The organism is Pseudomonas sp. DCB_BI (assembly GCF_026240995.1).
GTDB lineage: Bacteria > Pseudomonadota > Gammaproteobacteria > Pseudomonadales > Pseudomonadaceae > Aquipseudomonas.
Genome location: NZ_JAPFCG010000004.1, coordinates 226,351 through 283,228, shown reverse-complemented (window position 1 = coordinate 283,228; position 56,878 = coordinate 226,351). Strand labels below are relative to the sequence as shown.

The 56,878-nt window shown below is 61.8% G+C and carries 50 protein-coding genes, 2 tRNA genes and 1 pseudogene (2 of these 53 running past the window's edge); 27 read left to right on the top strand and 26 right to left on the bottom strand.

Annotated features, from left to right (window positions below; translation table 11 throughout):
- From hflC to OO258_RS06790, 6 genes and pseudogenes are all read left to right on the top strand, one after another.
- Positions 1-179, top strand: partial view of a protease modulator HflC gene (gene hflC, locus OO258_RS06810; protein ID WP_266029332.1) — the end only. 691 nt of this gene lie to the left of the window's left edge; the window shows 179 of its 870 coding nt (coding positions 692-870); its start codon lies off the left edge, out of view; its stop codon occupies positions 177-179.
- Between the two features lie 301 nt (positions 180-480).
- The gene (locus tag OO258_RS06805; protein ID WP_003249540.1) at positions 481-1,668 is read left to right on the top strand and encodes an ATP phosphoribosyltransferase regulatory subunit; all 1,188 of its coding nucleotides are present in this window, start codon (positions 481-483) and stop codon (positions 1,666-1,668) included.
- 56 nt (positions 1,669-1,724) lie between these two features.
- The gene (locus tag OO258_RS06800) at positions 1,725-3,017 is read left to right on the top strand and encodes an adenylosuccinate synthase (RefSeq protein WP_003249542.1); all 1,293 of its coding nucleotides are present in this window, start codon (positions 1,725-1,727) and stop codon (positions 3,015-3,017) included.
- 533 nt (positions 3,018-3,550) lie between these two features.
- A pseudogene (locus tag OO258_RS27600) lies at positions 3,551-4,243 on the top strand (methyl-accepting chemotaxis protein); the annotation flags it as partial.
- Positions 4,244-4,264: 21 nt separating this feature from the next.
- Entirely contained in the window at positions 4,265-5,149 is an 885-nt protein-coding gene (locus OO258_RS27595) for a methyl-accepting chemotaxis protein (RefSeq protein WP_416309195.1), read from the top strand.
- Positions 5,150-5,217: 68 nt separating this feature from the next.
- Positions 5,218-5,685, top strand: coding sequence for a DUF2867 domain-containing protein (locus OO258_RS06790; protein ID WP_266029330.1), 468 nt, complete (start codon positions 5,218-5,220; stop codon positions 5,683-5,685).
- Between the two features lie 96 nt (positions 5,686-5,781).
- Here the strand turns inward: OO258_RS06790 and OO258_RS06785 are convergent, their stop codons facing one another.
- The 4 genes from OO258_RS06785 to OO258_RS06770 form a co-directional block, all read right to left on the bottom strand.
- Positions 5,782-7,347 (bottom strand): ABC transporter permease, encoded by a 1,566-nt coding sequence (locus tag OO258_RS06785; protein WP_266029329.1) that lies wholly within the window; start codon positions 7,345-7,347, stop codon positions 5,782-5,784.
- Positions 7,347-8,360 carry an extracellular solute-binding protein gene (locus tag OO258_RS06780; protein WP_110745925.1) on the bottom strand — a complete coding sequence of 338 codons (1,014 nt, stop codon included), beginning with the start codon at positions 8,358-8,360 and terminating at the stop codon, positions 7,347-7,349. The genes OO258_RS06785 and OO258_RS06780 overlap by 1 nt, the downstream gene beginning before the upstream one ends.
- Before the next feature lie 222 nt (positions 8,361-8,582).
- Positions 8,583-8,669: transfer RNA gene (locus tag OO258_RS06775), tRNA-Leu, on the bottom strand.
- Between the two features lie 88 nt (positions 8,670-8,757).
- Positions 8,758-8,844: transfer RNA gene (locus OO258_RS06770), tRNA-Leu, on the bottom strand.
- Between the two features lie 272 nt (positions 8,845-9,116).
- On the opposite strand from OO258_RS06770, the gene rnr reads away from it, so the two are divergent.
- From rnr to dnaB, 7 genes are all read left to right on the top strand, one after another.
- Positions 9,117-11,696, top strand: coding sequence for a ribonuclease R (gene rnr / locus OO258_RS06765; protein WP_266029328.1), 2,580 nt, complete (start codon positions 9,117-9,119; stop codon positions 11,694-11,696).
- Positions 11,693-12,439, top strand: a complete 747-nt coding sequence (gene rlmB, locus OO258_RS06760) for a 23S rRNA (guanosine(2251)-2'-O)-methyltransferase RlmB (RefSeq protein ID WP_110745923.1) — start codon at positions 11,693-11,695, stop codon at positions 12,437-12,439. The genes rnr and rlmB overlap by 4 nt, the downstream gene beginning before the upstream one ends.
- A gap of 304 nt (positions 12,440-12,743) precedes the next feature.
- Positions 12,744-13,169 (top strand): 30S ribosomal protein S6, encoded by a 426-nt coding sequence (gene rpsF, locus OO258_RS06755; RefSeq protein WP_003249557.1) that lies wholly within the window; start codon positions 12,744-12,746, stop codon positions 13,167-13,169.
- 28 nt (positions 13,170-13,197) lie between these two features.
- Positions 13,198-13,428, top strand: a complete 231-nt coding sequence (gene rpsR, locus OO258_RS06750) for a 30S ribosomal protein S18 (protein WP_003249563.1) — start codon at positions 13,198-13,200, stop codon at positions 13,426-13,428.
- A 33-nt stretch (positions 13,429-13,461) separates the two neighbouring features.
- Entirely contained in the window at positions 13,462-14,325 is an 864-nt protein-coding gene (locus tag OO258_RS06745) for a hypothetical protein (RefSeq protein ID WP_110745922.1), read from the top strand.
- A gap of 20 nt (positions 14,326-14,345) precedes the next feature.
- Positions 14,346-14,792 (top strand): 50S ribosomal protein L9, encoded by a 447-nt coding sequence (gene rplI / locus OO258_RS06740; protein ID WP_003249568.1) that lies wholly within the window; start codon positions 14,346-14,348, stop codon positions 14,790-14,792.
- Between the two features lie 113 nt (positions 14,793-14,905).
- Positions 14,906-16,303: a replicative DNA helicase gene (gene dnaB / locus OO258_RS06735; RefSeq protein WP_003249571.1), complete on the top strand. Its 1,398-nt coding sequence runs from the start codon at positions 14,906-14,908 to the stop codon at positions 16,301-16,303.
- A 24-nt stretch (positions 16,304-16,327) separates the two neighbouring features.
- Here the strand turns inward: dnaB and OO258_RS06730 are convergent, their stop codons facing one another.
- Together OO258_RS06730 and OO258_RS06725 are read right to left on the bottom strand one after the other, a co-directional pair.
- Positions 16,328-17,983, bottom strand: a complete 1,656-nt coding sequence (locus tag OO258_RS06730) for an ATP-binding cassette domain-containing protein (protein WP_266029327.1) — start codon at positions 17,981-17,983, stop codon at positions 16,328-16,330.
- A 1-nt stretch (position 17,984) separates the two neighbouring features.
- A complete protein-coding gene (locus tag OO258_RS06725) occupies positions 17,985-19,139 on the bottom strand; it encodes a YcaO-like family protein (RefSeq protein WP_266029326.1) in 1,155 nt (384 codons plus the stop codon).
- A 1,120-nt stretch (positions 19,140-20,259) separates the two neighbouring features.
- Between OO258_RS06725 and OO258_RS06720 the strand changes: the two genes are divergently transcribed.
- Positions 20,260-22,560, top strand: coding sequence for a YgiQ family radical SAM protein (locus tag OO258_RS06720; protein ID WP_110748112.1), 2,301 nt, complete (start codon positions 20,260-20,262; stop codon positions 22,558-22,560).
- Between the two features lie 121 nt (positions 22,561-22,681).
- Here OO258_RS06720 and OO258_RS06715 read toward each other — a convergent pair whose 3' ends face one another.
- The gene (locus tag OO258_RS06715) at positions 22,682-23,269 is read right to left on the bottom strand and encodes a TIGR00730 family Rossman fold protein (protein ID WP_012053851.1); all 588 of its coding nucleotides are present in this window, start codon (positions 23,267-23,269) and stop codon (positions 22,682-22,684) included.
- 349 nt (positions 23,270-23,618) lie between these two features.
- On the opposite strand from OO258_RS06715, the gene azu reads away from it, so the two are divergent.
- Positions 23,619-24,068, top strand: a complete 450-nt coding sequence (azu, locus tag OO258_RS06710; protein ID WP_266029325.1) for an azurin — start codon at positions 23,619-23,621, stop codon at positions 24,066-24,068.
- A gap of 111 nt (positions 24,069-24,179) precedes the next feature.
- Here the strand turns inward: azu and nadE are convergent, their stop codons facing one another.
- Together nadE and pncB are read right to left on the bottom strand one after the other, a co-directional pair.
- A complete protein-coding gene (gene nadE, locus OO258_RS06705; RefSeq protein ID WP_266029324.1) occupies positions 24,180-25,007 on the bottom strand; it encodes an ammonia-dependent NAD(+) synthetase in 828 nt (275 codons plus the stop codon).
- A gap of 3 nt (positions 25,008-25,010) precedes the next feature.
- Positions 25,011-26,216, bottom strand: a complete 1,206-nt coding sequence (gene pncB, locus OO258_RS06700) for a nicotinate phosphoribosyltransferase (protein WP_110748096.1) — start codon at positions 26,214-26,216, stop codon at positions 25,011-25,013.
- Between the two features lie 469 nt (positions 26,217-26,685).
- On the opposite strand from pncB, the gene OO258_RS06695 reads away from it, so the two are divergent.
- From OO258_RS06695 to OO258_RS06670, 6 genes are all read left to right on the top strand, one after another.
- Positions 26,686-27,822 carry a branched-chain amino acid ABC transporter substrate-binding protein gene (locus tag OO258_RS06695; RefSeq protein ID WP_266029323.1) on the top strand — a complete coding sequence of 379 codons (1,137 nt, stop codon included), beginning with the start codon at positions 26,686-26,688 and terminating at the stop codon, positions 27,820-27,822.
- Positions 27,823-27,979: 157 nt separating this feature from the next.
- The gene (locus OO258_RS06690; protein ID WP_266029322.1) at positions 27,980-28,894 is read left to right on the top strand and encodes an ABC transporter permease subunit; all 915 of its coding nucleotides are present in this window, start codon (positions 27,980-27,982) and stop codon (positions 28,892-28,894) included.
- A gap of 2 nt (positions 28,895-28,896) precedes the next feature.
- A complete protein-coding gene (livM, locus tag OO258_RS06685; protein WP_003249592.1) occupies positions 28,897-30,198 on the top strand; it encodes a high-affinity branched-chain amino acid ABC transporter permease LivM in 1,302 nt (433 codons plus the stop codon).
- On the top strand, positions 30,195-31,070 hold the full coding sequence (locus OO258_RS06680; RefSeq protein WP_266029321.1) for an ATP-binding cassette domain-containing protein: 876 nt from the start codon (positions 30,195-30,197) through the stop codon (positions 31,068-31,070). The genes livM and OO258_RS06680 overlap by 4 nt, the downstream gene beginning before the upstream one ends.
- Positions 31,067-31,783: an ABC transporter ATP-binding protein gene (locus tag OO258_RS06675; protein ID WP_266029320.1), complete on the top strand. Its 717-nt coding sequence runs from the start codon at positions 31,067-31,069 to the stop codon at positions 31,781-31,783. The genes OO258_RS06680 and OO258_RS06675 overlap by 4 nt, the downstream gene beginning before the upstream one ends.
- Positions 31,784-32,419: 636 nt before the next feature.
- Positions 32,420-33,184 carry an SDR family oxidoreductase gene (locus tag OO258_RS06670; RefSeq protein WP_110748084.1) on the top strand — a complete coding sequence of 255 codons (765 nt, stop codon included), beginning with the start codon at positions 32,420-32,422 and terminating at the stop codon, positions 33,182-33,184.
- Between the two features lie 49 nt (positions 33,185-33,233).
- Here the strand turns inward: OO258_RS06670 and OO258_RS06665 are convergent, their stop codons facing one another.
- The 4 genes from OO258_RS06665 to OO258_RS06650 all read right to left on the bottom strand — a co-directional run bounded on the left by OO258_RS06665 (position 33,234) and on the right by OO258_RS06650 (position 35,989).
- Positions 33,234-33,482 (bottom strand): hypothetical protein, encoded by a 249-nt coding sequence (locus OO258_RS06665; RefSeq protein ID WP_110748081.1) that lies wholly within the window; start codon positions 33,480-33,482, stop codon positions 33,234-33,236.
- 105 nt (positions 33,483-33,587) lie between these two features.
- Positions 33,588-34,688, bottom strand: a complete 1,101-nt coding sequence (locus tag OO258_RS06660) for an AGE family epimerase/isomerase (protein WP_266029319.1) — start codon at positions 34,686-34,688, stop codon at positions 33,588-33,590.
- 94 nt (positions 34,689-34,782) lie between these two features.
- Positions 34,783-35,415, bottom strand: a complete 633-nt coding sequence (locus tag OO258_RS06655) for a TetR family transcriptional regulator (protein ID WP_266029318.1) — start codon at positions 35,413-35,415, stop codon at positions 34,783-34,785.
- A gap of 121 nt (positions 35,416-35,536) precedes the next feature.
- Entirely contained in the window at positions 35,537-35,989 is a 453-nt protein-coding gene (locus tag OO258_RS06650; protein WP_266029317.1) for a phage infection protein, read from the bottom strand.
- A gap of 340 nt (positions 35,990-36,329) precedes the next feature.
- On the opposite strand from OO258_RS06650, the gene OO258_RS06645 reads away from it, so the two are divergent.
- Positions 36,330-38,396 (top strand): AsmA family protein, encoded by a 2,067-nt coding sequence (locus tag OO258_RS06645; protein WP_266029316.1) that lies wholly within the window; start codon positions 36,330-36,332, stop codon positions 38,394-38,396.
- Positions 38,397-38,426: 30 nt separating this feature from the next.
- Here the strand turns inward: OO258_RS06645 and OO258_RS06640 are convergent, their stop codons facing one another.
- Positions 38,427-38,957 carry a ferritin-like domain-containing protein gene (locus OO258_RS06640; RefSeq protein ID WP_110748063.1) on the bottom strand — a complete coding sequence of 177 codons (531 nt, stop codon included), beginning with the start codon at positions 38,955-38,957 and terminating at the stop codon, positions 38,427-38,429.
- Between the two features lie 47 nt (positions 38,958-39,004).
- Positions 39,005-39,346 (bottom strand): osmotically-inducible lipoprotein OsmE, encoded by a 342-nt coding sequence (gene osmE / locus OO258_RS06635; protein WP_009683294.1) that lies wholly within the window; start codon positions 39,344-39,346, stop codon positions 39,005-39,007.
- Positions 39,347-39,469: 123 nt separating this feature from the next.
- Here osmE and OO258_RS06630 point away from each other — a divergent pair, with 123 nt between their 5' ends.
- Positions 39,470-40,360 (top strand): esterase/lipase family protein, encoded by an 891-nt coding sequence (locus tag OO258_RS06630; RefSeq protein WP_266029315.1) that lies wholly within the window; start codon positions 39,470-39,472, stop codon positions 40,358-40,360.
- On the opposite strand, the gene OO258_RS06625 is transcribed toward OO258_RS06630, so the two are convergent.
- On the bottom strand, positions 40,357-41,229 hold the full coding sequence (locus OO258_RS06625) for a DMT family transporter (protein WP_266029314.1): 873 nt from the start codon (positions 41,227-41,229) through the stop codon (positions 40,357-40,359). The two genes, OO258_RS06630 and OO258_RS06625, sit on opposite strands and share 4 nt — an antisense overlap.
- Positions 41,230-41,647: 418 nt before the next feature.
- Between OO258_RS06625 and OO258_RS06620 the strand changes: the two genes are divergently transcribed.
- Entirely contained in the window at positions 41,648-41,935 is a 288-nt protein-coding gene (locus tag OO258_RS06620) for a PsiF family protein (RefSeq protein WP_110745986.1), read from the top strand.
- A 70-nt stretch (positions 41,936-42,005) separates the two neighbouring features.
- A complete protein-coding gene (locus tag OO258_RS06615) occupies positions 42,006-43,013 on the top strand; it encodes an AI-2E family transporter (RefSeq protein ID WP_266029313.1) in 1,008 nt (335 codons plus the stop codon).
- A 51-nt stretch (positions 43,014-43,064) separates the two neighbouring features.
- Here OO258_RS06615 and OO258_RS06610 read toward each other — a convergent pair whose 3' ends face one another.
- Entirely contained in the window at positions 43,065-44,336 is a 1,272-nt protein-coding gene (locus OO258_RS06610; protein WP_110745988.1) for an Hsp70 family protein, read from the bottom strand.
- Between the two features lie 164 nt (positions 44,337-44,500).
- Between OO258_RS06610 and cbpA the strand changes: the two genes are divergently transcribed.
- Both cbpA and OO258_RS06600 read left to right on the top strand, forming a co-directional pair.
- Complete coding sequence (cbpA, locus tag OO258_RS06605; RefSeq protein ID WP_266029312.1) at positions 44,501-45,454, top strand: curved DNA-binding protein; 954 nt, start codon at positions 44,501-44,503, stop codon at positions 45,452-45,454.
- 2 nt (positions 45,455-45,456) lie between these two features.
- Positions 45,457-45,762, top strand: coding sequence for a chaperone modulator CbpM (locus OO258_RS06600; RefSeq protein WP_110745990.1), 306 nt, complete (start codon positions 45,457-45,459; stop codon positions 45,760-45,762).
- A 216-nt stretch (positions 45,763-45,978) separates the two neighbouring features.
- Here OO258_RS06600 and OO258_RS06595 read toward each other — a convergent pair whose 3' ends face one another.
- From OO258_RS06595 to OO258_RS06555, 9 genes are all read right to left on the bottom strand, one after another.
- The gene (locus tag OO258_RS06595) at positions 45,979-46,494 is read right to left on the bottom strand and encodes a GNAT family N-acetyltransferase (RefSeq protein WP_266029311.1); all 516 of its coding nucleotides are present in this window, start codon (positions 46,492-46,494) and stop codon (positions 45,979-45,981) included.
- Between the two features lie 31 nt (positions 46,495-46,525).
- Positions 46,526-47,224 carry an urea ABC transporter ATP-binding subunit UrtE gene (gene urtE / locus OO258_RS06590; protein ID WP_266029310.1) on the bottom strand — a complete coding sequence of 233 codons (699 nt, stop codon included), beginning with the start codon at positions 47,222-47,224 and terminating at the stop codon, positions 46,526-46,528.
- 63 nt (positions 47,225-47,287) lie between these two features.
- The gene (urtD, locus tag OO258_RS06585) at positions 47,288-48,145 is read right to left on the bottom strand and encodes an urea ABC transporter ATP-binding protein UrtD (protein ID WP_110745993.1); all 858 of its coding nucleotides are present in this window, start codon (positions 48,143-48,145) and stop codon (positions 47,288-47,290) included.
- Complete coding sequence (urtC, locus tag OO258_RS06580) at positions 48,142-49,221, bottom strand: urea ABC transporter permease subunit UrtC (protein WP_110745994.1); 1,080 nt, start codon at positions 49,219-49,221, stop codon at positions 48,142-48,144. Before urtC ends, urtD begins: the two co-directional genes overlap by 4 nt.
- Complete coding sequence (gene urtB / locus OO258_RS06575; protein WP_266029309.1) at positions 49,221-50,708, bottom strand: urea ABC transporter permease subunit UrtB; 1,488 nt, start codon at positions 50,706-50,708, stop codon at positions 49,221-49,223. The genes urtC and urtB overlap by 1 nt, the downstream gene beginning before the upstream one ends.
- 110 nt (positions 50,709-50,818) lie before the next feature.
- Entirely contained in the window at positions 50,819-52,084 is a 1,266-nt protein-coding gene (urtA, locus tag OO258_RS06570) for an urea ABC transporter substrate-binding protein (protein ID WP_012274414.1), read from the bottom strand.
- Between the two features lie 187 nt (positions 52,085-52,271).
- On the bottom strand, positions 52,272-53,678 hold the full coding sequence (cycA, locus tag OO258_RS06565) for a D-serine/D-alanine/glycine transporter (protein WP_266029308.1): 1,407 nt from the start codon (positions 53,676-53,678) through the stop codon (positions 52,272-52,274).
- Between the two features lie 221 nt (positions 53,679-53,899).
- Positions 53,900-55,267 carry a PepSY-associated TM helix domain-containing protein gene (locus tag OO258_RS06560; RefSeq protein WP_266029307.1) on the bottom strand — a complete coding sequence of 456 codons (1,368 nt, stop codon included), beginning with the start codon at positions 55,265-55,267 and terminating at the stop codon, positions 53,900-53,902.
- Positions 55,268-55,324: 57 nt separating this feature from the next.
- Positions 55,325-56,878: the 3' portion of a TonB-dependent copper receptor gene (locus OO258_RS06555; protein ID WP_266029306.1), read on the bottom strand. It continues 513 nt past the right edge of the window; the window shows 1,554 of its 2,067 coding nt (coding positions 514-2,067); its start codon lies off the right edge, out of view; the stop codon is at positions 55,325-55,327.

Below are 56,878 nucleotides of genomic sequence, written 5' to 3'. Positions count from 1 at the left end.
GTGACGGTGACGCCCAGGCGGCCGCCATTTACGCCAAGGCTTACACCCAGGACGCGGATTTCTACGCGTTCTACCGTAGCCTGAAAGCGTACCGCGAGAGCTTCTCGAGCAAGAGCGACGTGCTGGTCCTGGACCCGAAGAACGAGTTCTTCCGCTTCCTGGACAAGAGCAAGCCGTGATGCTCAGGCCCTGATTTTCGTGCAGCGGCGCCCCGCCTGGCAGCTAAAACACCAGGCGGGGTGCATCCTGAATGAAAAGGGGTGTATGATGAGGCAGCCGGGAAATTTCCCGGCTTTTTTGCGTCTGCAAGGTTGATTGGCACAGCGCCAGTTGACGGTTTGGTCAGCTCGCAAGGCAATTCGAGGGTATCGGGTACGGTGGCTGCGCTGGGATCAGTGCTGCCCGCTGCTGTGCGCGATACCGGCTTTACTGACGGCTCGCCTGCTGGCTAGCCGCCCGGACCAGAGGGGAAATGGCGTAATGGCAACGGTAGACCGCTGGCTGCTGCCAGATGGCATCGAGGAAGTACTGCCACCTGAGGCTGCGCGCATCGAGATCGCGCGCCGCCAGGTGTTGGACCTGTTCCAGAGTTGGGGCTACGAACTGGTCGTCACCCCGCATATCGAGTACCTGGAGTCGCTGTTGACCGGCGCCGGCCAGGACCTGGATCAGCGCACCTTCAAGGTGGTGGACCCGCAGTCCGGCCGCCTGATGGGCTTCCGCGCCGACTTCACCCCGCAGGTGGCGCGCATCGACGCCCACACCCTGCGCCGTGAAGGCCCGAGCCGCCTGTGCTACGCCGGCAGCGTGCTGCACGCCCAGCCGCGGGCACTGTCGACCTCGCGCAGCCCGATTCAGCTGGGTGCCGAGCTGTACGGCGACGCCAGTCCGACCAGCGACGTTGAAGTCATCAGCCTGATGCTCGCCACGCTGCAGCTGGCCGATGTGCCGGATGTGCACATGGACCTCGGCCACGTCGGTATCTACCGCGGCCTGGCCCGTGCTGCCGGCCTCTCCGGTGCGGTCGAGCAACAGCTGTTCGACGCCATGCAGCGCAAGGCCGTCGATGAAGTCCAGGCGCTGACCGCCGACCTGCCGAAGGACCTGGGCAACATGCTGCGTGCGTTGGTCGAGTTGTGCGGTGGTCGCGAAGTCCTGGCCGAAGCCCGTGTGCGGCTGGGCCGTGCCCCGGCCAGCGTGCTGGCAGCGCTGGACGACCTGCTGGCGATCGCTGACCGCCTGGCGTCGCGCTACCCGGACCTGCCGCTGTACTTCGACCTCGGCGAGCTGCGCGGTTACCACTACCACACTGGCGTGGTGTTCGCCGTGTTTGTCCCGGGCGAAGGTCAATCGATCGCCCAGGGCGGGCGCTACGACGACATCGGCGCCGACTTTGGCCGGGCACGCCCGGCTACCGGTTTCTCCACGGATTTGAAGACCCTGGTCACACTGGGGCGAGCGGAGGTCGTATTGCCAACTGGCGGCATCTGGATGCCGGACAGTGGCGACGCGGCCCTCTGGCAGCAAGTCTGCCAGTTGCGCAACGAGGGCCAGCGTGTGGTCCAGGCTTTGCCTGGCCAGCCGTTGAGTGCTGCTCTCGAGGCGGATTGTGATCGGCAATTGATTCAGCAAGACGGGCGCTGGCAGGTTCTGCCGCTGGCCCAGTGAGTTTCTGCGTCGGCAACAGGCCGGCAACCAAGTTTGCGTGAATGAGGACCAATGTAATGGGTAAGAATGTCGTCGTCCTGGGCACCCAGTGGGGTGATGAGGGCAAAGGCAAGATCGTCGATCTGCTGACCGAACATGCTGCCGCCGTAGTGCGCTACCAGGGTGGTCACAACGCGGGCCACACCCTGGTGATCAACGGTGAAAAGACCGTGCTGCACCTGATTCCGTCCGGCATCCTGCGTGAGGGCGTACAGTGCCTGATCGGTAACGGCGTGGTCGTTGCCCCGGATGCGCTGATGCGTGAAATCACCAAGCTGGAAGAGAAGGGCGTGCCCGTGCGCGAGCGCCTGCGCATCTCTCCGGCTGCGCCGCTGATCCTGTCGTACCACGTGGCCCTGGACCAGGCCCGCGAAAAAGCCCGTGGCGAAGCCAAGATTGGCACCACCGGCCGTGGTATCGGCCCAGCCTACGAAGACAAGGTTGCCCGCCGCGGCCTGCGTGTGGGCGATCTGTTCCACCGCGAGCGTTTCGCCGCCAAGCTGGGTGAGCTGCTGGACTACCACAACTTCCAGCTGGTGAACTACTACAAAGAGCCAGCCATCGACTTCCAGCAGACCCTGGACGAGTGCATGGCTTACGCCGAACAGCTCAAGCCGATGATGCTCGACGTCACCGCCGAGCTGCACAACCTGCGTCGCGCCGGCAAGGACATCATGTTCGAAGGCGCCCAAGGCTCGCTGCTGGACATCGACCACGGTACCTACCCGTACGTCACCAGCTCCAACACCACTGCTGGCGGTATCTCTACCGGTTCCGGCGTTGGCCCGATGTACCTCGACTACATCCTCGGCATCACCAAGGCCTACACCACTCGCGTAGGTTCCGGTCCTTTCCCGACCGAACTGTTCGACGAGACTGGCGCTACCTTGGCCAAACGTGGCCACGAGTTCGGTTCCACTACCGGCCGCGCTCGCCGCTGCGGTTGGTTCGATGCCGTGATCCTGCGTCGCGCCATCGACGTCAACAGCATCTCGGGCATCTGCCTGACCAAGCTGGACGTACTGGACGGCCTGGAAACCATCAACATCTGTGTTGGCTACAAGAACGAGAACGGCGCTGTCATCGACGCGCCTTCCGATGCCGACAGCTACATTGGCCTGGAGCCGGTGTACGAAGAGATGCCAGGCTGGAGCGAGTCGACCCTGGGCGTGAAAACCCTGGAAGAGCTGCCACAAGCTGCGCGTGACTACATCAAGCGCATCGAAGAGCTGGTAGGCGCGCCGATCGACATCATTTCGACCGGCCCGGACCGCAACGAGACCATCGTGCTGCGTCACCCGTTCGCCTGATCCGCCCTCCAGGCTGATCTGACGCCGCGGCCCTGAAAGGGGCTGCGGCGTTTTCATTTGTGCAGTACGCCACGACAGGCAGCCCCCCTTGCTGAACCTTGGCGTTTATCCCTGCTGCCTCCGGCACAACCCTTGCTGTAAGAAGTTTCTGAAGATGCCATCAAAATAGTGGCGCCAGAAAACACGAGGGTTACACCGTGTCTGCCATCCTCTCACTGTTACGAAGCCGCCTTTTGCGGCCTGTGTTTGTTGCCCTTGGTATCGCTCTATTGGTGCAGGTGCTGGTTGCAGTTGCCCTCACTCGCAGCACGGTCACCGCTTTGGAAGCCGACTTGGGTGAACGCCTGGGCGATGACAGCCGCCAACTCGCCAGCGACCTGGAGCAGGCCGGGCAGGATGTGCGCGCGGGCCTGGACAGCCTTTCCAGCAGCACCCGCCAGCGCCTGAGTGCCGGGTTGTCGGAGCGCCTGCAAAGCGAACAGCAGCAACTGCGCAGCACCCTGGAAAAGAACCTCAAGGATTCCGCCAACGACATGGCCGAGCTGCTGGCTTCGGTTGCCCCGCGGGCAATCTGGGACAACGATGTGCCAGTGCTCTCCGATTTCGCTCGCCGTGCCCAGCGCAATCCCAATGTGCTGTTCGTCGTCTACGACGATGCCCAGGGCCAGCACCTGACCCGCTACCTGAACCGGCAGAATCCGATCAACCAGGCACTGATGGAAAAAGGCCAGGGTGAGCGCGCCTTGGACAAAGTGATCGATGCCGCCCGGCGCGACCCAGGGGTGTATTTCGTAGAAGCCTCGATCAACCCCAATGGTGCAGAAATCGGCAAGGTGGTGATGGGCGTATCCACTGCCGGCATCGACCAGGAACTGAAGGCCCTCGACCAGCGCTTCGCTGCGCTGATCGCCAGTGGTGAGCAACTGGTCGGCGACAGCTTGGTCGGTGCTGCCGCCGACAGTGGCAAGACTCTGCGTGAGCGCCTGGAGAAGGCGCAGGGCAGCGCTGCCGCAATGCAGGCCAATACCGCGCAGACCGTGCGCGATGCTGCTGCTGAGCTGCGCTGGCGTATCGGTCTGGGCCTGGTGCTGGTCGGCCTGTGCGTGTTGCTGGTGGTGGCCGTGGTGCTTGGTCGTCGGGTCCTGAGCAAGCTGCGCCTGCTGATTACCGCCCTGGACGACCTGGCGGCGGGTGAGGGCGACTTGACCAAGCGCGTGCCGCTCGACAGCCGTGACGAAATTGGCGACATGGCTTCGGCTGTGAATCGCTTTGTCGACAAGTTGCAACCGATCGTGCGTGAGGCGGGCGAGGTGGCGCAGCGCACGGGTGTGGAGATTGGCGCGATGGCCCAGCGCAACGCTGGCGCGGATGCTGCCGCCGCATTGCAACGCGATGAAGTGGCAGCCAGCCTGCGCGACCTTTCGAGCATGGCCGATGAAGCTCAGGCGGAAAGCCATGCGATGCAGGCGGCCTTGAAACAGGTGGTGGATATCCGCCAGGCCACCGACGAAAACAGCCGCACCTCGACCCAGCTCGCGGGGTTGATCGAGAACCTGGCAGGCCAGGTGCAGACGGGCTCCCAGGTGATCGAGCGGCTGGCCAAGCAAAGCGAGCAGATCGAAGTGGTGTTGACGGTGATCCACGGCATTGCCGAGCAGACCAACCTGCTGGCGCTGAACGCGGCCATCGAAGCCGCCCGGGCAGGGGAGACCGGGCGCGGGTTTGCCGTGGTGGCCGATGAGGTGCGGGCGTTGGCGAGCAAGACGCAAAGCTCCACGGGGGATATCCAGTCGCACATCGCGGCGTTGCAGAAAGGCGCTAAGGAGGCCGTGGCGACCATCAGCCAGGCCGGGCTCAAGGCCAGCGAAGGGCTGCTGGTACTGCGTGATAACGAGCGCCGGCAGCAGTCTGTGCAGGCGGCGGTGGAGCAGGTGCATGCGGCCATTGGCCTGGCGACCCGCGCAGCTGAGCAGCAGGCGAGCGGGGCGCAGGCCGTGCGGGGGCGGGTGGAGACTATCCATGCCCAGGCTGAGCGCTCGGCCGAAGTGGTGATGCAGACAACAGCCAGCAGCAAGGTGCTGGATGACCTGGCCGCGCAGCTACGGGCAAGCCTTGGCCAATTCCGCGCTTGATCGGCTGATGCGTTCTCTGTGGGAGGTGTTGCTATGATGGCGGCGACACATGGCAAAGGGAGTTGTTCATGTCCGCCCAACTGGTCGCCGCTCCGGCTGAACTGGATTTTCTTCATAGCGATGGCATTTGCGTCACCGCACCAATGACCGCCATCCAGGCCTACTGCGCCATGACCTCGGACGTTCCGGGCTGGCTGGCCATGGCTTTTCGCCTGCGCGACTTCATCTCGCGTCGGTTCAACGTTGCCACTATCCACGGTTTTTCATCGCGTAACCCCGAGCGGGTTCCGGCAGTGGGTGAGCTACTGGATTTCTTTACCGTCGAGGGAATCAGCGACCAGCAACTGGTCCTGACCTCGCGTGACACGCATCTGGCGGTGATGGTGAGCATGGATCTGGATGAAGCAGGGCAGGGCTGGCAACGCTTGAATGTGACCACCTCGGTGCAGTGCTTCAATCGTTTCGGTCGCCTCTACATGCTGCCCGTCGGTAAGGCTCATGGGCCAATCGTCCGCCGGATGCTGCGGAACATCTGATGGCTCCATCGCCGGCATCCCACAGGTACTGCACAGGCCTTGAGGGCGGCGCGATACCTGTGGGAGCTGGCTTGCCGGGGATGAAGGCGACGCGGATCAAGCCTTGTTCAAATACATCCGCGTAGTCAGCAGATACACCGGCAACCCCGACACCACTATCAGCAATGCCGCATAAGGCGCCGCTGCCGCGAACTCGACGTTGGCCGTGTGCGCCCACACCTCGGTGGCCAGTGTGGTCATCCCGGTCGGGCTGAGCAGCAGGGTGGCAGTCAGCTCCTTCATGGCATCCAGGAACACCAGCGCGAAAGCCGCGGCCATGGCCGGGAAGATGATCGGCAGGGTCACTCGGCAGAACGCCGCAAAGCTGCTCGCACCCAGCGTGCGTGCGGCCTCCTCCAGCGTTGGCGAAGCCTTGTTCAGCGCGGTTCGTACCGGCGACTGGGCCAGTGGCAGGAACAGCAGCGCATAGGCCAGCAGCAGCAATGCCGTGGTCTGGTACAGCGCCGGCACGTAGTGCAAGGCGAAGAACACCAGGGTCAGGGCAATCACCAGACCGGGCAGGGCGTGCAGCAGATAGGGCAGACGCTCGGCCCAGATCGCCAGGCGGCCTTTGTAGCGCACCACCAAAAAGCTGATAGGCAGCGCCAGCAGTACGCAGAAGCCGGCACCGCCTAGTGACACCGACAGCGAGGTGAACAACGCCTGCGAGATGGCCGCCACCGGGAACGCCGCCGACGAACCCACGCTCAGCCAGTAGCCAAGCATCGCCAGCGGAATACCGCTGCCCAACACCGCCAGGGCCACGCAGAACAGTTGCGCCAACACCGCCCAGCCGCGCAGTCGCACCGGCTGTGCGCGGCGTGCCACGCCCTGGCCGATGCGTACATGGCGGGCCTTGCCACGTACGCGCAACTCCAGCCACAGCATCACCAGACACATCGCCAGCAGCACGGCAGACAGCATGGCCGCGTTGGCATTGCTGAACTCCAGTTCGAACTGTTGGTAGATAGCGGTGGTGAAGGTTTGCAGGCCGAGGATCGACAGGGCGCCGAACTCCACCAGCATGTGCAGGGCAATCAGCAGCGCGCCACCGAGCATCGATGGCCACAACAGCGGCAGGGTGACCTTGATGAGCACGCCCCAGCGGCTACAACCCAGGGTGCGCGCCGACTCCTCCAGCGAGGTATCGAGGTTGCGCAGCGTGGCGGCCACCGGCAGGAACACCAGCGGGTACTTGGACAGCGCCATGACCATGATCGCCCCGCCAAGCCCTTCGAAGTCCGAGCTGAGCGACACCCAGGTAAAGCTGCTGACGAACGACGGTACGGCGAATGGCAGGCACAGCACCACGCCCCACAGCCGGCGGCCGGCCAGGTTGCTACGTTCCAGCAGCCAGGCAAGCGCCAGGCCTACCACCATGCAGGTCAGTGTTACACCGACCATCAGCATCAGGGTGTTGCGCATCAGCCCCCAGACAAAGGGCCGCCACAGCAGGTGCAAAGCCTCCCGCCAGCCGGCTTCCCAGGCTTTGATGGCGACATAGGCCAATGGCAGCAGGCTCATCGCCACCAGGAACAGCACAGGCAGCAGCACCCAGATCGAGGGGCGCTTGCGGCGCGGTACGAAGCGTACCGGCGCCGGCTCGGACAGGGCGGCGGTCATCAGAGCAGGCCGACCTCACGTTCAAGCTCGATGGCTTCCTCGGCATTGCCCAGGTCAGCCGGCGAAATCTTCGGTGGGCGCAGCTCCTCGAACGGTTTCAGGCCGCGGTCGGAGACCATGCCTTTATGCAGCGGGTATTCGGCGGTGGTCTGGGTGATCACGCGCTGGCCTTCTTCGCTGGCCATCCAGTTGAGCAAAGCCTGGGCTTCTTTCGGGTGCTTGCTGGCCTTGACCGCGGCGGCGCCAGAGATAGTCACCAGGTTGCCGGCATCGCCATCGGCCAGGTAGTACAACTTCGAGTCGAGCTTGCCGCGCTCACGCTCCAGTGCGTACCAGTAGTAGTTGTTCACCAGCACGGCAGCGACTTCGCCTTTTTCAACGGCTTTCAGCGCGACCATGTTGTTGGTGTAGGTCTTGCCGAAGGCTTTCAGACCGGTCAGCCATTCTTCGGTGGCTTCGCGGCCGTGCATTTTCAGAATGGCTACGGCCTGTTCCTGGAAGGCACCGCTGGTCGGCACGTAGCCGACGCGGCCGTCCCACTCAGGGTTGGCGAAATCCATGACGGTGGTCGGCAGGTCTTTCTCGTCGATCTTCTTCGGGTTGTAGACCACCACCCGGGTGCGTGCGGTAACGCCCATCCAGGAGCCGTTGGCGGCCACATATTCCTTGGGCAGCATGTTCAGCGTGGCGTCGTCGATCTTTGCCAGCAGGCCCAACTCGCCAAGGTTGTTAAGTGGCGGGGACTCTTCGGTATAGATGATGTCGGCCGGCGAGCGGTCGCCTTCCTCGATGATCTGGCTGGCCAGCTGGTTGCTGCTGCCCTTGCGGATATTGATGTGAATGCCGGTCTTGGCCTCGTAGGCCTTGGCGATGGCTTCGCCGATTTCCTTGTGCTGACCGTTGTACATGGTCAGGGTGACCGGTGCATCTGCCATGGCGGCCGGGGCGCCGATGACCAGGCTCAGCACGGCGGCGGCCAGGGTGCGCATCAGCGGTTGCGGGCGGATCGTCATGCGGGTACTTCCTCGCTTACGGCTACATATTCGGAAACAATGGTAAACGAAATCGTTTCTCAAGTGGCCGGGTGACGAGAAATTCATGGTCAGACCATGGTGCAACGGTCTGAAAAGGCCGCGACAGGGCTATGCCTTATTGGCAAGGAGATAGCGGGGAAGGGCGGGAGGCAAAAAACGCAGGCAAGAAAAAACCCACTAGCAAGCTAGTGGGTTTTTGTATGGTGCCCAGGAGAAGACTCGAACTTCCACGACCTTGCGGTCACTGATACCTGAAACCAGCGCGTCTACCAATTCCGCCACCTGGGCAAAGCTTTTAATCATCTGATGAATGCGAAAAACGTTCGCTTTCACACAGTAGTAACAGATCCTTGGTCATCTGTTACTTGAAAATACTTGGTGCCCAGGAGAAGACTCGAACTTCCACGACCTTGCGGTCACTGATACCTGAAACCAGCGCGTCTACCAATTCCGCCACCTGGGCACACATTCGAGATTATTTGATGCTTTACAGCGTCGCTAATCTCTACTACAACTGCGGGCTTGTCCGTCGTTGTGGTGCGCACTATACGGACGGTCCGGGGGGCTGTAAACCCCCCAGGCAAAAAAAATTTCAAAAAATTCAACTTGTTGATTCCACAGGCCTATTCCTGCTGTTCATGCACTGCAGCGGGGGCTGTCCAAGGCCGACATTTCCGGTTTCAATACGCCTATGCCAGAATTCCTATCTATATACCCCAAGGTGAACCCCTTCTGATGGCCGATTGGCAATCCCTCGATCCCGAGGCCGCTCGCGAAGCGGAAAAATACGACAACCCCATTCCCAGCCGTGAGCTGATCCTGCAGCGCCTTGCCGACCGTGGCGAGCCTGCTGCACGCGAGGAGCTGGCGAAAGAGTTTGGTCTGTATGAAGAAGACCAGATCGAAGCCCTGCGCCGCCGCCTGCGTGCCATGGAACGCGATGGCCAGCTTATCTATACCCGGCGCGGCACTTATGCCCCGGTAGACAAGCTGGACCTGATCTGCGGCCGCGTCTCCGGCCACCGCGACGGCTTCGGCTTCCTTATCCCGGATGACGGCAGCGAAGACCTGTTCCTCAGCCCGTCGCAGATGCGCCTGGTATTCGACGGTGACCGCGGCCTGGCCCGCGTTTCTGGCGTCGACCGCCGTGGTCGTCGCGAAGGCGTGCTGGTCGAGGTCATCTCCCGCGCCCACGAAAGCGTGGTCGGTCGCTACTTCGAAGAAGGTGGCATCGGTTACGTGACCCCGGACAACCCGAAGATCCAGCAGGAAGTGCTGGTTACTGCCGGGCGTAACGGTGGCGCGAAGATCGGCCAGTTCGTCGAGATCAAGATCACCCACTGGCCAACCCCACGCTTCCAGCCGCAAGGCGACGTGGTGGAGGTCATCGGCAACTACATGGCCCCTGGCATGGAAATCGACGTTGCCCTGCGCAGCTACGACATTCCGCATGTCTGGCCCAAGGACGTGATCAAGGAAGCGCGCAAGTTCCGCTCCGAAGTCGAAGACAAGGACAAGGAGAAGCGCGTCGACCTGCGTCACCTGCCGTTCGTCACCATCGACGGTGAAGACGCCCGCGACTTCGACGACGCCGTCTATTGCGAACCGCTCGGCAAGCTGCGCCTGTTCTCCGGTGGCTGGCGCCTGTACGTGGCCATCGCCGACGTGTCCAGCTATGTGCGCCTGGGTTCGGCCCTGGACGTCGAGGCCCAGCAGCGCGGCAACTCGGTGTACTTCCCCGAGCGCGTGGTGCCGATGCTCCCCGAAGAGCTGTCCAACGGCCTGTGCTCGCTGAACCCGCATGTCGATCGCCTGGCCATGGTCTGTGAAATGACCATGAACAAAGCCGGCCAGATGGTCGACTACCAGTTCTACGAAGGTGTGATCCACTCCCACGCCCGCCTGACCTACAACAAGGTCAGCAGCATGCTCGAGCACTCGCGTACCCGAGAGGGCAAGGCGCTGCGCGAAGAGTACAAAGAGGTCGTGCCGGACCTGAAGAACCTGTACAACCTGTACAAGGTGCTGGTGGAGGCGCGTCACACCCGGGGTGCCATCGACTTCGAGACCCAGGAAACTCGCATCATCTTTGGTGACGAGCGCAAGATCGCGGAAATTCGCCCGACCGTGCGCAACGAAGCCCACAAGCTGATCGAGGAATGCATGCTGGCGGCCAACGTGGCCACTGCCGAGTTCCTGCAGAAGCACGGCGTACCGGCCCTGTACCGCGTGCACGACGGTCCGCCGCCGGAGCGCCTGGAAAAACTGCGCGCCTTCCTCGGCGAGCTGGGCCTGAGCCTGCACAAGGGCAAGGACCCGTCGCCGAAGGATTACCAGGCCTTGCTGGCGAGCATCGCCGGTCGCCCGGACTTCCACCTGATCCAGACGGTGATGCTGCGCTCGCTGAGCCAGGCCGTGTACAGCACCGAGAACAATGGCCACTTTGGCCTGAATTACGAGGCTTACACCCACTTCACCTCGCCGATCCGTCGTTACCCGGACCTGCTGGTGCATCGCGCCATCCGCAGCATCATCCGCTCCAAGGTCGATACCCCGCACGTCAAGCGTGCCGGTGCCATGAGCATCCCCAAGGCGCGTATTTATCCGTACGACGAAAACACTCTGGAGCAACTCGGCGAACAGTGCTCGATGACCGAGCGCCGCGCTGACGAAGCAACCCGTGACGTGGTCAACTGGCTCAAGTGCGAGTTCATGAAGGACCGCGTTGGCGAGACCTTCCCGGGTGTGATCACTGCGGTGACCGGCTTCGGCCTGTTCGTCGAGCTGACCGATATCTATGTGGAAGGCCTGGTGCACGTCAGTGCGCTGCCGGGTGACTACTACCACTTCGACCCGGTACACCACCGCCTGTCCGGCGAGCGTACCGGGCGTAGCTTCCGCCTGGGCGACACCATCGAAGTCAAGGTGATGCGCGTCGACCTGGACGAGCGCAAGATCGACTTCGAAGTGTCGGAGAAGACCCTTGCCGCACCGATCGGTCGCAAGCAGCGCAGCGCCGCACCCGCTGGCGACAAGGTTGAGCAGCCGCCGCTGAGCGAAGCGAAAGCCACGCCCAAGCCACGCAGCCGCAAGAGCGAAGCCGCCGAGGCTTACTTCCCGAAAGATGCCGTGCAGCGTAACGCCGAAGTGCGCAAAAGCCGCGAAATGAAGAAGGCGCTGATGAGTGAGGCGCGCACTGGCGGCCATGCCAGCAGCAAGTCGGACAAAGGTGGCAAGGCCACTGGCAAGCCTACCAAGCACCGTAAAGGCCCACCGAAGTCCGGTGCGCCACGCAAGAGCAAGAGCAAGTCATGAGTCAGCTGGAAAAGATCTACGGCGTGCATGCCGTGCAGGCATTGCTGCAGCACCATCCGAAGCGGGTCAAGCAGATCTGGCTGTCGGAAGGGCGCAGCGAACCTCGCCTGCAGGCGCTGTTGGCGCTGGCCGCGGAAAACCGCGTGGCGGTGGGCCAGGCCGAGCGCCGTGAGATGGATGCCTGGGTCGAGGGAGTTCACCAAGGCGTCGTTGCCGAGGTCAGCCCGAGCCAGGTGTGGGGCGAGTTGATGCTCGAAGAGCTGCTTGAACGCACAGAAACGCCACCGCTGATCCTGGTGCTGGACGGCGTGACCGACCCGCACAACCTCGGTGCTTGTTTGCGTACCGCGGATGCGGCCGGTGCCACGGCAGTGATCGTGCCCAAGGACAAATCGGCAACCCTTACCCCGGTTGTGCGCAAGGTGGCCTGCGGTGCTGCCGAGGTCATTCCGCTGGTGGCCGTGACCAACCTGGCGCGTACGCTGGAGAAGTTGCAGCAACGTGGTCTGTGGGTGGTCGGTACCGCCGGTGAGGCCGAGCAGGAGATTTATCAGCAGGATCTGACCGGGCCGCTGGTGATGATCATGGGCGCGGAAGGCAAGGGCATGCGCCGGCTCACCCGTGAGCATTGCGATTTCCTCGTGAAGTTGCCGATGGGCGGGAGCGTCAGCAGCCTGAACGTGTCGGTGGCCACCGGGGTTTGCCTGTTCGAAGCCGTGCGTCAGCGTCAGGCCAAGCGCTGATCCTCAGCCTGTTCCGGCCCATTCGCGGGTAAACCCGCTCCCACAGGATTTTCACTGGATTTCAAGCAGTGGGTACCTGTGGGAGCGGGTTCACCCGCGAATGGGCCGCTAGCCTGTGAATATGTTTCAGGCTGTTCAAATATTCACCAATTACCTTGCTTGTGGGCCCCGGCTTCTCTACAATTGCGCCCCTTGCCGAGCTGGCAGGCGCTCATGTGCCTCCCCTCCGTGCAAGACATACAGTGTCATTCACTCCTTGTCTGACCAGATTCACTGGCAGACTACTAACCCGTAAGGAGCATTCATGCGTCATTACGAAATCATCTTCCTGGTTCACCCGGACCAGAGCGAACAAGTCGGCGGCATGGTTGAGCGTTACACCAAGCTGATCGAAGAAGATGGTGGCAAAATCCACCGCCTGGAAGACTGGGGCCGTCGTCAACTGGCCTACGCAATCAACAATGTTCACAAGGCTCACTACGTGATGCTGAACGTTGAGTGCACCGGCAAGGCCCTGGCCGAGCTGGAAGACAACTTCCGCTACAACGATGCCGTTATCCGTAACCTGGTCATCCGTCGTGACGAAGCCGTTACCGGCCAGTCCGAGATGCTGAAGGCTGAAGAGAACCGCAGCGAGCGCCGTGAGCGTCGCGAGCGTCCTGAGCATGCTGACTCCGCCGAAGGCGACGACAGCAATGACAGCGACTCCAGCGATAACGCTGACGAGTAATCCACGGACCTTTAGAGGAGCCTATTAAATGGCACGTTTCTTCCGTCGTCGTAAATTCTGCCGCTTCACTGCTGAAGACGTGAAAGAGATCGACTTCAAAGATCTCAACACCCTGAAAGCTTACGTATCCGAAACCGGCAAGATCGTTCCAAGCCGTATCACCGGTACCAAAGCTCGTTATCAGCGTCAGCTGGCTACCGCTATCAAGCGCGCCCGCTTCCTGGCCCTGCTGCCCTACACCGACAGCCACGGCCGCTGAGACCGGGTCGTCGACAAGCAGTAAGGGATAAGCATGCGAGCGTTAGCAAGTTTCATCATGCGCGGTCGTGTGCAGGCCACCCTGGTGGTGGTCATCAGCGCGGTACTGCCGCTGCTGTTCTGGTTGAGTGCCGCTGCAGGCAGCCTTGTGCTGCTGCGGCGTGGGTTCAAGGATGCTACATCGGTCATCGCCGGCGGCTTGCTGGCCGGGCTGGCCGTGTGGGTCATGGGCGATCCCATCACCTTTCTGGTGATTGCGGGTGCCTTGGCCCTGGCCGCCATGTTGCGTGCCGAGCATCCCTGGAGCCGGGTGTTGCTCGCCAGTGCCGTGTTCGCCGTGGCTTTCAGCCTCGTGCTCGATCTGGCGCTGGCGCAAACCTTCGATGTGCTGGCCAAGGCGTTTGCCGAAGCCATGCCGCAAATCGAAGGGCAACCGGTGCTCTCCGGTGAGCTGATCCGCCCTGTGCTGGTCGCTTCCACAGCAGTGACGGTGCAATTGTTCAGTGTGCTGGCGTTGATGCTGGCGCGCTATTGGCAGGCAGCGTTGTACAACCCTGGAGGCTTCGGTCGCGAGTTTCGCGAACTGAAGTTGCCGAAACAGACCATGGCGGTCTTGGTGGCAGTGATGGTGGTGGCGCCGTTTATCGGCCCGCAGTTCATCATCCTGGCATCGGCTTCCAGCCTGGTACTGGTGCTGGCCGGCATCGCCTTGATGCACGGGCTGGTGGCACAGGGCCGACTGGCCGGTTTCTGGCTGGTGGGGATGTACGTGACGCTACCGCTGATCATGCAGCTGATTTATCCGTTGCTGGTGGTTTTGGCCATTGTCGACAGCCTGATTGATTTTCGCGGTCGCAAGTCCCCCAAGGGGAATGACTCCGCGAACGGTGAAGGTTAAAAGTTAAGAGGTTTTACCAAATGGAACTGATCCTGCTGGAAAAAGTCGCTAACCTGGGCAACCTGGGCGACAAAGTAAAAGTTAAGGCTGGTTACGGCCGTAACTTCCTGCTGCCATTCGGCAAGGCCACCGTTGCCAACGCCGCCAACCTGGCTGCGTTCGAAGAGCGTCGCGCCGAGCTGGAAAAAGCAGCCGCTGACAAGAAAGCTTCGGCTGAAAGCCGCGCTGCCCAACTGGCCGAGCTGGAAGTGACCATCACTGCCACCGCTGGCGACGAAGGCAAGCTGTTCGGTTCGATCGGCACCCACGACATCGCTGACGCCCTGACCGCCTCCGGCGTTGAAGTGGCCAAGGCTGAAGTTCGTCTGCCGAACGGCACCATCCGTCAGGTTGGCGAATACGACGTAGCCGTGCACCTGCACAGCGACGTTGAAGCCACCGTACGCGTGGTCGTCGTAGCTGCCTAAGCTGCGCTAACTGGCTGGCTCCTTGCGAGTCAGGCGGTTAACATCGGGCACGGTCCTGTTTTTGACAGGCCGTGCCCTTTGTCTTTTTCATCCTCCAGAATTCTTTCGTGGCCATGAACGAGATCACCACCTCCGAACAGCTTGACCTGCAAACCGCAGCCCTGAAGGTACCGCCGCATTCCATCGAGGCCGAACAGGCCGTGCTCGGTGGCCTGATGCTGGACAACAATGCCTGGGAGCGGGTGCTGGACCAGGTGTCGGACGGCGATTTCTACCGGCATGACCACCGGCTGATCTTCCGCGCTGTGCACAAGTTGGCCGACGCCAACCAGCCATTCGACGTGGTGACCCTGCACGAGCAGTTGGACAAGGAAGGCCTGTCCTCGCAGATCGGCGGTTTGGCTTACCTGGCCGAGCTGGCCAAGAACACCCCTTCGGTGGCCAACATCAAGGCCTACGCCGCGATCATTCGCGAGCGGGCCACGTTGCGCCAGCTGATCAGCATCAGTACCGACATCGCCGACAACGCGTTCAACCCGCAGGGGCGCAACGCTGCCGAGATTCTCGACGACGCCGAGCGGCAGATCTTCCAGATCGCCGAGGCGCGGCCCAAAACCGGCGGCCCGGTGGGGGTCAACGAGCTGTTGACCATGGCCATCGATCGCATCGACACGCTGTTCAACTCCGACAGCGACATCACCGGTATTTCCACCGGGTACACCGACCTCGACGAGAAGACCAGCGGCCTGCAGGCGGCAGACTTGATCATCGTCGCCGGCCGTCCGTCGATGGGTAAGACCACCTTCGCCATGAACCTCGTGGAAAACGCCGTACTGCGAACCGACAAGGCGGTGTTGGTGTTCTCCCTCGAGATGCCAGGTGAGTCGCTGATCATGCGTATGCTCTCGTCCCTGGGCCGTATCGACCAGACCAAGGTGCGTTCCGGTCAGCTGGACGACGACGACTGGCCGCGCCTGACCTCGGCGGTGAACCTGCTCAACGACCGAAAATTGTTCATCGACGATACCGCTGGTATCAGCCCCTCGGAAATGCGCGCGCGTACCCGCCGCCTGGCCCGTGAACATGGTGAAATCGCCATGATCATGGTCGACTACCTGCAGCTGATGCAGATTCCGGGGTCGGCCGGTGACAACCGTACCAACGAAATTTCCGAGATTTCCCGCTCGCTCAAGGCCCTGGCCAAAGAATTCAACTGCCCGGTCATTGCCCTTTCGCAGTTGAACCGCTCGCTGGAACAGCGCCCGAACAAACGCCCGGTGAACTCCGACTTGCGTGAATCCGGTGCAATCGAGCAGGACGCCGACGTGATCATGTTCGTGTACCGCGACGAGGTTTACCACCCCGAGACCGAACACAAGGGTGTGGCGGAAATCATCATCGGCAAACAGCGTAACGGCCCCATCGGCTTCGTGCGTTTGGCGTTTATCGGCAAGTACACCCGGTTCGAGAACTTGGCGCCAGGGATGTACAACTTTGATGATGATGAATAACCCATTGAGCTAGCAAGGCCGCTCCTACAATGTTTGTGGTGTGCCTGCTAGCGCTGAAATCTGAGCGATGTTCGTTTGCCCTTGGCTGATGATCCGCCCCTCGCTCAAGGTGATCACCCGGTCAAACCGCGACAGTGCGCTCTGATCATGCGTCACGCAAATCAGCCCTCGCCCTTTGAATGCTTCGAACAACAGGTCCCAGGTACGCTCTGCCGACGCGGCATCGAGCCCTGCTGTGGGTTCGTCAAAGAAATTGAATTCCCCAGGCTGATTAAGAAGGCGTAGCAGCGTCAGCCTGCGTGCTTCGCCACCCGATATCGATTCTGCGCGTGCATCCAGATCAAGTTCGTACCAGTCTTTGCTCAGGCCCAACCGTTCAAGCCATCGTTCGATTTGAGCGCGATCATGAGCTTGCTCGAACAGCACCGCGCGGGGCAGGGGGCCGGGTATGAAATGCGCATCCTGAGGGCAGAGTCGTAATCGACTGAATTGTTCACTAGCGTCGAGCGACGCCAGGCACCTGCCGTGCAGGTGCACATCCTTGCGCAACGGGAATATCGTTCCCGCCAGCGTATGCAGAAGTGTCGATTTACCACATCCGCTGGGCCCGATCAGTGCGACCCGTTCTCCTTTGTGCAGTACCAAGGGTTCTTCGATGTGAAGTTGTACAGTATCTCGAGCGCTCAACTGGCACGGAACGATGCTTAGGCCAGCGTCCTTGTCTTGGGACTTCGCCTCAGTAGTGCATGCTGGGCCGAACGAGGGGAGCTGGAGCCAGTGTTCGAGTTTACGTTTGTCTAGTCGAAACTGGTCTAGCAATCGCCAGGCCTCAGCAAGTTGCGCAACCCCTGCCAGCAATCCGCTCACCAAGGTGAAGAGAGCAACCAGCTCGCCCAGGCTCAATTGCGGTGTTGCCAGAGCCTGATCATGGATACCCCACATGAGCAAACCGCCGCTGCCCAGTCCTATGAACAGGGTGCGCAGGCTCTGAATCCAACCCCCACTGTGAGCTACCTGCACTGCTGAGTCGGCATAGTGCGAAAGTGTCTGGTTGACAGGGAGCATTGCGGCATCCTCGGCCTTTTCCAGTTTGACCGTTGCCGCGCTGGCGAAGGTATCCACCCATTGTTCCGCCAGTTCATCCTCGCGCGCGTTCACTGCCTCGATATGTGGCCGGCGCCAGCGCACCAGGCGATCGTTGGCCCACAGGTAGGCCAGGCTCAAAGGGATGAGGCCGATCAATACCGAAGTAGCCCCCAGGTAAGCGAAGAGCGTTATCAGCACTGCAGCTTCGGCTAGCACCGGCCATGCCGAGCCAATCAGAAAGCCTAACCACCGCTCCTGTGCAGTAATGCCCCTATCCAGTACTTTTACCAGTGTTCCGCCATGGAGTTGTCCATAGGCCTCGAAGCGCTTGTCCAGCAATTCGCGGCACCAGCGGATGGAAAGTTGCTTCACGCGTTCCTGGCAAAGCCGCGCTAGGCACCAGGCTTGTAGAGGGGTCATTGAGGCTTGTAATGCGACAAGGCATATGAAAGCTCCGAGCAGAAGCTGGGAAGACGCGGCTGAGGTGGCCAGGTTGTCAATGATATCGGCCAAGACTAGAGCAGGTACGACGGTCGCGATTTTCAGGAGCAGTGTCGCGCCGAGGGCGGCGAGAATTCCTCTATAGATTTGCATGTCATTGCCTTATGCCTTTGAGTGCACTCTGTGGCGCGACTGGAATACCTGATCTGATCAGGTGGAAGCGTTCAAGTCCGGGGATGAACACCTGAACAATCGTAGCGAGATTCGGGTGCTCATAAAGTGTGCGATAGAATGCGAACTTATTATGTTTTTCCAAGTTGATCAGTGTTCGCTTGACTTGCCCGCGCACGCTGAGATCGGTATGCGGAGGGTGAAAAGCGGGTACAGCATATGTGGGGCATGGGTGTATAAGTGCTGAAAGGCGGGTTGAATGAGTAAGCATTTTTTCAGCAGAGAGATCTTCTTGATTTTCTGTAGCCCCAGAAAGCTGCTCGCACTGAATCTGCTCCGTTACGGCGCGGTACATTGCAATGGAGGGGTTGACGGAACTGCCGGAGCCAATGCTGCTGAGTGAGCCTTCTTTTTTACTACGAGAAACAGCAATGCAAAATGAAACTTCGTAGTAGTCGTGCGTCAAGTATATTTCTAGTTTTTCGGCCCGGCGGAGAAGTTCGGTGTCATGGGCAAATGTTTCTTCCAGAAAAGAACTCGAAGGTTGGTAAAGTTTGGGTGGGGAAGTCAGGCCGCAAAGTGATAGGTAGTACATGGAAAGTGCGTGACGTTCGATAGCTTCATTGATGGCGTGGAGCAGAGCCTCGTTCTCCGTGCAGCCAAGTGCTGTGCCAGAGTTTGTCGAATATTTGGAAAGAAAGCCCGCTGCAGTTTTTTCGATTTCATCAATGTTTCTAGAGGAAGGTGCTATCAATATCGCGGGGATGGCTATTTCGTCGTAGCTGTTCAATGCCTGAAGACTGAAATAGGGTATTCGGCAATCCGGGGGAATGGATTTTAGGAGCCAATCGTCAAATGGGGCTATCGATTGCAAAATTTGGTCGCTTTCGATGAGGGGTGGAGTGCTCTTGTCGACGAAGTAATGCTCTAGGCTCTCGGCAAGGGCTCCTAGTTCGCAGTGTTCCCCTTTTCCTGCGCCGCAAGAAACTTCTTGGTAGGCGCTGTCGTATAAGTGGCATGTTGCGACCAAGCTACTCTTTTTTGATAGTTCTGTTTTCGATTGAAACCCTAAGTGATGATGCAGCCTTGTCAGACGGTTGTAGGCCTCTTCTATGTTCAACTCGCGTTCGGTAATCATGTACTGCTCCTTGGTAGAGCCAGAAGGGGCTAAGCCCCTTCTGGTTTGTCACTTACAGAAGGTTGAGAAATTCAACCTCGGACTCGGTGAATGTGTAATTCATCACGCGTGGGATCTGCAGAGTGTGGATTTCAGAACGACGACGTCCCATGGCTAGTGCTCCTGTAGAGTTGGTTTGAGTGCGCCTTTCAGCGCGTCACTGTTGTATCACTTGTTTTTTTATTGGTTCAAGATCTGCTCGAGATTTGTTGGAGAAAGCTGTCGTAGGATTTTTTACTAGGACTTGAAGTTCGATTCCTACATTTTTTCAAGGGCTGGAGAAAATCTACTAATAATTAGTCGGTTAGCATTTTCTGAGGGTTGGAGAGGCTAAATATTTAGTAAAGATCTGAAGGGATTGCGATCGCTCAGCAGGGGGCGCGATCGCCATCGGTCTAAGCAGGCCCAGTTTTTCCTGTGAGTAATCGCCTTGCTCTTGAGGTCTGCCTGGATCTGATAGGCAACAAAACTGTCGTCATATACCCGTCGGCCTTTAGTGGGTATAAATGCGAAGCCCTCACGGGGCGGGCTACGATTCTTGACCTGGTTGCCGAGAAATAATCAGCTTTTTCCCGTTGCGCATAGGCCGTTTCTGAAATCCCCCCTTTTCTTGAAGCCAACCCGATGCAGGGGCAGGTGTCTGCTGTAAGGCTTCGTTGATGTGAGCCTGGGCTGGCCCTTTCGCGGGTGAACCCGCTCCTACAGGTTCGCCACAGGCTTCAAGAGTGGCACCGTACCTGTGGAGGGGGTTTATCCGCAAAAGGGCCAGCCCAGGCAATGTTGGGCATGAGGCAGTGAGGGGTTGGCTTTAGGTTGCATGAAAGGCCGCCATGTGTTCGACGCAATAGTTTCAGCGCCTGTGAGATCGAGCGCCGCCCGCGCGGCGCTCGGTCTCACAGGCGCTGAAACTGCTGCGGCGAGCACTTGGCGACCTCATCACACGCCTCAAGCCCAGCACCTGGCAGCCTCCCCCCCAACCGTCGCCCACCCACCAATCCCCACGAATCCAGTCGGATTTGGTCAAAATTTGTGCTATATTCCGCGCCCGCGATTTCCCTGCACACCAGAACCGGTCACTGACATGCAAGCAGCCAAACCACTCTACGACTATCCCAAGTACTGGGCCGAATGCTTCGGGCCAGCACCTTTCCTGCCAATGAGCAGGGAGGAGATGGATCTGCTCGGCTGGGATTCCTGCGACATCATCATCGTGACCGGTGATGCCTACGTCGATCATCCGTCGTTTGGTATGGCCATCATTGGCCGTCTGCTGGAGGCCCAGGGCTTCCGCGTGGGCATCATCGCCCAGCCGAACTGGCAGTCGAAAGACGACTTCATGAAGCTCGGCGAACCGAACCTGTTCTTCGGCGTGGCCGCCGGCAACATGGACTCGATGATCAACCGCTACACCGCGGACAAGAAGATCCGTTCCGACGATGCCTACACCCCTGGTGGCCTGGCCGGCAGCCGTCCGGACCGTGCCAGCCTGGTGTACAGCCAGCGCTGCAAGGAAGCCTACAAGCATGTGCCGATCGTGCTCGGCGGCATCGAGGCTTCGCTGCGCCGCATCGCCCACTACGACTACTGGCAGGACAAGGTTCGTCACTCGATCCTGATCGACGCCAGCGCCGACATCCTGCTGTTCGGCAACGCCGAGCGCGCGGTGGTCGAGGTGGCGCAGCGCCTGTCCAGCGGCGAGAAGATCGAAACCATCACCGACGTGCGCGGCACTGCTTTCGTGCGCCGCGATACCCCGCAGGGCTGGTACGAGATCGACTCCACCCGTATCGACCGCCCAGGTCGCGTCGACAAGATCATCAACCCGTACGTGAACACCCAGGACACCCAGGCCTGCGCCATCGAGCAGGCCAAGGGCGACCAGGAAGACCCGAACGAAGCCAAGGTGGTGCAAATTCTCGACAGCCCGGCCGTGACCCGGGAAAAGTCGGTGATCCGCCTGCCATCGTTCGAAAAGGTGCGTAACGACCCAGTGCTCTATGCCCACGCCAACCGCGTGCTGCACCTGGAGACCAACCCGGGCAACGCCCGTGCCCTGGTACAGAAGCACGGCGAAGTGGATGTGTGGTTCAACCCACCACCCATCCCGATGAGCACCGAGGAAATGGACTACGTGTTCGGCATGCCGTACGCCCGTGTGCCGCACCCCGCCTACGGTAAGGAGCGCATCCCGGCCTACGAGATGATCCGCTTCTCGGTGAACATCATGCGTGGCTGCTTCGGTGGCTGTACCTTCTGCTCGATCACCGAGCATGAAGGCCGCATCATCCAGAACCGCTCGCACGAGTCGATCCTGCACGAAATCGAAGAGATGCGTGACAAGGTGCCGGGCTTTACCGGCGTGGTCTCCGACCTTGGCGGGCCGACCGCCAACATGTATCGCATCGCCTGCAAGAGCCACGAGATCGAGAAGCACTGCCGCAAGCCATCGTGCGTGTTCCCGGGCATCTGCGAAAACCTCAACACCGACCACAGCTCCCTGATCGAGCTGTACCGCAAGGCCCGTGCCTTGCCGGGTGTGAAAAAGATCCTGATTGCTTCCGGGCTGCGCTATGACCTGGCGGTGGAATCGCCGGAGTACGTCAAGGAACTGGTCACCCACCACGTTGGCGGTTACCTGAAGATTGCCCCGGAGCACACCGAGCGCGGCCCGCTGGACAAGATGATGAAGCCGGGTATCGGCACCTACGATCGCTTCAAGCGCATGTTCGAGAAATTCTCGAAAGAAGCGGGCAAGGAGCAGTACCTGATCCCGTACTTCATTGCCGCGCACCCCGGTACCACCGACGAAGACATGATGAACCTGGCCCTGTGGCTAAAGGGCAATGGCTTCCGTGCCGACCAGGTACAGGCGTTCTACCCATCGCCAATGGCATCGGCTACGGCCATGTACCACTCAGGCAAGAACCCGCTGCGCAAGGTGACCTACAAGAGTGAAGGGGTGGAGATCGTCAAGAGCGACGAGCAGCGCCGCCTGCACAAGGCGTTCCTGCGGTACCACGACCCGAAGGGCTGGCCGATGCTGCGTGAAGCGCTGGAACGTATGGGCCGAGCCGATTTGATCGGGCCAGGCAAGCACCAGTTGATCCCGGCGCACCAGCCGCAGACCGACAGCTACCAGAGCGCGCGCCGCAAGAACTCGACCCCGGCCGGCAGCCACAAGGTGGGCAAGGACCAGAAGATCCTCACCCAGCACACCGGCCTGCCACCGCGTGCAAGCGATGGCAGCAAGCCGTGGGATAAACGTGAGAAGGCCAAGGCCGAGGCGTTTGCGCGGAACCAGCAGGCGGCCAAGGAGCGCAAAGAGGCGAGCAAGGGCGGCAAGGGTAACAAGAAGCCGCGCCAGCCTGTCATTCCCCGCTGATCTTGAAGGCTACATAGCGCCCTGTGGGAGCGGGTTCACCCGCGAATGCGTCGGTAGATCCACTATCGATTCGCGGGTGAACCCGCTCCCACAGGGGCAGTGTTCGGCCCATCTATCTGGGTCAGTCAGGTTGCTTGTCGACCCACTTCGGCGCCACCGGCGCGATGAAACGGTCCATCCCGTCCAGCAGCTCGTCCGGCTGCTGCCCCAGCAGTAACATCGCCCGGTGTTGCGGGCGCACGAAGCCTTCTTCGACGATGTGGTCGAGGAACCCGCCCAGCTTGTCGTAGAAACCGTTCACATCCAGTAGCCCGAGTGGCTTGGCGTGATAGCCCAGCTGCCCCCAGGTCCACACTTCGAACAGTTCCTCCAGCGTACCCAGGCCACCCGGCAAGGCAATGAAGGCGTCGCTTAGCTCGGCCATGCGGGCCTTGCGCGCATGCATGCCATCCACCACTTCCAGCCGGGTCAGGCCTTTGTGGCCGACTTCAGCGTCCAGCAGGCTCTGCGGAATGATCCCGACCACTTCGCCGCCGGCCGCCATGGCCGCGTCGGCCACCACGCCCATCAAGCCGACTGCGCCACCGCCATACACCAGGGTCAAGCCACGGCGGGCAATGGCCTGGCCTAGCGCGACGGCTGCTTCACGGTAGGCAGGGTTGGCGCCCATGCTGGCGCCGCAGAACACACAAACGGAACGTACGGGCATTGCTCATCTCCTGTCACTCAGGCGCACAGGGTACGGCGCATGCCCGTCGCTTCCAAGGCCGGGTTCATTCTGGTCGGGAGAATTCGCAGATGGCTCCTGTGGCCCCGTGGGCGTAGGCCGCAAGCAGGCTGTTGAGGAAGCTGGAGATGGGCATTTGGTATTGCTCCTAAATGATTGGTTGTCCCATCGTCTAATAAAAGGGCATGATGTGCCCTTAGATTGGTTGTATACAATCCATTGAACAATTCTACTGGCTGGCCGCTTGACAGCCCCTTGACTCATATCACCAAGGGGCTGAACGGTTTCAGGCAGTCTCGCAATTGATAAAACCCTGCCAAGGAGATTCATGATGTTTGCGAAAGCTGTAGCGGTATCCCTGCTGACCCTCGCCAGCGCTTCTGTCTTCGCCGCCGAGTGCTCGGTCACTGTCGACTCGACTGACCAGATGTCCTACACCAGCAAGGAATTCACCGTCGACAAGAGCTGCAAGGAATTCACCGTCAAACTGACCCACTCTGGCAGCCTGCCGAAGAACGTCATGGGTCATAACCTGGTGATCAGCAAGACTGCCGACATGCAGGCCATTGCCACCGAAGGTATGAGCCAGGGTCTGGATAAGGACTACCTGAAGGGTGACAACGCCGCGATCATCGCCCACACCAAGATGATCGGCGCGCCTGAGAAAGAAACCGAAGTGAAGTTCGACACTTCCAAGCTGGAAGCCGGTGGTGACTACAGCTTCTTCTGCACCTTCCCGGGCCACATCTCGATGATGAAAGGCAAGGTCATCGTCAAGTAATCAAAGCCTGACGGTGAACCCTGTGGGAGCGGGTTCACCCGCGAATGCGTCGGTGGATTCACCCTTGTATTCGCGGGTGAAACCGCTCCCACAGGTCCTTCTATAGCCTTATCAAGGGGCGAACGGCAGTTCGCGCTTGTGCTGGGTTTTGCGGTAGGTGGCCACGATGATGTCGAACGCTGCCTGGTCAACCGGCTGCCCATGCAGGAAGGCATCGATCTGCGCGTAGGTCACGCCATGTGACGCCTCGTCCGGCTTGCCCGGCTCCAGGTCTTCCAGGTCGGCCGTTGGCACCTTCTCTACCAGTGACTCCGGCGCACCGAAGCTGCGCGCAATGGCCCGTACCTGGTTCTTCACCAGCCCGCTCAGCGGGGCCAGGTCGCAGGCACCATCACCAAACTTGGTAAAGAAGCCCATCACCGCCTCGGCGGCGTGGTCGGTTCCGATCACCAGACCTGCGCGGGCGCCAGCGATGGTGTACTGGGCGACCATGCGGGTACGTGCCTTGACGTTGCCAACCACGAAGTCCACCAACGTCGGCGAGCCGTTCTTCAGCGCCACCACTTCAGTTGCCAATGCACGCACCGCCGGGGCGATGTCCACGGTGTGCACTTCATCGGCCTTGATCACTTCAAGGCAGGCCTGGGCATCATGCTCGTCATGCTGTACCTGATACGGCAGGCGCACGGCAATGAAGGTGTACGCCTTGTCGCCGGTTTCGGCGCGCAGCTCGTTGATGGCGCGCTGGGCGAGCAGGGCGGCGGTCAGCGAGTCGACGCCGCCGCTGATGCCCAGTACCAGGGTCTTGAGCCGGGCGTTGGCCAGGCAGTCCTTGATGAACGCCACGCGCCGGGTGACCTCGGCCTCGAGCGCGGCAGCGTCGGCGAATGGCGGCTGTACCTTCAGCGCCTGGGCAATCTCTTGCTGAACCGCTTGCATGGGTTACTCCTTGCTGGGGACTTTGAATACGTGACGCATGTAGGCAACGAAGTTCTCGTCGCGGCATTGGGTCTTGGCGGCTTCATCAGAGATCTTCGCCACCGGTGCGCCGTTGCAGTCGGTCATTTTAAGCACGATGCTCATGGGCACCACACCCGGGATATCGCACGTGAGGTTGGTGCCGATGCCGAAACTGACGTTGATGCGACCGCGCAGGGCACGGAAGATTTCCAGTGCACGGGTCAGGTTGAGGCCGTCGGAGAACACCAAGGTCTTGGTCATCGGGTCGATACCCAGTTTCTGGTAGTGGGCAATGGCCTTCTCCGCCCAGGCCACCGGCTCGCCCGAGTCGTGGCGCAAGCCGTCGAACAGCTTGGCGAAGTACAAATCGAAATCGCCAAGGAAGGCATCCATGGTGATGCAGTCGGTCAAGGCAATACCCAGCAGGCCGCGGTACTCGCGCACCCAGCAGTCCAGCGCGGCGATCTGGCTGTCGATCAGCCGCGGCCCGAGTTGCTGGTGGGCCATGATCCACTCGTGGGCCATGGTGCCCAATGGCTTGCTATCCAGTTTCCATGCCAAGTCGACGTTGCTGGTGCCGACAAAGCGGCCCGGGAAGTCGTCGCGCAGCACCCGTACCACTTCTTCCTGCACACGGCTGGAAAAACGCCGGCGGGTGCCGAAGTCGGCCACCTGCAGTTCGGCCAGCTCGTCGTCGCTGGCATGCGCGCGCAGCCAGTCGAACTTGCGGTACAGCTGGTCGCGTGCCTCGGCCAGGCGCATGTGCGGGTGCAGATGGCGGTTGCGCACTTCGCTGACGATCGCCAGCAGCGGCACCTCGAAGAGGATCACATGCAGCCACGGGCCTTTCAGGCGCAGAAACAGCTGGTCGTTCTCGATGCCAATGCGCACGTAGCGCAGGTTGAAACGGAACAGCCGCAGAAAGCGCAGGAAGTCGGGCTTGAGGAAACTGATGCGCTCAAGGAAGCCCAGTTGGCCATCATCCAGGGTGAGGTCGCTGAGCAAGTCGAGCTGGTTGCGGATCTCGCCGAGATAGGGGCGCAGATCCTCGCCGTTGCGGCAGCGGAATTCCCATTCGACGTCGGCGTCCGGGTAATTGTGCAGCACGCCCTGCATCATGGTGAGTTTGTAGAAGTCGGTGTCGAGCAGGTTGTGCACGATGCGCTCGGCGAATGCGCTTTCGCTCATCAAGGGGGCTCCGGAAGCGGCGAGTGGCCGACATTGTGCCAGCCTTTTGGGCCGCGTTGTGTCTGGGCTGGCCTCTTCGCGGGTGAACCCGCGCCTACAGGGCCGCGGATCTGCCAAAACAGAGGTGTTTTTCCGTGCGCCAGCTAGCCTTGAAACGGTGCCGCCTGTAGCAGTTGCGCACCAGCGGTGTGCAGTTCGGTGACGTCCGTTGTTACAGGGCGGTTGCACGTAAACACTTGCCAGGGTTGCAATGATGGCACTCGATGGTTGCTCCTTGTCTGTACGTGTGGTGGCGCCTGCCGCGTGGCAGACGGTTGCACGCGCAATAAAGGAAAGGCCGTCGGTCGCCTGCGGGCGCCTGTCACAGTGTGTTTTCCCGGAATACAAAACCGATGGCACGGCCCTTGCTCTGAGCACAGGGCTGAGAAGTTGTAGTGCCAACCAAAAAAAACTCTAGGAGCACCACCTCATGTCGCAGACGTTTTACAAGAAAGGTTTCCTGGCTCTGGCCGTAGCTACGGCACTGGGTGTTTCTTCGTATGTTCAGGCCGACGTCAAGATCGGTGTAGCGGGCCCAATGACCGGTGCCAACGCAGCGTTTGGCGAGCAGTACATGAAAGGTGCGCAGGCAGCGGCCGACAAGATCAACGCCGCCGGTGGCGTGAATGGCGAGAAAATCGTCCTGGTCAAGGGCGATGACGCCTGCGAACCGAAGCAGGCCGTGGCCGTGGCCAACCGACTGGTCGACCAGGACAAGGTGATCGGTGTGGTGGGCCACTTCTGTTCCTCCAACACGATCCCGGCGTCCGAGGTATATGACGAGGCGGGCGTGATAGCCATCACCCCGGGCTCCACCAACCCGCAGGTTACCGAGCGCGGCCTGAGCGCCATGTTCCGCATGTGCGGCCGTGACGACCAGCAGGGCATCGTCGCTGGCGACTACATCGTCGACGTGCTCAAGGGCAAGAAAGTCGCGGTGCTGCACGACAAGGACACCTACGGCCAAGGCCTGGCTGACGCCACCAAGGCACAGCTGGAGAAACGCGGCGTGAAGCCTGTGCTGTACGAAGGCCTGACCCGTGGCGAGAAAGACTTCAGCGCCGTGGTCACCAAGATCCGCGCGGCCGGTGCCGACGTGGTCTACTTCGGCGGCCTGCACCCGGAAGCCGGCCCACTGGTACGCCAGCTGCGCGAGCAGGGCCTGAAGGACGTCAAGTTCATGTCCGATGACGGGATCGTTACCGATGAACTGGTATCCACCGCTGGCGGCGCACAGTATGTCGATGGCGTGTACATGACCTTCGGCGCCGACCCACGCTTGCTGCCAGACAGCAAGGCTGTAGTGGAGGAGTTCCGCAAGAATGGCACCGAGCCCGAGGGCTACACCCTGTATGCCTACGCCTCGCTGGAAGCACTGGCCGCCGGTTTCAATGGTGCCAAGTCGAACAAGGGTGAAGACGCCGCCAAGTGGCTGAAGGCCAACCCGGTGAAGACCGTCATGGGTGAGAAGAAGTGGGACAAGAAGGGTGACCTGACAGTGTCCGACTACGTGGTCTACCAGTGGGACAAGAGCGGCAAGTACCACCAGCTGGATAAACAAAAATAATAACGGCCGCCAGCCCGGGTGCGCTTGCGCCCGGGCCAACGCCCCCGCGGTACCTGTCCTTATTCGGAGACCTGCACGGTTCTGCACTGCTGGGGCCGCTTCATCCGTGGCTGTTGGTGGTCGGCACGCGTGCAGTCTCGCTCAGTGAGATTGCGTTATGGATGGTATTTTCCTGCAGCAACTGGTCAACGGCCTGACCCTCGGGTCGGTCTATGGCCTGATCGCCATCGGCTACACAATGGTCTATGGCATTATCGGCATGATCAACTTCGCGCACGGCGAGGTGTATATGATCTCTGCATACCTTGCGGCGATCAGCCTGGCATTGCTGGCTTACTTCGGTATCGAGTCGTTCCCCCTGCTGATGTTGGGCACGCTGTTGTTCACCATCGTCGTCACGGGCGTCTATGGCTTCACCATCGAGCGCATCGCCTACAAACCCCTGCGTAACTCTACCCGCCTCGCACCGCTGATCAGTGCCATCGGTATCTCGCTGATCCTGCAGAACTATGCACAGATCAGCCAGGGCGCTCGCCAGCAAGGCGTGCCAACCCTGCTGGAAGGTGCCATGCGCATCGAGGTCGGCACCGGCTTCGTGCAACTGACCTACACCAAGATCTTCATTCTGGTGGCAGCCTTTGCCGGCATGGGCCTGCTCACCTACGTGATCAAATACACCAAGCTCGGCCGCATGTGCCGCGCTACCCAACAAGACCGCAAGATGGCCTCCATTCTGGGCATCAACACCGACCGGGTGATTTCCTACGTGTTCGTGATCGGTGCGGTGATGGCCGCGCTGGCCGGCGTGCTGATTACCCTGAACTACGGCACCTTCGACTTCTACGCCGGTTTCATCATCGGCATCAAGGCCTTCACCGCCGCAGTGCTCGGTGGCATCGGCTCGCTGCCGGGTGCGATGCTGGGCGGGATCATTCTGGGTATTTCCGAGTCGCTGTTCTCCGGCCTGATCAACTCCGACTACAAGGACGTGTTCAGCTTCTCGCTGCTGGTGATGATCCTTATCTTCCGCCCACAAGGCCTGCTGGGTCGCCCGCTCGTGGCTAAGGTGTGAACATGTCGATTGCCAAAATTGCCTCTGCCTCTGAAACCAAAGGTTTCGATATCAAACGCAGTCTGCTCGAGACCATCGTTGCCGGCTTGCTGGCGCTGATCGTCTTCGGCCCGATCGTCGGCGTGGTGCTCGACGGTTATACCTTCAACGCCGAACCTCGTCGGGTGGCCTGGCTGGTCGGCGGGGTGATGCTCGGGCGTTTCCTGCTCAGCCTGTATGTGCAGACCGCCGCCGGGCGGCGCATGCTCGAGGGCTTCGACAGCGGCGGCTCGGGCGTGCATGTGCGCGCGCCGAACTACGTGTCGCGGCTGCGCTACATCATCCCGGCGCTGGTGGTGATTGCCATCGTCTTCCCGATTTTCGCCAACAAGTACCTGCTGACTGTGGTCATTCTTGGTCTGATCTACGTACTGCTGGGCCTGGGCCTGAACATCGTGGTGGGCCTGGCCGGCCTGCTCGACCTGGGTTACGTGGCGTTTTACGCCATCGGTGCCTACGGCCTGGCGCTGGGGTACCAGTACCTTGGCCTGGGCTTCTGGAGCGTGCTGCCGCTGGCGGCCATCGCGGCAGCGTTGGCGGGCTGCATTCTAGGCTTCCCGGTGCTGCGGATGCACGGCGACTACCTGGCGATCGTGACCTTGGGCTTTGGCGAAATCATTCGCCTGGTGCTGAACAACTGGCTGTCGTTCACCGGTGGCCCCAACGGCATGCCGGCGCCATCGCCAACCTTCTTCGGCCTGGAGTTCGGCCGCCGCGCCAAGGACGGTGGGGTGCCGATCCATGAGTTCTTCGGCTTCGAATACAACGCCAACCTCAAGTTCGTGTTCATCTATGCGGTGCTGTTCATGGTCGTGCTGGCGGTGCTCTACATCAAGCACCGCCTGACCCGCATGCCAGTCGGCCGGGCCTGGGAAGCGCTGCGCGAAGATGAGATCGCGTGCCGGTCGATGGGCCTGAACCACGTACTGGTCAAGCTTTCGGCGTTTACCCTTGGCGCCTCTACCGCTGGCCTGGCCGGGGTCTTCTTTGCCACCTACCAGGGTTTCGTCAACCCGTCTTCATTCACCTTCTTCGAGTCGGCGTTGATCCTCGCCATTGTCGTACTGGGGGGCATGGGCTCGACCGTGGGCGTGGTCATCGCGGCGTTCGTGCTGACCGTGGCGCCAGAGCTGCTGCGCAGCTTCTCCGAATACCGGGTGCTGCTGTTCGGCGTGCTGATGGTGCTGATGATGATCTGGCGACCGCGTGGGCTGATCCGCATCAGCCGTACCGGTGTGACCCCGCGTAAAGGAGTGGCGCCATGAGCGACGATATCATTCTCTCGGTCGACAACCTGATGATGCAGTTCGGTGGCATCAAGGCGCTCAGCGATGTCAGCCTGAAGGTCCGGCGCAACCAGATCTTCGCCCTGATCGGCCCCAATGGCGCCGGCAAGACTACGGTGTTCAACTGCCTGACCGGCTTTTACAAAGCCAGTGGCGGGCGCATCGAACTGAACGTGCGCGGTAGCCATACCAACGTGATCCAGCTGCTCGGTGAGCGCTTCAAGGCGGCCGACTTCGTTTCACCTGCGCGCTTTGCCAACCGCATGTACTACAAGATGTTCGGCGGTACCCACTTGGTCAACCGCGCCGGCCTGGCGCGCACCTTCCAGAACATCCGGCTGTTCAAGGAAATGTCGGTGGTGGAAAACCTGCTGGTGGCGCAGCACATGTGGGTCAACCGAAACCTGCTGGCGGGTGTGCTCAACACCAAAGCCTACCGCAAGGCGGAGAGCGATGCGCTGGACCACGCCTTCTACTGGCTGGAAGTGGTCGACCTGGTCGATTGCGCCAACCGCTTGGCCGGCGAACTGTCGTACGGCCAGCAGCGCCGCCTGGAAATTGCCCGGGCCATGTGCACGCGGCCTAAGATCATCTGCCTGGACGAACCGGCAGCGGGCCTGAACCCGCAGGAAACCGAAGCGCTTAGCCGCATGATTCGCGTACTGCGTGACGAGCATGACATCACTGTGGTGCTGATCGAGCACGACATGGGCATGGTCATGAGCATTTCCGACCATATCGTGGTGCTGGACCACGGCAACGTGATTGCCGAAGGTTCGCCGCAGGATATCCGCCACAACCCGACGGTGATCGCCGCCTACCTGGGTGCCGATGAAGAGGAACTGGTATGAGTGCACCCATTCTCGAGCTCAAGGACCTGGACGTGTTCTACGGGCCGATCCAGGCGCTGAAAAAGGTCTCGATGCACATCAACGAAGGCGAGACGGTAAGCCTGATCGGTGCCAACGGTGCCGGCAAGTCCACCCTGCTGATGTCGATCTTCGGCCAGCCGCGGGCGGCTTCCGGGCACATCGTCTACCGCGGTACCGACATCACCCGCAAGTCGTCCCACTACATCGCTTCCAACGGCATCGCGCAATCGCCGGAAGGGCGGCGGGTGTTCCCCGACATGACCGTCGAGGAAAACCTGATGATGGGCACCATCCCCATCGGCGACAAGCATGCCGACGAAGACCTGCAGCGCATGTTCGAACTGTTCCCGCGCTTGAAGGAGCGGCGTAACCAGCGGGCCATGACCATGTCGGGTGGCGAGCAGCAGATGTTGGCGATAGCCCGGGCGTTGATGAGCCGTCCGAAGTTGCTGTTGCTGGACGAGCCATCGCTGGGGCTGGCCCCCATCGTGGTCAAGCAGATCTTCTCGACCTTGCGCGAGCTGGCCAAGACCGGGATGACCATCTTCCTGGTGGAGCAGAACGCCAACCATGCGCTGAAACTATCTGACCGGGCCTACGTGATGGTTAACGGGCAGATCCGCATGACCGGGACCGGGCAAGAATTGTTGGTCAACGAAGAGGTGCGTAACGCGTATCTGGGCGGGCACTAAGTGGTACTCGGGGGCTGATGCGCGGCCTGTCGGAGCGGCCTTGCGTCGCGATGAGCCGCAAAGCGGCCCCCGAAGCCAATGTGGACAACCTGTTTCATCCCCCTCACTGAAGCACTCCCCCAGCTGACCACAAGCCATTGTTTCCACAGGCCCTTTTTGTCCACTGATAATGTGGAGCCGCCTGTGGAAAACATGGTGGCATCTCCCTCGAGCCCTTTGATTACAAGCCCTCCAGGATGGTGGTCATTTTTTGATCACATGCGCCATGTGGATGAATTTCCACCACTTTTCTATTCTCCTGAGATGTCAGGGAATTCGCGTAAAGTCTGTGGATAACTCTGTGTAAAAACCTTGGACAGACTGCTACAGGCAGCATGTTTGAAAGCCTTGCGCCATCACTCTCAAGCTCTCGACCGACCACTCTGCGCTGAAAGGGTTCCGCGTAGTGGACAAGTTGCCCCCAATCCGTGGGGAAAGCCTTGTGGATAACATGCGCATAGCTGCCGCGGAGCCCTCTGCGGCAGGGGTTTGCAGAACATGAACAAAAAGTGAACAGCGGCTTATACAGCTTGCTGCCAACGCCGACCGCGGGCATGCTGCGAAGCTGCCATGAAAACCTACCGTGAGGAACAGAGCATGACGTCCACCGTATTCATTACTGGCGCCACTTCCGGTTTTGGCGAGGCCACTGCCCGCCGCTTCGCCGAAGCCGGCTGGAAGCTGGTGCTAACCGGTCGCCGTAAGGAGCGTCTGGACGCGCTGTGCGCCGAGTTGTCGGCCAAGACCGAAGTCCATGGCCTGGTTCTCGACGTTCGCGACCGCAAGGCCATGGAGCAGGCCATCGCCGGCCTGCCGGCAGGCTTTGAAAAGATCCGTGGCCTGGTCAATAACGCCGGCCTGGCGCTGGGTGTGGATGCCGCGCAGAACTGCAGCCTGGACGACTGGGAAACCATGGTCGACACCAACATCAAGGGCCTGATGTACACCACCCGCCTGCTCCTGCCACGCCTGATTGCCCATGGTCGCGGCGCGTCGATTCTCAACGTCGGCTCCGTGGCGGGCAACTACCCGTACCCTGGTAGCAACGTGTATGGCGGCACCAAGGCCTTTGTCGGGCAGTTCTCGCTGAGCCTGCGCTGCGACCTGCGCGGCACGGGTGTGCGGGTGAGCAATATCGAGCCGGGCCTGTGCGAGAGCGAATTCTCGCTGGTGCGTTTCGGCGGTGACCAGGCCAAGTACGATGCTACCTATGCGGGTGCGGAGCCGATCCAGCCGCAGGACATTGCCGAGACCATTTTCTGGATCCTCAATCAGCCGGCGCACATCAACATCAACAGCCTGGAGCTGATGCCGGTGAGCCAGGACTGGGCGGGGTTCTCGATCGACCGTTCAAAAGGCTAAGCACAAACCGCGAACCGGAAAGGCCCGGTTCGCGGTGTAGCCGGATCGGTCACTTGATGTAGGAGAAGCTGGTTATATCGTGAGGGATGATGCCTAACGCTTGATGGATGTCATTGATGGCGTCATGCAGGCCCATGTCCTCGGCCGTTGCTTCACAATTGATGACACGCCGCAGGCTTAGCAGGTAGCTGAGTTTGCCATGGGAGTGCTCATCGTAGCAGCGGCCCTTATCGATGATCTTTTGTGCCGCTCGGTTGATCTGCTCTTCGACAAATGCCTTGAAGGCTTCTGAATCCATGTTGATAACTCCTGAAAATTCGAAAATGGAGCATCAACATAGGAGTGAGGAGATTGTTCCGGCAGAGGGAAAGGCTCCCCCCTCACAGGTTGGCCCTATGAATAGTCAGGCGTTCGCCTTATTCAGCCCTTCCAGACAGGTGGCCAAGTGATAAGGGGTGGTCGATGGCATGTCATCCCTGCTGACCGCTCCGTCACCACCGCGGCACTCATACCAGCCTGCATTACGCAGGAACCGCGCTGAAAGAGCGCCTAGCTGCCCGGCTATCTTTGCTTCACTGCCCTCACGCAAAGTAAGCGCCCGCAGGTACTCGGCCTGCGCCCAGATACGCTGGGAGGCATCAAGCGTCGAGCCATCCACATTCAGCATTGCCAATACGGCGGCATCTTTTACCCCGAATTGCTCGGCAAAGCCGAACGCCCGGTCGATGGACGCATGAAGCGGCGTTTCACGCAGTAACGGCGAAGTATCAAGGAGGTAAAACCACTCGAACTGGTGGCCTGGCTCAAACCAGTTATCCACAGCCCCGCGTGGCTTTTCCAGCATCAGGCCGTGGGCGGGTTCGATGAAATGCGCTTGCAGTGCTTCGCACAGTTGCAGCAGCGACTGCCGGGCATGTTCGTCCTCGCGCACGGCCAGCACCTGCAGGAAGGCTTCGGCCAGGTGCATTTGCGGGTTCTGCAGCGGACCGCTGCCCAAGTCCGCCCAATCCTCGCCAAGGGTGGCCTCGTACAGGCCATCGTCACGGGCGAACTGCTGGTCGATGATGTCCAGCGCAGCATTCAGGGTGGATTCCACCAGGCTTTCGCGCACCTTGCCCCAATAGTGCGCGCAGGCAAACACGATGAACGCGTGGGTGTACAGGTCTTTGCGCCGGTCCAGCGGTTTGCCCTGGGCGTCGATGCTGTAGAACCAGCCACCGTGTTCGGCGTCGTGAAAGTGCTTCTGCAACGAGCGGAACAATGCGGCGGCACGTTCGGCTGCGCCCGGTTGCTCGATACGGCTGCTGAACAGGTACAGCTGGCGTGCGCAGGCCATGGCGCGATAGCGCTGCACCGGCAAGGGCTGGTGTTGGGCGTCTAGCGCTTCGTAGGGCAGGGCCATGTCGGCATTCCAGCCCGGGCCTTGCCACATCGGCACGATGCGCTCGGCGAAGTGCTGGTTGAAGCGGGCCAGTTCGGGCAGGGTAGGGCGGGGGTCGGACATTTCGGCGCTCGTCGCTGTCGGGCAGGGCGCCATGGTAGCAGAACTGGGGTTTTCGGTAGCCTGTGCCGGTATCAGGGCAAGTCCAGGCTAACGATCAACTCGGGTTGCCGAGCCCTTGCCAATGCCGCGCTCCTACAAAGATGAAGCGTAATTGCTGGGTGATCTTTTCCTGCGGAGTCAGGGCCTGTGGATAACCCGCTTCCGGGCTGTCGATCAGCTCGGGCAGGGTGGCGAAGACCGTCTTCACCACCAAGTCGGCCATTACCGCCAGCGCGGCGTTGTTCAGGTGTTGCCAGCGCTTCATCCGTGCAAGGTCGGTAGCGAGGTCATCGCTGATGTCCTGGCGCAGGCGCGCAATCGCCTGGCGCACGGGCTGTGAGCCGCCGTACTGCTCGCGGGCCAGGAACAGGAACTGCGCCCGGTGGGCGGCCACTACGTCGAGGAAGATGCGCACCGAGGCGTCGGTGATGCCGCCCAGTTCGAATTCGTTCTGGCGCACCAGGCGGATGGTCTGGCGGAAGGTGGTGTCGATTTCGGCGACGAGGGCCAGGCCCAGGGCGTCCATGTCGGAGAAATGCCGATAGAAGCCGGTGGGCACGATGCCTGCCGTCTTTGCCACTTCGCGCAGGCTGATACTGCCGAAACCACGGCCACTCTCCATGAGCAGGCAGGCGGCATCGAGCAGGGCCTGGCGGGTCTGTAGCTTCTGTTCGGCGCGCGGCAGCATGGTGCGGGCTTCTGTGACGGTAAAGCTGGGCACTCTAGTTAAAAAAACAAAGCCCGGTCAATGACCGGGCCGGGAGGGGAGCAGGTGTTGTGACAGTGGTTGTTCTTTTCGACCATGGCAATCAACTCACACGGCTGAGTTCAACCAGGCGATCAGAGCCACCTTCAGCTACGCGGCCGGATTGTTCGATCAGGCGATCAGAGCCACCTTCTGCAACACGACCGGATCGTTCGATCAGGCGATCAGAGCCACCTTCTGCAACACGACCGGATCGTTCGATCAGGCGATCAGAACCACCTTCAGCTACACGGCCGGATCGTTCGATCAGGCGATCAGAGCCACCTTCTGCAACACGACCGGATCGTTCGATCAGGCGGTCCGAGCCACCTTCTGCAACGCGGCCGGATCGTTCGATCAGGCGATCGGAACCACCTTCGGCAACGGTGTTCAGCGGCTGAGCGATTTCAGCAGCGCTGGAGCGGGATTCGGCGGTCAGATGTTGTTCGGCGGCTGGCAGGGCAAAAGCGTTGGCAGCCAGGATGGACAGGGTCAGGGTCAGCAGGTGGCGTTTCATGATCAGGTGCTCCTCTCGGGGGCTGGAAAGTGGGTACGAAGCCAATGCTACGCCGGGTAGCGCCAGAGAGAAGTTCATACGGATAATGGTAACAATCGACCGTATTGATAGAGGTTCGAAACTGCTCTAGACAGCGTCATATAGGGCGCTTGATGGCACTTTGACCCCGTCGATGAGGCGTATCACGCATGGCCTGGCGGGACGAATTGTTGATCAAGGCGCCAGGAAAAACTTCGCTATCATGACGCGACAGATAAAACCCCACGGTTTTTCGTCAGTCCGAGTTATTAAGTGCCACCGCTGTGCCGGTTTTGAGCCATGCCGCAAGGAGAATCACGCAATGACGCGTCCCGCCAGAATCTTCGTCTGGACCCTCGCCACCCTGCTGACAGTGCTGGCCATCCTGGTGGTGGTGATCGCCACCTTCGACTGGAACCGCGTCAAGCCGATGCTCAACGAAAAGGTCTCCGAGGCCCTGCACCGGCCATTCGCAATCAATGGCAACCTGGCCGTGCATTGGCGTACCGAGCCGGAAGAAGGCGGTTGGCGCGCCTGGGTGCCGTGGCCGCACTTCATTGCCGAAGACCTTACCCTGGGCAACCCGGAATGGCTCAAGGAGCCGAAGATGGTCGGCCTGGAGCGTGTGGAGTTTCGCCTCGCACCCCTGCCACTGCTGTTCCAGCAGATCAGCATCCCGCGCATCGACCTGACCAGGCCCACGGCCAGCCTGACCCGTCTGGCTGATGGCCGCGCGAACTGGACGTTCGACTTCGGGCCGAAGGATGAAAATGCAGAACCGTCGAAATGGCAGCTGGACATTGGCGCCATCGGCTTCGACCAAGGCAATGTCAGCTTCGACGACCAGACCCTGAAAACCAGCATGAAGGTGCAGGTCGACCCGCTGGGCAAGCCGATCCCGTTCAGTGACATAGTCGGCAAGGCAAGCGCCGAGAAGGCTGGCGGTACACAGGACTACGCCTTTGGCTTCAAGGCCCAAGGCCGCTACAAGGGCCAGCCGGTGTCCGGCACCGGCAAGCTTGGCGGCCTGCTGGCCCTGCAGGACGCCAGCCAGCCGTTCCCGCTACAGACCGACGTGCGCATCGCCGATACACACGTGGTGCTTGCAGGCACGCTGACCGACCCGCGCAATCTGGGCGCACTCGATCTGCGCCTGCGCCTGTCGGGTGCCAGCCTGGGTAACCTGTACCCGCTGACCGGGGTCACCTTGCCTGACACCCCCGCCTATTCCACCGACGGCCACCTCACGGCCAACCTGCATGCGGCACAAGGCGCCACGTTCAACTACCAAGGTTTCAACGGCAAGATCGGTGACAGCGATATCCATGGCGACCTGGCCTTCGTCGCCAGCCAGCCACGGCCAAAGTTGTCTGGCAACCTGGTGTCCAACCAGCTGCTGTTCAAGGACCTGGCGCCACTGATCGGCGCCGACTCCAATGCCGAGCAGAAGGCGCGTGGCGGCGCTAGCAAGCAGCCAGCTGGCAAGGTGCTGCCAGTGGAGGAGTTTCGCACCGAGCGCTGGCGTGCGATGGATGCCGACGTGACCTTTGCCGGCAAGCGCATCGTGCACAGCGAGCAACTACCGTTCAACGATTTGTCGGCCCACGTGATCCTGGACGATGGTCAGTTGCGCCTTGATCCCCTGCGTTTTGGCGTGGCAGGTGGCAGCCTGGCTTCAAACATCCGCCTGGACGGGCGCAGCGTGCCGCTGCAAGGCCGTGCCCGGCTGACGGCACGAGGCTTCAAGCTCAAGCAGCTGTTTCCCACCTTTGCCCCGATGCAGACCAGCTTTGGTGAGTTGAACGGTGATGCTGACATCCGTGGCCGTGGCAATTCGGTGGCGGCCCTGCTGGGTACCGCCAATGGCGACCTGCGCATGCTGATCAATGATGGCGCCATCAGCCGCAGCCTGATGGAGATTGCCGGTTTGAACGTGGGTAACTACGTGGTTGGCAAGCTGTTTGGCGATGAGGACGTGAAGATCAACTGCGCCGCGGCCGATGTGGGGATCAAGGATGGCCTGGCGACCACACGGCTGTTCATCTTCGATACCGAGAACGCGATCATCTACATCAACGGCACGGCCAATTTCGCCAGTGAGCAGTTGGACCTGAAAGTCACCCCTGAATCGAAAGGGCTGCGGCTGTTCTCGCTGCGTTCGCCGCTGTATGTGCGCGGTGCCTTTGCCAAGCCGAGTGCGGGGGTGCAGGCGGTACCGCTGGCTTTGCGTGGCGCGGGGATGGTGGCACTGGGGGTGGTTGCCGGGCCGGCGGCGGGGTTGCTGGCGCTGATCGCACCGAGCAGCGGGGATGACCCCAACCAGTGCACGCCGTTGCTTCAGCAGATGAAGGCGGGCAAGGCGCCGGCTGCGGTGAAAGCCAAGAAGTGAGAAAAGGGGCCGCAATGCGGCCCCCAGCGATTACAGCCCTTGCAACAGATCGGACATATCGTCAGCGTGTTCTTCTTCCTGCGCCAGGATGTCTTCGAAGATGCGCCGTGTAGTCGGGTCCTTGTCGCCAATGTACTGAATGATCTCGCGGTAGCTGTCGATGGCGATGCGCTCCGCGACCAGATCTTCCAGCACCATCTCCTTGAGTGAATTGCCGGCCACATACTGGGCATGCGAATTCTTGCTCAGGTTATCCGGGTTGAAGTCTGGCTCGCCGCCCAGCTGTACGATGCGCTCGGCCAGCTTGTCGGCATGTTCGGCTTCCTGGTTGGCATGCTCGAGAAACTCGCTGGCAGCCACGCTGGCTTTGATGCCGCTGGCCATGAAGTAATGGCGCTTGTAGCGCAGCACGCACACCAGTTCGGTGGCCAGCGACTCGTTCAACAGGCGCAGGATCTCCTGGCGGTCGGCGTGGTAACCCTCGGTCACCGCGCCTTGTTCCACGTGCTGGCGGGCACGTTCGCGCAGGGTTTGTACATCGGTCAGTTCAGTCGCACTCATGTTTATCTCCGAAAGCATCAGGGTGGTCGTGGCATGTGCCGAAAGACTTACGCGCCGTGTACGGCTTCGCTGTCTTCTTCGCGTTGTTTACACGTTTTGAAACCCTTGGCATCGACATGGCCCGTAGCGTCGAAACGCACGTAGTAGGGCTGCTGCTTGCCGTCATGGTTGAGGATGTAGTCGTTGCAGGTGCCCCCGTGCGGCAGGTCAATCACGTTCGACGGGCTGCCGCCGATGGCGATGACCTTTTGCATGGTCATGCCGTGCTCCACCTGCTTGACCAGCGGTTCATCGCGGTAGGTGACATAGTCCACCGGGTTTTCCGGGCGGCTGCCGCAGGCGGCGAGGGTGGCGCTTGCCAGAAGGATTGCCAGGGTCTGCTTGTACATGGTCCCGCTCCTTGCAAAGGGTCTGTGTGGTTTGGAACCACAGCGCGGGCCGGGAGTTCGATTGCGATGGTCATGAAGACCGCTGTAGTGTTGGCCGATCGTCCACGGAAAGGGGCTGGGGCTATGCAGCAGGAATTGGCCACGCGATACCCGATGGTGCTGGTGCCGGGCATGCTCGGCTTTGTCCGGGCAGTGTTCTATCCCTACTGGTTCGGCATTGTCCCGGCGCTGCGCAAGGGCGGCGCGCAGGTGTTCCCGGTGCAGGTTTCGCCGCTGCATTCCAGCGAGGTGCGCGGCGAGCAATTGCTGGCGATCATCGAAGACATCTGCCAGCGCACCGGCGCCGACAAGGTCAACCTCATCGGCCACAGCCAGGGCGCCCTTAGCGCACGTTACGCCGCAGCCAAGCGGCCTGGGCGGGTGGCTTCGGTCACTTCGGTGGCGGGCCCCAACCATGGCTCGGAGCTTGCCGACCACCTGGAGCGCACGGCCCCGGGCGATTCCCCGCAAGGGCGTATCCTCAAGGCCGTGCTGCATGGCTTTGCCGTGCTTTTGGTGTGGCTGGAAACCGGCTGGCGGCGCGACCCGCTGCCGGTGGACGTGCACGCCTCGCACCAGTCGCTGACCAGTGCCGGCGTGGCGCTGTTCAACCAGGCTTATCCACAGGGCTTGCCAGACACCTGGGGCGGGGAAGGGGCTTATGAGGTCAATGGCGTGCGCTACTACTCCTGGTCCGGTACCTTGCAGCCCGGCCTGACCGACCAGGGGCGCAACCGCTTTGACGGCAGCAGCCGTTTCTGCCGCCTGTTCGCGCGCAGCTTCGTCAGGGAAAAGGGCCACTGCGACGGTATGGTCGGGCGCTTCAGCTCGCACTTGGGGCAGGTGATCGGCGACGATTACCCGCTTGATCACCTGGATATCGTCAACCAGTCGCTCGGCGCCGTGGGCAAAGGCGCCGAGCCGGTGCGGCTATTCACCGAGCACGCCGCGCGGCTCAAGGCAGCCGGGCTTTAGCGGCGGACTGGCGTGGTCCAGCGCTCGGCCAGCACCACACCGGCCAGGGTCAGCAGGCCGCCGACCAGGTGGTAGCTGGCGAGTTGCTCGTTCAGCACCACGGCGGCGATCAGCGCGGTGACCAGGGGCAGCAGGTTGAAAAACAGCGTGGTGCGGCTAGGGCCCAGGCGGTGCACGGCCTTCATCCACACCAATGGCGCGATCATCGAGGCCAGTACGCAGGCATACAGCACCAGGCCGATGTTGTGGCTGGTCAGGCCGGTCTTGTCTGACAGCAGGAACAACGGCAGCAACACGATGATGGCCACCAGCACCTGCAGATACAGCAGTTGCATCGGAGGCAGGCGCAGCTGCCATTTCTTCAGTAGGAAGCTGTACAAGGCATACGCCAGGGTGGCCACCAGCATCAGCAGATCACCACTGTTCAGGCCTTGCTGCAGCAGGCTGACCGGGTGGCCGGCGCTGACCACTTCCAGCACGCCCAAGAACGACACCAGCGCGCCGAGCAGGGCGCCGTAGCTCAGGCGCTGGCCCAGCCAGGCAATGGACAACGCCAGTGACATCAGCGGCATCAGCGAGAGGATGATGCCCATGTTGGTGGCGCTGGTGATGCCGGCGGCAAAATAGGCCAGGCTCTGGTACAGCGCCATGCCCAGCACGCCGAGCACGAACACCTTGGCCAGGTGCGGTCGGATGGCGGCACGGTTGCGCCACACGGCGGGTAGCAGGAACGGGGTGAACAGCAGCCCGGCCAGCAGCCAGCGGTAGAAGCCGATCTCGGCGGGGTGAATGGCACCGGCAGACATCTTGGTGACCACGGTGTTGCCGGCCCAGATGAGGATGGCGGTGAGGGGGAACAGATAATTCATGTAGCAAGGGTACTCGCAAAGCAGTGTGTGGAGGCGTTGGCCGTTACAGCAGCAGCGCCTGTCAGATCGAGCGCCGCCCGCGCGGCGCATCGCGAGCTGCGCTCGCTCCTACGTTTTTTTCGTGCCAATTATGCCTGTGGGATTTGCGCGCGAACGCCTTGGCGCATGGCGCGATGTTGCGTCATACAAAAAGGGGGCCGCGCGCGCCTGTCACAGGCGTTACTGGCCCGAAACAAGCGTAGGAGCGAGCGCAGCTCGCGATGCGCCGCGCGGGCGGCGCTCGATCTCTGCAACACCCCAGAACTCACGTCATGCATCCCTTGCCCCCGCCTCGCCAGGCGCGAAGGGGCGCTGAGGATTCTTGGCTACACTCAGCTCGACCCCCGTGCATCGGGCGCGGAGCCAAGGAGACCACTCCATGAAAGTGCTGCACATTCCGTTACTGGCGCTGGCGCTATTGTTCAGCGCGCAAGGTTTCGCCGCCAATACTGCGCAACAGGAAAAGATGAAAACCTGCAACGCCGACGCCACCACCAAAGCCCTAAAGGGTGATGAGCGCAAGGCTTTCATGAGCACCTGCTTGAAGAAGGATGTGCCACAAACCCAGCAGGAGAAGATGAAAACCTGCAACGCCGACGCTACCACCAAGGCCCTGAAGGGGGACGAGCGCAAAGCCTTCATGAGCGACTGCCTGAAGAAGAAGTGACCTGCGCCTATGCCTGCAGCCCCAAGGCTGGCAGACTGCGGGCATTCCTGCTGTCTGCCGTCGAGGCTGTATGACTTTCACCCCCCGCCAGATGACCCTGGCCAGTCTGATCATCGTCATGGCCGGGCTGCTGCTGGCCTTGCCCCTGAAATTGCTGCCCAGCCTGCTGGCCGGGCTGTTGGTATTCGAACTGGTCAACATGCTGACCCCGCGCCTGCAGCCGCTGATTGCCGGGCAGCGCGCCCGCTGGTTGGCCGTGGCGCTGCTGGGCACATTGGTGGTCTTTACCCTGGCCTTGCTGATTGCCGGTGCTTTCAGTTTTCTGCTGCACGAGGCGGAAAACCCCGGCGCCTCGCTGGACAAGTTCATGGCCTTGGTCGAACAGGCCCGCAGTCAGCTGCCGCCGTTCATCGAAGCCTACCTGCCTGCCAGTGCCGCCGAATTCAAGGTGGCCATCGGCGACTGGATCAAAAGCCACCTGAGCGATCTGCAACTGGTGGGCAAGGGCATGGCGCACATGTTCGTGACGCTCCTGATCGGCATGATCCTCGGTGCCATCATCGCCTTGCAGCGCATTCCCGACGTGTCCCGACGCAAGCCATTGGCGGCGGCGCTGTTCGAGCGCCTGAACCTGCTGGTGAAGGCGTTTCGCAACATTGTCTTCGCGCAGATCAAGATTTCGCTGCTCAACACCACCTTCACCGGTATCTTCCTGGCCGTGGTGTTGCCCCTGTTCGACGTGCACCTGCCGCTGACCAAGACGCTGATCGTGCTGACCTTCCTGTTGGGCCTGCTGCCGGTGATCGGCAACCTGATGTCCAACACCCTGATCACCATCGTTGGCTTGTCGCTGTCGATCTGGGTGGCGGCGGCGGCGCTGGGTTACCTGATCGTCATCCACAAGGTCGAGTACTTCCTCAACGCGCGGATCGTGGGTGGGCAGATCAGTGCCAAGGCGTGGGAGCTGCTGCTGGCGATGCTGGTGTTCGAGGCCGCGTTCGGTCTGCCCGGGGTGGTGGCGGGACCAGTCTACTATGCCTACCTCAAGAGTGAGCTGAAGCGGGCGGAGCTGGTCTGATTCAGGATTAGCCTGTGCCGGCCTTTCGTGGGCACAGGCTGAAGGGATGGCTCAGGCTGCGCCGTAACGCTTGCGCGCCTCAATGGCCAGCCCGCTACCAATGCTGCCAAAGATATTGCCTTCCACGTGCCGGGCATTCGGCAGCATCGCCGAAACGCTGTTGCGCAGCGCCGGAATCCCGCTGGAGCCACCGGTGAAGAATACGGTGTCGACCTGCCCTTCATTCACCCCGGCCTTGGCCAGCAACTCGGTCACGCTACCGCGTACACGTTCCAGCAACCCTTCGATGGCATCTTCGAACAACACCCGGGTCAGCTCCGCAGTCAGCTCGGGCTCGACCCGGCGCAGGTCGATGCGGCGGCTGTCATGCTCGGTCAGTTCGATCTTGCTGGCTTCCACTTCCATCGCTAGCCAGTGGCCGGCGCGCTGTTCGATCAGCTTGAACAGGCGGTCGATACCGAAGCTGTCCTCGATGTCGTAGCGCATGCTGCCCAGCGCCAGTTGCGACTTCTGCGAGTACAAGGCGTTGATGGTGTGCCAGGTGGCCAGGTTGAGGTGATAGCTGGTCGGCATCAGCGCGCCGCTCTTCATCCGGCTGCCGTAGCCGAACAATGGCATCACGCCCTGCAGGCTCAACTGCTTGTCGAAGTCGGTCCCGCCGATGTGCACGCCACCGGTGGCGAGGATGTCGCTCTGGCGTTCGGCTACCAGGTGGCGCTCGGGCGACAGGCGGATCAGGGTGAAGTCCGAGGTACCACCGCCGATGTCGACGATGAGTACCAGCTCTTCACGGCTGATACCCGACTCGTAGTCGAAGGCGGCGGCAATCGGCTCGTACTGGAACGACACGTCCTTGAAGCCGATCTTGCGCGCCACCTCGGCCAGGGTGTCTTCAGCCTCCTGGTCGGCGGCCGCGTCTTCGTCGACGAAGAATACCGGCCGGCCCAGCACCACTTGGTCGAATTCACGACCTGCGGCGGCCTCGGCGCGCTTCTTCAGCTCGCCGATGAACATGCCCAGCAGGTCCTTGAACGGCAAGGCGCTGCCCAGCACACTGGTGTCATGCTTGATCAGCTTGGAGCCCAGCAGGCTTTTCAGCGAGCGCATCAGGCGGCCTTCGTAGCCTTCCAGGTACTCGTGCAATGCCAGGCGGCCATATACCGGGCGCCGTTCCTCGATGTTGAAGAACACCACCGAAGGCAAGGTGATCTTGCCGTCTTCCAGGGCAATCAGCGATTCCGCGCCAGGGCGGTGCCAGCCTACCGTGGAGTTGGAGGTGCCAAAGTCGATGCCCAGGGCGCGGGCCGGGGATACGTCAGACATGGGGAAATAGCTTCCGGAGGCAAAACGGCCGCGCAGTGTATGCCAGTTGGCTACAGAATCAAGACCAGTCGTCTGCCATGGGGCAAACCCAAGGTGGTCTTGAAAGGCTATGCTTGACCCCTATCTTCTGATGCAACACGCACTTTCACACTGGTGATCCACAGATGGACTTCAAAGACTATTACAAGATACTTGGCGTAGAGCCCACGGCGGACGAGAAGGCGATCAAGGCCGCCTACCGCAAGCTGGCGCGCAAGTATCACCCCGATGTCAGCAAGGAGCGCGATGCCGAGGACAAGTTCAAGGAGGCCAACGAGGCCTACGAGGTGCTTGGCGACGCGCAGAAACGTGCCGAGTTCGACGAAATCCGCAAGTATGGCGGTCAGCATGGCCGGCCATTCCAGGCACCTCCAGGCTGGGAAAACCGTGGCGGTGGTGGCGGCTTCGAAGGCGGCGATTTCTCCGACTTCTTCAGCTCGATCTTCGGTAACCGCGGTGGCAATCCCTTCGGTGGCACCCGGCAGCAGCAACGTAGCGCCGGCAGGCGGGGGCAGGACGTGGAACTTGAACTGGCGGTATTCCTTGAAGAGACCCTGAGCAAGGAGTCCAAGCAGATCAGCTTCCAGGTGCCGCAAACCAATGCCATGGGCCAGCGCACCGGCTTCACCACCAAGACGCTGAACGTGAAGATTCCGGCCGGGGTGACCGACGGCGAGCGCATCCGCCTCAAAGGCCAGGGCGCGCCGGGCAGCGGTGGTGGGGCCAATGGCGACCTGTTCCTGACCATCCGCATGGCACCGCATCCGCTGTTCGATGTCGAAGGTCATGACCTGATCATCACCGTGCCGCTGGCACCGTGGGAGGCTGCGCTGGGCACCAAGGTGGCGGTGCCGACCCTGGAAGGCAAGATCAACCTCACCATCCGCCCGGACAGCCAGAGCGGCCAGCGCCTGCGCGTACCGGGCAAGGGCCTGGCCAACAAGAACGGCGAGCGCGGCAACCTTTATGCGCAGCTCAAAGTGGTCATGCCACCGGCATCCGACGAGTCTGCCCGCGAACTGTGGACAAAGCTTTCCGAGAAGGCGGCGTTCAACCCGAGGACACAATGGAGTAAGTGATCATGAGCAGCACCCTGATCGTTCAACTGGACATGCGTACCTTGTGTCAGGAAGCCGATGTGACGGCGGACTGCGTGATCGAAATCGTCGAACACGGCATTGTCGAACCTTCCGGGCGAACGCCGGAGGACTGGCTGTTTGACGATCAGGCGCCGTTATTGGCCAAGCGCGCGGTGAAGCTGCACCAAGAGCTGGAACTGGAATGGGAAGGCGTGGCGCTAGCGCTGGAGCTACTGCAGGAAGTGCAGCAGTTGCGCAGTGAGAACAGCATGCTGAAGCAGCGGCTGGGCCGGTTTATCCAGCTGTAAGTTCCCCCGCCGGCATCTGTGGGGATTGCCCAGCCCCAAGTACTGCATAAGCCTCAAGCCTGCGGGGTACCTGTGGGAGCGGGCTTGCCCGCGAAGAAGCCAACACGGTGGATGGCACGGGCTTCGCCCGTGTTCGCGGGACAAGCCCGCTCCCACAGGGATCGCGCTGGATTCTAGAAATTGAGCAAGACAGTTGATCCAGCAATGGACCGAATTTCAGGTCGGTTCGGCGCCCGGGTTCAACACCAGCTGCATGAAGGTCAGATCTAGCCAGCGGCCAAACTTTACCCCCACCTGGGGCATCTGGCCGGTCACCACGAAGCCCAGCCGCTCATGCAGGCGAACCGACGCCGCATTGCCACTCTCGATGGCCGCCACCATCACATGCTTGCCGCACCCCTTAGCACGCTCGATCAGCGCGGCCATCAACACCGGCCCCAACCCCTTGCCCCGCTGGTCGCCACGGATATACACCGAGTGCTCCACAGTCAGGCGGAAGCCCTCGAACGGCCGCCAGTCGCCAAACGAGGCATAGCCCAGCACGCCGGTTTCATCCCTGGCCACCAGGATCGGGTAGCCCTGCTGCGCGCGTGCTTCGAACCAGGCCTGGCGGTTGGCCAGGTCGACGGGGGTTTCGTTCCAGATCGCCGTGGTGTTGCGCACGGCGTCGTTGTAGATGTCGAGGATGCCCGGCACGTCGGCGGGCAGGGCGTCGCGGATTTGGTAACTCATGACAGCGTCTCGCAGGGTCGTTGGTTGCAGGTTAAATGGTTACCAGCCCGCGCACACCTTCGGCCTGCATGTTTTCGCCACGGCCGCGCTGGACGATTTCGCCACGGGCCATGACCAGGTACTGGTCAGCCAGCTCTTCGGCAAAGTCGTAGAACTGCTCCACCAGCAGGATTGCCATGTCCCCGCGTTCGGCCAGGCGGCGGATCACTGCGCCTATTTCCTTGATTACCGAGGGCTGAATGCCCTCGGTCGGCTCGTCGAGGATCAGCAACCGCGGCCGGCTGGCCAGGGCGCGGCCGATCGCCAGCTGTTGCTGCTGGCCGCCGGACAGGTCGCCGCCGCGGCGTTGCTTCATCTGTTCCAATACCGGGAACAGTTCATAGATGAACGCTGGCACTTCGCGGGCCTCACGGGCGGGGAAGCGCGACAGGCCCATCAGCAGGTTTTCCTCGACGGTCAGCCGCGGGAAGATCTCGCGCCCCTGGGGCACGTAGGCGATGCCGGCGTGAACGCGTTGCTGGGGTTTCAGTGTGGTGATCGGCTTGCCTTCCCATTCGATATTGCCTTCGCGAGCCGGCACCAGGCCCATCAGGCAGCGCAGCAGGGTGGTCTTGCCCACGCCATTGCGGCCGAGCAGGCAGGTGACTTCGCCGACGTTGGCTTCAAAGGACAGGCCGCGCAGGATGTGGCTGCCGCCGTAGTACTGGTGCAGGGTGTCGATCTTGAGCATATGAGAATTCCTGGAAGAGATGCTGTGCCTGTGCAGGCGATAGGCCCGCACAGGTTTGAAGATCTAGCGGCCCAGATACACCTCGACCACCCGCTCATCCGCCTGCACCTGCTCCAGCGATCCCTCCGCCAGCACACTGCCCTGGTGCAGCACGGTCACATGGTCGGCAATGCTGCCGACAAAGCCCATGTCATGTTCCACCACCATCAGGGAATGCTTGCCGGCCAGGCCCTTGAACAGCTCGGCGGTAAACTCGGTCTCGGCATCGGTCATGCCCGCCACCGGTTCATCCAGCAACAGCAATTGCGGCTCCTGCACCAGCAGCATGCCGATTTCCAGAAACTGCTTTTGCCCGTGCGACAGCAGGCCGGCCTGGCGCTGGGCCAGCGGCAGCAAGCGCAAGGTGGTGAGCACCTCCTCGATGCGCTGGTGCTGCTCGCCGCCCAGACGTGCCGCCAGGCTGGCCCACACCGACTTGTCGGTCTTCAGCGCCAGCTCCAGGTTCTCGAACACCGTCAGCGCCTCGAACACCGTGGGCTTCTGGAACTTGCGGCCAATGCCGGCCTGGGCGATCTGGTACTCACCCATGCGGGTCAAGTCGAGGGTGTCGCCGAAATAAGCCGTGCCACTGTCGGGCCGGGTCTTGCCGGTGATCACGTCCATCATGGTGGTCTTGCCGGCGCCATTGGGGCCGATGATGCAGCGCAGTTCGCCCACGCCGATGTACAGGTTCAGGGCGTTCAGGGCCTTGAAGCCATCGAAGCTGACGCTGATGTCCTCCAGGCTCAGCACCGTGCCGTGGCGGGTATCCAGGCCGGCCTTGCGGCTGTGGCCCAGGCCGATGGCATCACGGCCTGCGCCCAGCTGGTCGAACACCGGCTCAAGCATGAATTCTGGGTGTACCGGGGGCACGCCTCTCATGGCTGGCTCCTTTTCTTCAACAGGCCGACCACGCCCTTGGGCAGGTACAGGGTAACGAGGATGAACAGCGCGCCGAGGAAGAACAGCCAGAACTCCGGGAAGGCCACGGTGAACCAGCTTTTCATGCCATTGACCAGGCCGGCGCCGAGCAGCGGGCCGATCAGCGTGCCGCGCCCGCCGAGGGCCACCCATACGGCGGCTTCGATGGAGTTGGTCGGCGACATTTCGCTGGGGTTGATGATGCCCACCTGCGGCACGTAAAGCGCCCCGGCCAGGCCGCACAACACCGCGCTGAGCACCCACACCAGCAGCTTGAAGCCGCGCGGGTCATAGCCGCAGAACATCAGGCGGTTCTCCGCGTCGCGTACTGCCGTCAACAGGCGGCCGAACTTGCTACGGGTCAGGCGCCAGCACAGGTAGAGGCTGGCCAACAGCAGGCCGACAGTCAGCAGGAACAGCACGGCCCGGGTGCCTTGCGCGGTAATGTCAAAGCCCAGGATGGTGCGGAAGTTGGTGAAGCCGTTGTTGCCGCCGAAGCCGGTTTCGTTGCGGAAGAACAGCAACATGCCGGCGAAGGTCAGGGCCTGGGTCATGATCGAGAAGTACACGCCCTTGATCCGTGAACGGAAGGCGAACCAGCCGAACACCAGCGCCAGGAGCCCAGGCGCCAGTACCACCAGGCACAGGGCCCAGGCAAAGTGCTGGGTACCGGCCCAATACCACGGCAGCTCGGTCCATGACAGGAAGGTCATGAACCCCGGCAAACCGTCGCCGGCCGCCTGGCGCATCAGGTACATGCCCATGGCGTAGCCGCCCAGGGCGAAGAACAGGCCATGGCCCAGCGAAAGCAAGCCGGCGTAGCCCCAGACCAGGTCCAGCGCCAGCGCGACGATGGCATAGCAGAGGATCTTGCCGACCAGGGTCAGGGTGTAGGCCGAGACTTGCAGTGAGTGGTCCGCTGGCAGCAGCGACAGCAGCGGCAGGGCCACCAGCACCAGGACGACGACGGCGCCGATGGCCAGCGACAGGCGCGGCCCGGCCTTTTGCGTAGCGGTGACAAGCAGTGGCTGGTTCATCAGTCGATTACCCGTCCCTTGAGGGCGAACAGGCCTTGCGGGCGCTTCTGGATGAACAGAATGATCAACGCAAGGATAAGAATCTTGCCGAGTACCGCACCGATCTGCGGCTCCAGCAGCTTGTTGGCGATGCCAAGGCCGAAGGCGGCCCAGAGGCTGCCGGCCAGTTGCCCGACACCGCCAAGCACCACCACCAGGAACGAGTCGATGATGTAGCTCTGGCCCAGGTCCGGACCGACGTTGCCGACCTGGCTCAGGGCCACGCCGCCAAGCCCGGCAATGCCTGAACCAAGGCCGAAGGCGAGCATGTCGACGCGCCCGGTGGACACCCCGCAGCAGGCCGCCATGTTGCGGTTCTGGGTGACGGCCCGCACGTTGAGGCCCAGCCGCGTGCGGTTGAGCAGCAGCCAGGTCAGCAGTACCACGGCCAGGGCGAAGCCGATGATGACCAGGCGGTTGTATGGCAGCACCAGGTTTGGCAACAGCTGGATGCCCCCCGACAGCCACGCCGGGTTGCTGACCTCGACGTTCTGCGCGCCAAACAGCAGGCGGATGGCCTGGATCAGGATCAGGCTGATACCCCAGGTGGCCAGCAGGGTTTCCAGCGGGCGGCCGTACAGGTGGCGGATCACGGTGCGCTCCAGCGCCATGCCGACCCCAGCACTGACGGCGAAGGCTACCGGCAGGGCGATCAGCGGGTAGAACTCGATGGCACCTGGCGCGTAGCGCTGCATCAGCACCTGGACCATGTAGGTGCTGTAGGCACCGAGCATCAGCATTTCGCCATGGGCCATGTTGATCACCCCGAGCAGGCCGAAGGTGATGGCCAGGCCGAGCGCCGCCAACAGCAGGATCGAACCCAGCGACAGCCCGCTGAAGGCCTGGCCGAGCAGTTCGCCGACCAGTAACTTGCGCTGCACCTGCGCCAGGCTGGTTTCGGCGGCTGTGCGCACGCCCGCGTCGGTTTCCGCGCCTGGTTGCAGCAGCGCCTCAAGGCGGGTACGGGCCAATGGGTCACCGGTTTCACCCAGCAGGCGCACAGCGGCCAGGCGCACTGCTGGCTCGCTGGCGCCCAGCTGCAGGTTGGCCAGGGCCAGGCCGAGGGCAGCCCGCACGGCAGCGTCCGGCTCGGCGGCGAAGCGCCGGTCGAGGAAGGCCATTTGCGCAGGTTGTGCGCTTTTCTGTAGTTGCTGGGCCGCGGCCAAGCGGGTGTCGCTGTTGTCGCTGAGCAGCTGATGGCTGGCCAGGGCGTTGTCGATCAGGCCGCGCAGGCGGTTGTTCAGGCGCACCTTGCGGGTGTCGTCGGCGGCGATGCGGCCCTGGCGCAGGTTGTCCAGCAGCGGCAGGCGCCCGGCATCGGGTTGTGCTGCCCAGCCTTCGAGCAGGCGGGCTTGCTCGGCGGGCTTGGCGGTGAGAAAGAATTCGCCCTCGCTGGCCTGGGTGGCCAAGGGCAACAGCAGAAGCAGGGTGAGCAGCAGTCTGAGCATGCGGGTAGTCCTGGTAATCGGTGGTCGATTCTTCGCGGGACAAGCCCGCTCCCAGAGGCCTGTGGGAGCGGGCTTGCCCCGCGAATGGGCTGCAAGGCAGCCCCATGCACTCAGTTACCTTTCACCGCATAGTCCGGCCGCTTGTCGTTGCCCGGAATGAACGGGCTCCATGGCTGCGCCCGCAGCGGCTGCTCGGTTTCCCACACCACGCTGAACTGCCCGTCATCCTGGATTTCGCCGATCATCACTGGTTTGTGCAGGTGGTGGTTGGTCTTGTCCATGGTCAGGGTGAAGCCCGACGGCGCCTTGAAGCTCTGCCCGGCCAGTGCTTCGCGGACCTTGTCAACGTCGGTGGACTTGGCTTTCTCGACAGCCTGGGCCCACATGTGGATGCCCACGTAGGTGGCTTCCATCGGGTCGTTGGTCACTGCCTTGTCGGCGCCCGGCAGGCCCTTGGCCTTGGCGTAGGCTTTCCAGTCGGCGACGAACTTCTGGTTGACCGGGTTATCCACGGACTCGAAGTAGTTCCATGCGGCCAGGTGGCCCACCAGCGGCTTGGTGTCGATGCCACGCAGTTCTTCTTCGCCCACCGAGAAGGCCACCACGGGCACGTCGGTGGCCTTCAGGCCCTGGTTGGCCAGCTCTTTGTAGAACGGCACGTTCGAGTCGCCATTGACCGTGGAGATGACTGCAGTCTTGCCGCCAGCGGAGAACTTCTTGATGTTGGCGACGATGGTCTGGTAATCGGCGTGACCGAATGGGGTGTACACCTCCTCGATGTCCTTGTCGGCCACGCCCTTGCTGTGCAGGAACGCGCGCAGGATCTTGTTGGTGGTGCGCGGGTAGACGTAATCGGTACCCAGCAGGAAGAAGCGCTTGGCGCTGCCGCCGTCTTCGCTCATCAGGTATTCCACCGCCGGGATGGCCTGCTGGTTAGGCGCGGCGCCGGTGTAGAACACGTTTGGCGACATCTCCTCACCCTCGTATTGCACCGGGTAGAACAGCAGGCCGTTGAGCTCTTCGAACACCGGCAGCACCGACTTGCGTGACACCGAGGTCCAGCAGCCGAACACCACGGCGACCTTGTCCTGGGTCAGCAGCTGGCGGCTCTTTTCCGCGAACAGCGGCCAGTTGGAGGCCGGGTCGACCACCACCGGTTCGAGCATTTTGCCGTTGACCCCGCCTTTGGCGTTGATCTCGTCGATGGTCATCAGCGCCATGTCCTTGAGCGAGGTCTCGGAAATGGCCATGGTCCCCGACAGCGAATGCAGGATGCCGACCTTGATGGTCTCGGCGGCCTGGATGCTCCAGCTCAGGCCCATTGCGGCAATCGATGCGCTGAGGGTAAAGGCCTTGATCAGACTGCGACGCTTCATGTGCTCTCTCCGCTGAGTTTTTTTTGGTGTTGGCCAAGCGGGGAGAGGCATTGCAAGGGGTGTGCCTAACGGCGGGATGCGCGCAATAGAGGGGTTGTGCGAGGTGTTGGGGCGTTGGTTGGATCCAGGTTGGTGCTTGATGGATTTATGTGCACAGGATTGGGGCCGCTGTGCGGCCCCAGAGCCATCAGCCGTTACGCACTGCCGTGCGCGGATGGCGCTTGCTGCGCACCCCCTGATAGGTCACCGCAAGCAGCACGAACCAGATCGGCGTCACCACCAGTGCCGCGCGGGTATCGTCTTCCAGGCTCAGCAGCACCAGGATGAAAGCAAAGAACACCAGGCACACGTAGCACATGAAGCGCCCGCCCGGCATCTTGTATTTCGATGCCTGGTGCAGCGCCACACGGTGCTTGCGGTACTTCAGGTACGACAGCAGGATCAGCGTCCAGACGAACATGAACAGCACCGCCGAAACGGTGGTTACCAAGGTGAACGCCTCGATCACGTTCGGCACCAGGTAGATCAGCACTGCCCCCAGCAGCAGGCAGGTGCAGGAGAAGAACAGGCCGTTGGCCGGTACCGAGCGGCTCGACAGTTTCTCGAACGCTTTGGGTGCGTCGCCTTCCTGCGACAGCCCGTACAGCATGCGGCTGGTGGAGAACACGCCGCTGTTTGCCGACGATGCCGCCGAGGTCAGTACCACGAAGTTGATGATGCTCGCCGCTGCCGGCAGACCGGCCAGCACGAACAGCTCGACGAACGGGCTCTTGCCCGGCACCACGTCACGCCATGGCGTCACTGCCATGATCGCGATCAGCGCCAGTACGTAGAACACGATGATGCGGATCGGGATCGAGTTGATCGCCCGTGGCAAAGTACGTTCCGGGTTCTTGGCCTCTGCGGCGGTGGTACCCACCAGCTCGATGCCGACGAAGGCGAACACGGCGATCTGGAAGCCGGCGAAGAAGCCCATCAGGCCGTTGGGGAACATGCCGCCATCATTCCACAGGTTGGCCAACTGCGCAGTGCGCCCGCTGGGCGAGGTGAAGCCGGTGATGACCATGTACAGGCCGGTGGCGACCAGGCCGAGGATGGCAACGATCTTGACCAGGGCGAACCAGAACTCCAGCTCGCCGAACATTTTCACCGTCACCAGATTCAACGACAGCAGGAGCGCCACGCAGGTCAGTGCCGGTATCCACTGTGGCAGGTCGGGGAACCAGAATTGCGTGTAGGCAGCGATGGCGACCACATCGGCAATGCCGGTGACCACCCAGCAAAACCAGTAGGTCCAGCCGGTGAAGTAGCCGGCCCACGGGCCGAGCAGGTCGGCGGAGAAGTCGATGAACGACTTGTAGTTGAGGTTCGACAGCAGCAGTTCGCCCATGGCGCGCATGACGAAGAACAGCATGAAGCCGATGATCATGTAGACGAAGATGATCGACGGCCCGGCCAGGCTGATGGTCTTTCCCGAGCCCATGAACAGGCCGGTGCCGATCGCGCCGCCGATGGCGATCAGCTGAATGTGGCGGTTGGTCAGGTTGCGTTGCAGGTGCTGCTCTTCTTGTGGTTTTGGTGAAATTGCGGTCATAAGCTGCATTCCCTTGAAAGTCGCCGGCTAGGCTAACACGGGCGTTCCAATTCGAGATCGCGACAGAACGCCACGATTTTCAGATAGCAGCCGTGCTTTGCCAGGCAAAGTCCGACACCTTCGCCGGCCTCTTCGCGGGCATGCCCGCTCCCACAGGTATCGCGCCACGCCTGAGGGCGGCAGAGATCCTGTGGAAGCGGGCAAGCTCGCGTATGCAGGGCTCAGGCGCTGGCCAGCACCCGGCGGCGCCTGACTACCAGGCTATCCACCACCCACATCACCACCATCGATACCCCTACCAGCGGGAACAGCACCCCTAGCACCAGCATCACCCCCACCGCTGCCTTCCAGCGCGGCAGGTCATGACGCAGCGGCGGCACACCCAGGCCACCCTCGGGGCGGCGCTTCCACCACATCACCAGCCCGCTCACCGAGCCCAGCATGATCATCAGGCATACCAGCAGGATGATGATCTGGTTGAACGCCCCGAACATCTTGCCTTCATGCAGCATCACCCCCAGCTCGGTGGCGCGGGCGACCGGGCTGTAGTCCTGCCAGCGCACATCCGCCAGCACCTTGCCGGTGTACTGGTCGACATGCAGGGTGGCGTCGTTGCGCGGGTCGTCGGCGAATACGGCAATGGTGAACACCCCGTCTGCGGTGGTGGGCAGGGTGATGCTGTAGCCTGGCTCGACCTGCCGCGCGGTGGCGATGTCCTCGACCTGCTGCAGGCTCACCTGCGGCGCTGCGGGCATGGCCGTCATGGCGTGGTGCCCGGCATGCTCGGCATGCGCGCCGGACTGCGGCATTGGCGTGTTTTCCAACGCCCACGGCACGGTCTGGCGATGCGCGCTGTTCAGCTCCCGGGCCTGCTGGTCCGACTTGGGCACGTCGTTCCACATGGCGGCCGGGAAGCGGTTCCACAGATCGGCGTACTGCTTGCCCCACAGGCCGGTCCAGGTCATGCCGCTGAGCAGCATCAGCAACAGCAGGGCCGAACCCCAGAAACCGGTTACCGCGTGCAGGTCGCGCCACAGCAGCCGGCCGCGTGCCGATAGCCGTGGCCACAGCACGCCAGCACCCTTGCGCCCGCGTGGCCACCACAAGTACAGGCCCGACACCACCAGCACGATGCCCCAGCCTGCGGCCAGTTCCACCAGGCGGTCACCCAGCGTGCCGACCATCAGCTCGCCATGCAGGGCACGGGCGATGGCCTGCAGGTTCTGCTTGCCGTCCTGCTCGCCGAGCACCTTGCCACTGTAAGGGTCGACGAACACGTTCAGTTCGCGGCCACCGTCATGCACCACGAACTGCGCGCTGCGCTCGGCGTTCAGCGGTGGCAGGTACTGGCCGACATGGCCCTTGGGGTAGGCCTGGCGCACTTCGGCCAGCATCAGGTCGGCGCCCTGTCGATGGTGGCCGGCCTCGACCACCATCAGGTCGCGGTACAGCAGCGGGTCAAGCTGCGGCTTGAACAGGTAGATGATCCCGGTGATCGCCAGCAGGATCATGAACGGGGCCACGAACAGCCCCGCATAGAAGTGCCAACGCCAGGCCAGGTTATAGAAACTGATGCGTGTTCCTCTCATGGGAACCTCCTGTTTGACCAGCTGATGGGCGCACCCGAAGATGCGCCCGGGTTGTTGTCAGAAGCTGAAATCGACCTTGGTCCACAAGGTCCTGCCTGGCTCGTTGACCGGCTGTGGATCGGTTGCCGGGTAGCCGAACCCGGCATTCCCGGCCAGGTTCAAATGCTCGGCGTAGGTTTTGTCGAGCAGGTTGTCGACCCCTGCGCTGAGCTTGAGGTTGCTGTTCACCTTGTAGGCGCCGTTCAGCGAAAACACGCCGAAGCCGGCGCTCTTGTCGTAGTCCTTGCCAACCACGTTGCCCTGGTTTTCGGCGATGCGGTTCTGCGCCGCCACCAGCCGCCACAGCGCCCCGACGCTCCATGCGTCACGGCTGTAGGTCAGGCCCAGGCGGCTTTCCAGCGGTGGCATTTGCGGCAGTGCCTTGCCGTCGCTGCTGTTCTTGCCCCAGGCGTAGGCCAGCGTGGCGTCTGCCTTCCAGTTTTCCGTCAGCTGGTAGGCTGCGCCCAGCTCGCCACCCATGATGCGGGCGTCGATGTTCTGTGCCTGCGAGGTGCTCATGCCCATCATGCCGGTGCGGTAGTCGAACAGGATGTAGTCGCGGATCTGCCCGACATAGCCCGAGGCCCAGGCCTCCAGACGCTCGGTGCGGTACTGGATGCCGAAGTCGAGCTGGGTGGTTTTCTCTGGTTTGATGCTGTCGAAGGCATTGGCCGAGCCGGCAGGGCCTTGGTCCGGGGAGAACAGCTCCCAGTAGTCAGGGAACCGTTGAGCATGGCCAAGGCCGATGTAGGTGGTGGCGGGCAGCGCCGCCAGGTCGTGCTCGTAGCGCAGGAAGCCGCTGGGCAGGGTGTCGGCACGGGTGTTGCCGTTGGTGGCGCTGTCATCGCGGAAATCCTTGGCCGAGGCGCGGTCCAGGCGGGCGCCGGTGATCAGCCGATCCGTGCCAGTGGCGTACCACGTCAGCTCGCCGAATGCACCGTAGTTGTGGAAGTCGGCGTCCTTGTCCCAAGGCTGGTTCTTGTAGGTGTCGATACCCATGGCACTGCGTGCGCGGTGTTCGTTGGTCTGCGCATCGATGCCGCTGATCAGCTGCACGTCAGCCCAGCGCCATGTGGCCTTGATACGCGCGCCCATGGTGCGGCGGTCGACTGCGGCGGCCATGGGGCCGGCCATCATGCCGGTGCCTGACGGCGTGCGCAGGCTGTAGTTGTCCATCACGTGGTCGGCGTAGTTGTAGTAGACCTGGGCCTCGACCTTGTCCAGCACCTCGCCGAGGTTGGACTTTTCAAAGCGCAGGCCCAGGCTTTCGCGCTTGAACTGCGAGCCGTCCATGCCGCGCCCGGCGTAGCGGGCTTCGCCATCGCCCTTGCCGGCGGTCAGCTCCAGCAGCGTGTCCTGGTCGGGCGTCCACCCCAGCGCGACGTCGCCGTTCCACTTGTCCCAGCGGGATGGCAGGGTGTCGTGGCTGCCGTCATGGTAGTCGTCCGAGCGCGACTGGTTACCGACGAAGCGCGCATAGGCCTGGCTGTTGCCGGCAGCGGCGTCCAGCACCTTGTCGAAACGGCCGTTGGAACCTGCCAGCAGGCTGGCGTTGACCCGGCTGCCGAGGGT

Bases quoted from the DNA above. Each gene is read 5' to 3' on its own strand.
- OO258_RS06655 (WP_266029318.1), bottom strand. From the start codon at position 35,415: ATGCTGCCGCGCGCCGAACAGAAGCTACAGACCCGCCAGGCCCTGCTC.
- OO258_RS06690 (WP_266029322.1), top strand. From the start codon at position 27,980: ATGGATGGTATTTTCCTGCAGCAACTGGTCAACGGCCTGACCCTCGGG.
- urtE (WP_266029310.1), bottom strand. From the start codon at position 47,224: ATGCTCAAGATCGACACCCTGCACCAGTACTACGGCGGCAGCCACATC.
- rlmB (WP_110745923.1), top strand. From the start codon at position 11,693: ATGAGTCAGCTGGAAAAGATCTACGGCGTGCATGCCGTGCAGGCATTG.
- OO258_RS06695 (WP_266029323.1), top strand. From the start codon at position 26,686: ATGTCGCAGACGTTTTACAAGAAAGGTTTCCTGGCTCTGGCCGTAGCT.
- OO258_RS06730 (WP_266029327.1), bottom strand. From the start codon at position 17,983: ATGCAAATCTATAGAGGAATTCTCGCCGCCCTCGGCGCGACACTGCTC.
- OO258_RS06780 (WP_110745925.1), bottom strand. From the start codon at position 8,360: ATGACGATCCGCCCGCAACCGCTGATGCGCACCCTGGCCGCCGCCGTG.
- OO258_RS06665 (WP_110748081.1), bottom strand. From the start codon at position 33,482: ATGGATTCAGAAGCCTTCAAGGCATTTGTCGAAGAGCAGATCAACCGA.
- urtC (WP_110745994.1), bottom strand. From the start codon at position 49,221: ATGAACCAGCCACTGCTTGTCACCGCTACGCAAAAGGCCGGGCCGCGC.
- OO258_RS06640 (WP_110748063.1), bottom strand. From the start codon at position 38,957: ATGAGTGCGACTGAACTGACCGATGTACAAACCCTGCGCGAACGTGCC.
- rplI (WP_003249568.1), top strand. From the start codon at position 14,346: ATGGAACTGATCCTGCTGGAAAAAGTCGCTAACCTGGGCAACCTGGGC.
- azu (WP_266029325.1), top strand. From the start codon at position 23,619: ATGTTTGCGAAAGCTGTAGCGGTATCCCTGCTGACCCTCGCCAGCGCT.
- rpsF (WP_003249557.1), top strand. From the start codon at position 12,744: ATGCGTCATTACGAAATCATCTTCCTGGTTCACCCGGACCAGAGCGAA.
- OO258_RS06620 (WP_110745986.1), top strand. From the start codon at position 41,648: ATGAAAGTGCTGCACATTCCGTTACTGGCGCTGGCGCTATTGTTCAGC.
- OO258_RS06630 (WP_266029315.1), top strand. From the start codon at position 39,470: ATGCAGCAGGAATTGGCCACGCGATACCCGATGGTGCTGGTGCCGGGC.
- OO258_RS06645 (WP_266029316.1), top strand. From the start codon at position 36,330: ATGACGCGTCCCGCCAGAATCTTCGTCTGGACCCTCGCCACCCTGCTG.
- OO258_RS27595 (WP_416309195.1), top strand. From the start codon at position 4,265: ATGGCTTCGGCTGTGAATCGCTTTGTCGACAAGTTGCAACCGATCGTG.
- OO258_RS06595 (WP_266029311.1), bottom strand. From the start codon at position 46,494: ATGAGTTACCAAATCCGCGACGCCCTGCCCGCCGACGTGCCGGGCATC.
- OO258_RS06800 (WP_003249542.1), top strand. From the start codon at position 1,725: ATGGGTAAGAATGTCGTCGTCCTGGGCACCCAGTGGGGTGATGAGGGC.
- OO258_RS06680 (WP_266029321.1), top strand. From the start codon at position 30,195: ATGAGCGACGATATCATTCTCTCGGTCGACAACCTGATGATGCAGTTC.
- rnr (WP_266029328.1), top strand. From the start codon at position 9,117: ATGGCCGATTGGCAATCCCTCGATCCCGAGGCCGCTCGCGAAGCGGAA.
- osmE (WP_009683294.1), bottom strand. From the start codon at position 39,346: ATGTACAAGCAGACCCTGGCAATCCTTCTGGCAAGCGCCACCCTCGCC.
- livM (WP_003249592.1), top strand. From the start codon at position 28,897: ATGTCGATTGCCAAAATTGCCTCTGCCTCTGAAACCAAAGGTTTCGAT.
- cbpA (WP_266029312.1), top strand. From the start codon at position 44,501: ATGGACTTCAAAGACTATTACAAGATACTTGGCGTAGAGCCCACGGCG.
- OO258_RS06785 (WP_266029329.1), bottom strand. From the start codon at position 7,347: ATGACCGCCGCCCTGTCCGAGCCGGCGCCGGTACGCTTCGTACCGCGC.
- OO258_RS06660 (WP_266029319.1), bottom strand. From the start codon at position 34,688: ATGTCCGACCCCCGCCCTACCCTGCCCGAACTGGCCCGCTTCAACCAG.
- OO258_RS06725 (WP_266029326.1), bottom strand. From the start codon at position 19,139: ATGATTACCGAACGCGAGTTGAACATAGAAGAGGCCTACAACCGTCTG.
- OO258_RS06650 (WP_266029317.1), bottom strand. From the start codon at position 35,989: ATGAAACGCCACCTGCTGACCCTGACCCTGTCCATCCTGGCTGCCAAC.
- rpsR (WP_003249563.1), top strand. From the start codon at position 13,198: ATGGCACGTTTCTTCCGTCGTCGTAAATTCTGCCGCTTCACTGCTGAA.
- OO258_RS06560 (WP_266029307.1), bottom strand. From the start codon at position 55,267: ATGAGAGGAACACGCATCAGTTTCTATAACCTGGCCTGGCGTTGGCAC.
- urtB (WP_266029309.1), bottom strand. From the start codon at position 50,708: ATGCTCAGACTGCTGCTCACCCTGCTTCTGCTGTTGCCCTTGGCCACC.
- cycA (WP_266029308.1), bottom strand. From the start codon at position 53,678: ATGACCGCAATTTCACCAAAACCACAAGAAGAGCAGCACCTGCAACGC.
- nadE (WP_266029324.1), bottom strand. From the start codon at position 25,007: ATGCAAGCGGTTCAGCAAGAGATTGCCCAGGCGCTGAAGGTACAGCCG.
- pncB (WP_110748096.1), bottom strand. From the start codon at position 26,216: ATGAGCGAAAGCGCATTCGCCGAGCGCATCGTGCACAACCTGCTCGAC.
- OO258_RS06790 (WP_266029330.1), top strand. From the start codon at position 5,218: ATGTCCGCCCAACTGGTCGCCGCTCCGGCTGAACTGGATTTTCTTCAT.
- urtA (WP_012274414.1), bottom strand. From the start codon at position 52,084: ATGAAGCGTCGCAGTCTGATCAAGGCCTTTACCCTCAGCGCATCGATT.
- OO258_RS06715 (WP_012053851.1), bottom strand. From the start codon at position 23,269: ATGCCCGTACGTTCCGTTTGTGTGTTCTGCGGCGCCAGCATGGGCGCC.
- OO258_RS06615 (WP_266029313.1), top strand. From the start codon at position 42,006: ATGACTTTCACCCCCCGCCAGATGACCCTGGCCAGTCTGATCATCGTC.
- dnaB (WP_003249571.1), top strand. From the start codon at position 14,906: ATGAACGAGATCACCACCTCCGAACAGCTTGACCTGCAAACCGCAGCC.
- urtD (WP_110745993.1), bottom strand. From the start codon at position 48,145: ATGAGAGGCGTGCCCCCGGTACACCCAGAATTCATGCTTGAGCCGGTG.
- OO258_RS06625 (WP_266029314.1), bottom strand. From the start codon at position 41,229: ATGAATTATCTGTTCCCCCTCACCGCCATCCTCATCTGGGCCGGCAAC.
- OO258_RS06675 (WP_266029320.1), top strand. From the start codon at position 31,067: ATGAGTGCACCCATTCTCGAGCTCAAGGACCTGGACGTGTTCTACGGG.
- OO258_RS06610 (WP_110745988.1), bottom strand. From the start codon at position 44,336: ATGTCTGACGTATCCCCGGCCCGCGCCCTGGGCATCGACTTTGGCACC.
- OO258_RS06720 (WP_110748112.1), top strand. From the start codon at position 20,260: ATGCAAGCAGCCAAACCACTCTACGACTATCCCAAGTACTGGGCCGAA.
- OO258_RS06600 (WP_110745990.1), top strand. From the start codon at position 45,457: ATGAGCAGCACCCTGATCGTTCAACTGGACATGCGTACCTTGTGTCAG.
- OO258_RS06805 (WP_003249540.1), top strand. From the start codon at position 481: ATGGCAACGGTAGACCGCTGGCTGCTGCCAGATGGCATCGAGGAAGTA.
- OO258_RS06745 (WP_110745922.1), top strand. From the start codon at position 13,462: ATGCGAGCGTTAGCAAGTTTCATCATGCGCGGTCGTGTGCAGGCCACC.
- OO258_RS06670 (WP_110748084.1), top strand. From the start codon at position 32,420: ATGACGTCCACCGTATTCATTACTGGCGCCACTTCCGGTTTTGGCGAG.